Origin of the sequence: Erythrobacter alti, assembly GCF_037996805.1 — a bacterium.
Classification (GTDB): Bacteria; Pseudomonadota; Alphaproteobacteria; order Sphingomonadales; family Sphingomonadaceae; genus Alteraurantiacibacter; species Alteraurantiacibacter alti.
In genome coordinates this window covers 55,731-110,478 of record NZ_JBBNAX010000007.1, presented here as the reverse complement: position 1 = coordinate 110,478, position 54,748 = coordinate 55,731, and the positions used below count along the sequence as shown (strand labels likewise).

Genomic DNA, 54,748 nt, shown 5'->3' with positions numbered 1-54,748 from the left:
CTGTTGGTCAGGATCTGCGCAATCGCGTCCTTCGCCGCCGGGCCTTGCTCCGCCTTGTAGGCCTCACCCAGCGCGGTGATGTAGTCCATCGGGTGGTAGTAGGAGATATACTGCAACGCGTCGGCGACCGTCTCGATCAGGTCTTCTTCGCGGATTGTCACCATATCGCTCATCGTCTCGGCACTCCTGTTCGTCGAATGGCCCATAGGCTTTCGCTGCCCGCTGGGTCAAAGCCCTTGGCGACACGCGCTGCAAGTCCTAAGGCAGCAACCGCCCATATATGACGAGAGTTTTTGCCGTGATTTCCGATCCGCTCGACGCCGCCGAAGCCGCCAATCTGACCCATGATCGCGCCCGCCGCGCGATGATCGACAGCCAGTTGCGCACCAGCGGAGTGAACGAACCCTTCGTGTTGAAGCGCATGGCCGCCGTTGCGCGGGAGGGTTTCGTTCCCGCCGCGAGCAAGGGCCGGGCCTATTCAGATCGTGCGATTCGGCTGGACGATGGCGGCTGGCTGCCCGCGCCGGTGGTACAGGGCAAGATGCTGGAAGAAGCCAATCCGAAGGGTGACGAACACGCGCTGGTCGTCGATGGCGGCTCCGGCTACCTCGCCGAATTGCTGCGCCCGCTGGTGGCCAAGATAACGGTAATTACACCTGAAGAGGCTGTCGGCACCGGGCGCAAGGGCAAGGGCGCCGACCTGCTTGTTATCGACGGTGCGGTTGAAGAAATTCCTGCCAGCCTGGCCAAGAAGCTGGCCGATGATGCGCGCATCGTGACCGGACTGGTCAGCAATGGCGTTACCCGTGTAGCCGTGGGCCGCAAGTCCGCTGGCGGCGTATCGCTGATGCCGGTCTACGATATCGGCATTCCGCAATTGCACGCCTTCGACAAGCCGAAAGGCTGGAGCTTCTAACCATGCCGCTGCGCCGGTCTATTGCGCTGTTGGCGGCGGGCGCGTGCCTGTTCGCCAGCCCGGCAACCGCCGAAACGCTCAAGGAAGCGCTCACCCGCGCTTACCTGGACAACCCGACGCTCGCCGCAGCACGGGCGCAGCAACGTGCTACCGACGAAAATGTCGTGATCCAACGCGCAAGGGGGCTGCCTTCGGTCAGCGCATCGGGCACATATTCCGAACTCTTGCGCCAGAGCACGCCATCGGTCGTCTCGCCCGAGCGGGTGTTCAGCGGCGGTGTCGATCTCTCGGTGCCGATCTATCGCGGCGGCGCAGTGCGCAACGGCGTGTTGGCGGCGGAAAACCGTGTTGAAGCCGGACGCGCAGACCTGCGCGGAACCGAAAGCGCGATCTTCACGCAAGTCGTTGCCGCCTACATGGATGTGATCCTGAACGAAGCGCTGGTCGGCCTTGCGGCGAACAATGTCGATGTGCTGGCAATCAATCTGGAGGCGACCGGTGACCGGTTCGAAATCGGCGATCTGACGCGCACCGACGTCGCGCAATCCGAAAGCAGGCTCGCGGTGGCGCAAGGCGACTTGCGCGGCGCGCAGTCCAATCTCGTGGCCGCGCGCGAGGATTATATTGCGCTGGTCGGCGACGTGCCGACCGACTTGCAGCCTCCCCCGCCGCTTCCCGGCCTCCCGACCAGCCCGGACATGGCGGTCGATGTCGCGCTGGAGAATAATCCGGACCTGATCGCCGCTCGCGAGAGGGCACAGGCCGCCGGTTTCGATATCGACGTGGCCGGATCGGGCCGTTTGCCGACCGTCAGCGTCTTTACCGGCGCGGATTACCAGAATTTCCTCGGCACTCTGGGCACGGGCACCAATGCGGGTACCGATGTCACCGCCGGCGTGAGCGTTTCGATACCGATTTTCCAGGGCGGAAGCGTTGCCGCGCAGCAGCGCCAGGCGACCGCCCAGGCACAAGCCGCGCTCGAAAACGTGATTGCTACGGAGCGTGACGTGATTGCGCAGGTGCGCGCCTCCTATTCAAGCTGGCGCGCAGCCAATGCAATCATCACTTCGAGCGAAGCCGCCGTCGATGCCGCATCGCTCAGCCTTGAAGGCGTGCGGGCGGAAAACACGGTGGGCAACCGCACCATCCTCGACATTCTCAATGCCCAGCAGGAACTGCTGCGCGCCCAGGTCCAACTCGTGACCGCGCGCCGCAACGCCTATGTCGCAGGATTTTCGCTGCTCGCCGCAATGGGCAAGGCAGAGGCCCGCGACCTCGGCCTTGGCGACGAGGGCGTGCTCTACGATCCGGTCGACAATTACGAACGGGTGCGCGGAATCATCTGGGATTGGCAACGCGATCCGGAACCGGTGGTAGAAAGCTCGCGCACCGTTGACATACCGACCCCGGATGGAGAGGTTCGGGACCAGGCGATGCCCGTAGGATCGCCGGACGAACCATCGGGGGACTGAATGCGGCAGGAAGGCGAACCATCGGTCGAGGAAATCCTCGAATCGATCAAGCGGGTGATCGAACGCGACAGCCGGGAAGCTGCCCCCGCTCCCGCTCCCGCGCCCGAACCGCAATCCGACCCTGAGGAGGCGAGCGCCTTTCCGATGGACCCGGCCACTGCCGACGAAGCTGACGAGGTTCTCGATCTCAGCGAAGCGGGCGCAACCATCGACAATGATGAGGACGAGGCGCTCGAACTGGACGATACATTGACCAATGATCGTGCCGCAGATGCCATGCGCCAATCGCTGGCCGCGCTTGCGATGCTGTCCGATCCTCCCGCACGTCCCCAGATTGTCCGCTCTGGCGAGACATCGCTCGAAGGAATGGTGCGCGAAATGCTGCGCCCGATGCTGGCGCAGTGGCTCGATACCCATTTGCCGAGCATGGTAGAGCGTCTGGTGAAGGCGGAAATTTCACGCATTGCAGGCAAAAAACGCTGAGCAAGCCGCATTCTCCCAAGGACATCGCAAAAGCCGAACGCGCGCTCGCCAAGATCGGCGGCGTGGCTATCGAGCGGCAGATTTTCCTCTGCGCGGTTTCCGAAAAGCAGAAGTGCTGCAAGAAAGATGTTGGCGAGGCCTCGTGGAAATACCTCAAGCGCCGCCTGAAAGAGCTCGGGCTGGCGAGCAAGGGCGGTATCCAGCGGACAAAGGCCGATTGCCTGCAGATCTGTGAAGCCGGACCCATCGCCGTCGTCTGGCCGGACCGGGTCTGGTATCACTCCTGCACGCCCGAGGTTCTCGAGCGGATAATCCAGGAACATCTGGTCGGCGGAATGCCGGTCGAGGAGTTCCGGCTAACCCCGTCAGCCTAGTCGCGCTTGCGCCAGTCGGTATCGTCGTCCTGTGGTCCCAGGTCGTCGAGCGAGTTGTCGACCGATTCGTCATGTCCGGTGCCGCTCGACAGGAAGACCAGCCCCATCAATGCGCTCATCAACAACATCGAAAAGCCGATACCCAGCGCTGTTGCGATGAAAAAGTGCGGAGAAACGTCTTCGACTTCCTTGTAGATGACCACCAGAGCAATAATCACCACCCCCGTGGTGATGCCGAACATCAGCCGCATCAACCGCCGGTAGCGCGCCCAGGCGTGCGCAGCATTTTCGGGATCATCGAGAGGGGAAGGGCGTGCCATGCCTCCGCTCATGCCTGTGCCGGCGCCGCGTGGCAACGCTATGCAAGCAATCATTTGCCGTGACTCGGTCATTCGTGGCACAATCGCGATGATCGCGGGGGATCGGCCCCCGCCCAGGAGGAGTTGCCATGTCCGTAAGAAGCATCGTCGAAAGCTGCGATCACGCGATCGTGTCCTGCACGCGGCAGCAAAGTGTGCTCGAGGCGGCAAAGATGCTGGCGGAAAAACGGATCGGCGCGCTGCCTGTGCTCGATGGGGAGAAGATCGCCGGAATCTTCTCCGAACGCGACCTCCTTTACTGCCTCGCCCGCGATGGTGCGACTGTTCTCGACCAGACTGTCGGTGAACTCATGACATCGCCCGCGATCACGATAGACCGCAGCATGGATGCGCTCGCGGCGCTCTCGCTGATGACCAAGCGCCGGATCCGTCACCTTCCGGTGGTCGAAGGCGAGCGCATGGTGGGCTTCGTATCGATCGGCGATTTGGTGAAATACCGGATGGACCGGATCGAGGAAGAAGCCAACGCGATGCGCGAATATATCACTACCGCTTGAGCGGCCGCACCACGCACCCTACATCAGGCCCATGGCATCAAGTCTCAACCTAAGCACCGCCGCCGCAGAGCGGATCGCGAAAATCGCTGCCAAGCAGGGCAAGCCGGCTGTGCTGCGCCTGTCCGTAGAGGGCGGGGGGTGTTCGGGTTTCCAGTACAAGTTCGACCTTGGCGAACCGGAGGCTGACGACATGGTCAGCGAAACGGGCGAGGTGAAGCTCGTGGTCGATCCGGTGAGCCTGGACCTGGTGGCCGGAAGCACGGTCGATTTCGTCGAATCGCTGGGCGGAGCGGCATTCCGGGTGGAAAATCCCAATGCTGCGGCCGGTTGTGGTTGCGGATCGAGCTTTGGCATCTAAGGTCCGCCCGGAAGGGGACGGATAGGTGCGGATCGCCAGTTTCAATATCAACGGTATCAAGGCGCGGCTGCCGCGCCTGAAGGAATGGCTTGTCGAAACGCGCCCCGCGGTTGCCTGCCTGCAGGAAATCAAGACGCAGGATGCGGGCTTTCCCGAGTCGGAATTTAGCGACATCGGCTATCACGCGATCTGGCACGGCCAGAAAAGCTTCAACGGCGTTGCCATATTGACCGATGGTGAGGCAGTTGCGGATTCCACCAAGGGCTTGCCCGGCGATCCCGAGGATGAACAGGCGCGGTTTATCGAATGCACCTATCGCGGCGTGCGTGTGGTCAATCTCTACCTGCCCAATGGCAATCCGCAGCCCGGCCCGAAATTCGATTACAAGCTGGCCTGGATGGAGCGGCTACGCACCCGCCTTCTCGAATTGCGCGATAGCGAAGTGCCCGCCGTGGTGGTGGGCGACTTCAACGTGATTCCGGAAGACAAGGATGTCTGGTCGGTCAAGGCGATGGCACAGGATGCGCTGATGCAGCCCGAATCGCGCAATGCCTTTGCGCGCATCCTCAACGATGGCTGGACCGATGCTCTCGGCACGCTCAACCCGCGCGGCGGGGTATGGACCTATTGGGATTACCAGGCCGGGGCGTGGCAGCGCGACCATGGCTTTCGAATCGACCACATGCTGCTGTCACCCGAATGCGCGGACCGTCTGGTTGCGGCGGGCGTCGACAAGGAATACCGCGGGCGTGAGCGCGCCAGCGATCACGCCCCGGTATGGGTCGAATTGCAAGACTAGCAGTCAGCGAAGATGCCAAGCCGTCCGGGCTGGCACCATTTCCGATCACCTATAGAAAATGTGGCTGTCGATCTGTGCACGACGAGTCATACGGCCGGCCCAGCGTGGGCGCACGTAGGTCGCATGAAAATACAGCGAATCGTCGGCCGGGCTTTCCCACAGATCGCGGTGTGCGATGCGGGCGACGGCAACAGCGCGGTCCCAGGCGGCAGAGGCAGCGTTGGGCTGCGGGATGCGGCCCCCACGTACGAAGGAAAACTGCGCACGCTGGGTCACGACCGAACAATAGTCGTCGGGGAACCGGTTGCTGTCCGCTCGGTTGATTACCACACGGGCCACGGCCAGCTGGCCGTCAAGCGGCTCACCGCGCGATTCGAAATAGACCGCCTGCGCCAGGCACATCAACTCGCGCGACATGGTGGCATCGGTGTCGATAGTGCGGACAAGTTCGCGGAGCGAGGAAGCGCTGGGCGCTTCGGTTGTGTCTTCCGCCGGTTCGGCAGGAAGATCCTGCACCACTTCGCTGGCAACAAACCGGACTTCGGGTTCGGCAGCACTCTGCGGCGCTTCAAGTTCGTTCTGACCCGTTTCAGCTGCGATGGGCTGTGCCTGGTCCTGGGCGATAGCTCCGCTTTCCATGGCTCCGAGGGAACCGGCAAACAGAGTGGTAGCCAGGGCAATCGCCCCGACGCGCTTGGAAATAATCTTCATTGATCCCGTAACTTACGGCGGTGAGATTTCTAGCAGGTCTGCGGTCGCGGCTGTTCTTGCCGTCTTCTCACCGCGATCCGTTCCTAAAGGACCTGCCGAACATCTCCCCGTCTGCGCGCTGCCGAACACCGCCGCATTGCGGTGCGAAACAACCTACGCTCTTCCGGAAAGTTCCCGGGCCAGATAGCCGCCGAGGCTAATATGTCAATTGTTGCAGTGCACAATTCCGATGAACCGTTCCGCATTTGCGATGTCGAGCTCCACAATCCAGAGATCGCTGTCCTGTCGCTTACGTCGCTCGCAGAAATCGGCAAATTCCTCTGGCTTATCAGTGTTTTGCTCTTTCGAAAGCACCCATCCGCGGGTTCCGTCAAGCAGCGGCATTCTTTCGTATGCGCGCAATTTTGTGCCATTTTCGCAACATAATATCATCAATGTCCCGGCATCACGCTCACCCTTGGCAAGCACCGTCGCGAAGCCGCCTTCGGCTTGTACGGCACGGATCAGGCCGGAAACTTCGAGATGGGCCGGGAGCCTTTCGTCCATGCGTCAGTCCGGCTGGCGGTATCCGTCGAGGCCGGAAAGCGCGATGTGCGAGCGCATGAATGTGCCCGTCCCGCGACCGATTTCATCACCCTCCTCGTCCACCAAATGGGCCTCGGCAATGAAGACACGCCGCTTGCCGCTGATCCAGCGCCCTTCGGCGACGACCTTGCCACCACGAAGGGGCTTGGTGAAATGCAGGTTGAAACCTGTGGTGAGCAAGAATCGGTCGGAAACAAGCGAATTCGCAGCGTAGAAGGCTGCATCGTCCAACATCTTGAAATAAAGCGTGCCGTGAATCGCACCAGCCGCATGGTAATAGGCCTCGCGCGCCTCGAAGGTGATGCGCGCGAGACCCGCGGCGGTCACTTCGAGGGATGATTCGAACAGCGAATTGACCGGAGCCGAAGCGTAGAGCTGCTCGAGCGCCCGGAAATGCGCCGCCTGGCCATTGTCCGCCCCATGTGCAGGGCCGTTGCCGGTCCCGGCGTCAGGCAGCGTCACGATCCGACACATTGGTGAGCAAGCCATAAAGCGCCTCCGCATCGGGAGCATCGCTCAACGCTTCATGCATGCGTTCGTCGCGAACCAGCCGCGAAACAGCTGCAAGTGCGTGCAGATGTGTGACACCGCAATTTTCAGGCGACAACAGGCCGATCACAAGGTCGACCGGCAGGCCATCGGCAGCATCGAAGGCGACGGGCTTTTCGAGCTTGAGCATAGCGGCAATCGGGCGCCGGATTCCGGCAATGCGCGCATGGGGGATGGCGACACCACGACCGAAGCCGGTGCTGCCAAGCTTCTCACGCTCGTCGAGACCTTCAAGAACGAGGTCGGCATCGAGTTCCCAAGCCGAGCTGAAAATGCGGGCGAGATTTTCGAGGATCTCACCTTTCGTCTCGGCGTGAATTACGGCAACCGATTCAGGCTTCAGTGCAAAATTGGAGTCCATTGCTCTTGTCATTTAGCGCTTTCACGAGCTGCAGTGGCACTGCCCATGGAGTGCCGAACCCGGCGAAAACGGTTGGTTTTCAGCTATATCGCCTACCGCATGATTTGCGGGAAGGTGCTCAGGAAGGCTCAACCCATCCGATCGAGCCGTCTTCGCGGCGATAAACCATATTATGCCGTCCGCTGCCAGCATTTTTGAAAAACAGCGCATTCGTATGGCGCAGATCGAGCAGCATCACGGCGTCCGAAACGCTGACTTCGGGAATGTCGATCCGCGTTTCCGCGATCACCGGAGGCGCGTCTTCGCTCAGTTCGGTTTCCGGTTCGGATTCCTCGGCAGCAAAGATGGTGTAGGCCGCTTCTTCTTCCCTCACGGCATGTTGCGCCTGTTCGTGATGGTCCTTCAACCGACGCTTGTAGCGGCGCAGCTGCTTCTCGATCTTGTCGGCCGCCTGGTCGAAAGCGACGTGCGCATCCTGCGCCTGGCCGTGGCTCTTGAGGATCAGGCCGTGATTCACATGCAGTACGATATCGGCCGCAAAGGCGCTGGCTGGCGCTTTACCGAAGGTCACCGTGGAGGAGATCGCGCGACTGAAATGCTTATCGACTATGGTGCTTAAACGGTCCGAGGCATGTTCCTGGAGAGCTGCTCCGGTATCGACTTGATGGCCCGACACGCGAATATCCATGCACTGACTCCTTTTTATATCACTTCGTGCTGCACCCTATGTGGTGAGCATAGCTCACGAGGTCCAGAGGGGCGAGTCCAAGGATTCAAGAAAGCTTGCGTGGCGCGCAAGTTCCTCAGCGCTTGCACAATGTGCGCGCGGAGCACGGTATTCGCCCGTCTTGGGCCGGAAAACCCGCGTTTCCACGGTCTCCTGCCCGGTATTGTCGACCGCAAGTTGCAGCCCGATCTGCCGGCCGCCGGTCAATTCGACATAAACTTGCGCCAGCAATTCCGCGTCGAGCAGTGCTCCGTGAAGGACGCGATGCGATCGATCGACTCCATAGCGTGAACACAGCGCATCAAGTGAATGCTTGGCACCGGGATGTCTGCGCCGGGCGATGGCGAGCGTGTCGATCATGCGGTCTGCGCCAACGGCTTCGAGCCCGCACACCGACAGCTCGTGATTGAGAAATCCAAAATCGAACTGCGCATTGTGCGCCACCAGTGGCGAGTCGCCGATGAATTCGAGCAGTCCGGCTACGGTGTCGCGGAACAGCGGCTTGTCGGCGAGGAACGTCGACGAGAGCCCGTGAACCGCTTCCGCTTCGGCAGGCATCTCGCGCTCCGGGTTATAATAGGCGTGGAAGGTCTCACCCGTTGCCACACGGTTGACCATCTCGATGCAGCCGATTTCCACCATCCGGTCTCCGGTGGCAGGGTCGAGCCCGGTTGTTTCGGTATCGAAGATGATCTCGCGCATGGCCTACTCTATCGCCCGAAGCCGGTCATTCGTGCAAGCGCTCCGAAAGCTTCTCCACCAGCTCCTCCACCGCCTTTTCCGTCTCTTCAAGCGATGTACCGGTGTCGATCACGAAATCGGCTTGCGCTCGTTTTTGCGCATCGGGCATCTGTAGCGCGAGGATCTGCTGGAATTTCTCTTCGGTCATGCCGTCCCGCTGCAGCACACGGTCCCGCTGCACCTGCGCCGGGGCCGAGACGACTACGATCCGGTCCACTTCCTTTGCTCCGCCTTTCTCGAACAGCAGAGGTATGTCGAACACCACGAGCGGAGCGTTGGCGTGGCGGTAGAGGAATTGCTCACGCGCTTCGACCACTGCCGGATGGACAATGCTTTCCAGCAACGCGAGCTTGTCGCGGTCACCAAAAACCAATGCACCTAATTGCTGGCGATCGACGCCGCCGGGTCCGGTGCTGCCGGGAAATTTCGCTTCGATCGCGGCGAGCAGGCTGCCGCCCGGGCCCTGCATTGCGCGCACTTCGAAATCGGCATCAAAGACGGGCACGCCCAGCGCCTCGAACATGCCTGCCACCGTGCTCTTGCCCATCGCGATGGAGCCGGTGAGGCCAAGGATCAGCGGACGCGTTTTGCCAGCATCGCTCATTGCGCGAGTATCCGGCGCAAGTCCTCGTCGCCATCCTCGCGCGGCGGCTTCTGTCCGAAGAACCGCTCGAACGCGATGGCCGCCTGTCCGATCAGCATGGCATGGCCGTCGATCGTGCGCATTCCCTCAGCGCGCGCGCCTTGCAGAAGGGGCGTATCAAGCGGGTGGGTGACGATATCGTAGACGATGCTACCCGGCGGAGCATGGCTGAAGTCGAATGCGAGCGGCGGTTGGTCTTCCATGCCGAGCGGGCTGGCGTTGACGATCAGGTCCAGGCAACCCTCGCGGTCATCGAATGCAAAATTGGTCGGTGTGGCAAAGTGATCGAGCGGGGCGACATGGTGTTCGCCATCGGGGTCAATCTCGTCGAGTAAGACACGCGCCTTTTCGGGATTGCGTGCGGCAAGGACCAGCGTGAAGCCATGTTCGGCAAGGCCGGCGGCAATTGCGCGCGCAGCGCCGCCCGTGCCGATGATCCGCGCCATGCGAAAATAATGTTCGCGCGCGAGTTCGTCCCGCAGCGGCTCGAGGAAGCCCTCGACATCGGTGTTGGTGCCAATCAGCGCGCCATTGTGGCGACGCGTCACCGTATTGACCGCGCTGACCAGCTCTGCACCGATTTCGAGCCGGTCGAGAAACGGGATCACCGCCTGCTTGTGCGGCATGGTAATATTGCACCCGCGCCATTCAGGGTCCGTCCGGCGCGATGTGATGTAATCGGCCAGTCCGCCGGGAGTGACGTGGCATTTGCGATAGTCGGCTTCCAAACCAAGCTTCTCCAGCCAATAACCATGGATCACCGGCGATTTGGAATGGGCGATGGGGTCGCCGATCACCTCGGCATAGGGCCTGCTCATCGCGGCAACTCACCGAGTTCGCGCAGCGCGCCGAGCGCCGGGAGCAGGGGCATTCCAAGCACGGTGAAGTGATCGCCTTCTATCTTCTCGAACAATTGCACGCCCAGCGCCTCGATCCGGAATACACCCACGCAATACCCGACTTCGGGCCATTCTCGTTCCAGATAGTCGGTGATGAAGCCTTCCGAAAGGTCGCGCACATGCAGATGAGCGGCGGCGGCATGACGCCAGACAAGCGCGCCATCGCGGGCAATTGCCGCAGCCGAATGCAGGTGCATGACCTTGCCCGAGAAAAACCGCAGGTGCTCGGCTGCATCATCGCGCGATGCTGGCTTGTCGAAGCGCCGACCCTCGACAATGACAAGCGAATCGCTGCCCAGTATCGGAAGTCCTTCGTCCTGTACTGCCATCGCCTTGGCCTCGGCCAGCGCCAGGGCAACCTCGTGCGGAGGTGCATCGGCCATCGCTGCTTCGATGGCGCGTTCATCAAGATCAGCGGGCCGGGAGATGAATTCTACCCCCGCATCGCGCAGCATCACTTGGCGCGATGCGGATTTCGACGCCAGCACAAGCATCAGTGCAGCGCCAGTCCCGACATGCGCTGTGTCATATCGGTTTGGGTCCGGTTTGCGGCAGTCGGTCGCGCCCTTCGCGTTCTTGGTGGAGGCGGATCACGGCTGCCGCAGTTTCCTCGATCGAGCGCCGCGTGACATCGATCACCGGCCAGCCATTGTCGGCAAACATGCGCCGGGCAAAACTCACCTCGGAGCGCACACGTTCGCCATCGACATAGGATGTCTCGGCAGTCTCGTTGAGCGAAAGCAGGCGGTTGCGGCGGATCTGCACCAGTCTTTCAGGCGCAGTGGTGAGGCCGACGACCATCGGGTGGCGCAGGGTAAACAGGTTCTCGGGCGGCGGGCTTTCGACCACCAGCGGGATATTGGCGACCTTAAAGCCGCGGTTGGCCAGATAGATGCTGGTCGGAGTCTTCGATGTGCGCGACACACCCGCGAGCACGATATCGGCCTCTTCCCAGTTCTCGAATCCGATCCCGTCATCATGAGCAATGGTGAACTGGATTGCATCGACGCGGGCGAAATAGGCGTCGTCCATGGCGTGCTGGCGTCCGGGGCGACCCTTGGCCTCCTGTCCCAGCCGCTCTTCCAGTGCCAGCGTGACCGCATCGAGCGCATCGACATGCTTCACGCCAAGCGCACGGCACCGCTCTTCAAGCTGTTCGCGAATGCTTTCATTCACCAGTGTATAGAGCACGAGGCCGGGATTGCGCTTGAACTCCTCGACGATGCGATCAAGATGCTGGCGAGAACGCACCATCGGCCAGAAATGACGCTCGACATCGCTGTCCTCGAACTGCGCGAGGGCAGCCTTCGCGATCATTTCGAGGGTTTCGCCGGTCGAGTCCGACAGCAGATGGAGGTGAAGACGGGCCATGTGGATAGACATGCGCATAAACCACGGGACGGATTGGCGGACAAGTCAGGGATAGCATTCCATCCCCGCAATCGGCTGATTCGCACTCAGGGAAATAGCCGAAGGCGTGTTTATTTTCCCAAGCTGTGGGTAGCGTGGAGAACGAGAGCTTGACGCGGAAAGTCAACGAGTCGATGCCGCGTCAAGCAATGCCACGGGCAGGACAACTTCGGTGATCCACCGGTGTCCCCACAATCCACAGGCCCAACAAACAACATAATTTCTATAAATATATATATTTATTGGATTGGACTCTCTCTTAATGGCCGGAATTCTTCTCGAAAATTTGCGCGGAACGCGAACCGAAAGGCGTCCAGTATGGCTCATGCGTCAAGCCGGGCGCTATCTTCCCGAGTATCGCGCCTTGCGCGCCGAAAAGGGTGGTTTTCTCGAGCTTGTCTACGATAGCGAAGCCGCGGCGGAAGTGACGCTCCAGCCGATCAAGCGGTTCGGTTTTGACGGTGCAATCCTGTTTTCCGACATTCTGATCGTGCCGCACGCACTGGGGCAGGACCTGTGGTTCGAGGCTGGCGAGGGGCCGCGGCTTGCTCCGCCGCTGGTCGATGGTGCGTGGCAGGCGCTGGAACAGGCGCATCACCATTTCGACCCGGTCTATCGCACAGTAGAACTGACCAGGGCGCAGCTTTCCGCCGATGTCACCATGCTCGGTTTCATCGGATCGCCGTGGACCGTGGCGACCTACATGGTGGCGGGGCAGGGATCGAAGGATCAGGGCGCAGCGCGGGCGCTTGCGTGGCGTGATCCGGCAGCGTTCCAGTCGCTTGTCGATGCGATCGAGGCGGCAAGCCTTGAATATCTGATCGGCCAGATCGATGCGGGCGCGGAAGCGGTGCAATTGTTCGATAGCTGGGCGGGATCGCTCAGTCCGTCGCAATTCGAACGCTGGGTAATTGCGCCAAATGCCCGGCTGGCCTCTGCCATTCACGAACAGCGACCCGGCATTCCGGTTATCGGCTTTCCGAAAGGGGCGGAATCCAAGCTGCCCGCCTATGCCCGCGAGACAGGAGTCGATGCGGTGGGCATCGATGAGACCACCGATCCATTGTGGATTGCCGCCCAACTGCCCGCTGGCATGCCCGTGCAGGGTAATCTCGACCCGATGCTCCTGCTGGCAGGCGGAGATGAGCTTGAGGCGCAAGTCGGGCAAATTTGCGATGCCTTTGCCGAGCGGCCGCATGTCTTCAACCTTGGCCATGGCATCGATAAGGAAACGCCGATTGCCCATGTGGAACGATTGTTGGAAACTTTGCGCGGGTGAGGGGTGACGCTGGTAGTCGGCTCGCCTAAGTGACTCCTATGCAGGAAATTCTCGCCACGCTCTATTTCTGGCTCAAGGCCGGTCATATCATCTTCGTGATCTTCTGGATGGCGGGGCTGTTCATGCTCCCGCGCCTGTTCGTCTACCACCAGGAAGCGGCGGAAGGGTCTGAAGAAGCGGAAAAATATGTCGATCGCGAAAAGCGGCTGCTCAAGATCATCCTGTTGCCTTCGATCATCACCGTGTGGTTGCTCGGCCTGGCGTTGCTGGGCACGGGGATGGTGCCGATGGGCGGGTGGTTCCACCTCAAGCTGCTGATCGTCCTGATCCTGTCGGGTTATCACGGCTATCTTTCCGCCTACGCCAAGAAGCTGGCGCGCGGGGAACGCAAGCTGTCGGGCAAGCAATTGCGGTTGCTCAACGAAGTGCCCGGTGTTGCAGCGGCGCTGATCGTGATCCTGGCCATCGTCAAACCGTTCTGACCACGCGCTGGATTCGGGATTTCACACCACACATTGAATTGACCGCAAGGGGCGCGTCCCATATTGCGGTTGCATCACCGGCAAGAGGTCGCGAGTCACAAGCGACCGGGTCTGCTTTCTCCAAGCCCTAACTGGCCCGCCGGCATCCCAACTGATTACGGAATACCAAAACAATGCATTTGAAAGAACTTAAAGAGCGGACGCCGGCAGAACTCGTCTCGATGGCCGAAGAAATGGGCGTCGAAGGCGCCTCGACCATGCGCCGCCAGGACCTGATGTTTGCCATCCTGAAAGAGGTGGCGGACGACGGAGAGGAAATCCTCGGCATCGGCACGATCGAGGTGCTGCAGGACGGTTTCGGCTTCCTGCGTAGCCCCGAAGCAAACTATCTCGCCGGGCCCGACGATATCTACGTTTCCCCCAACCAGGTCCGCAAGATGGGCCTGCGCACGGGCGACACGGTCGAAGGTGAAATCCGCGCGCCCAAGGATGGCGAACGCTATTTCGCGCTGACCAAGCTGCTGAAGGTCAATTACGATGATCCCGACGCGGTGCGTCACCGGACCAATTTCGACAACCTCACGCCGCTCTATCCTGACGAGCGGCTGAATCTCGATACCAAGGATCCGACAGTCAAGGACAAGTCGGCCCGCGTGATCGACCTGATCTCGCCGCAGGGCAAGGGCCAGCGTGCGCTGATAGTTGCACCGCCACGCACGGGTAAGACCGTGCTTTTGCAGAACATGGCCAAGGCCATCACCGACAATCACCCCGAAGTGATCCTGCTGGTGCTGCTGGTCGATGAACGTCCCGAAGAAGTCACCGACATGCAGCGCAGCGTGAAGGGTGAAGTGATCAGTTCGACCTTCGATGAACCCGCCTCGCGCCACGTGCAGGTTGCTGAAATGGTTATCGAAAAGGCCAAGCGCCTGGTCGAACACAAGCGCGATGTCGTGATTCTGCTCGATTCCATCACGCGTCTCGGCCGCGCCTACAACACCGTGGTGCCCAGCTCGGGCAAGGTGCTGACCGGCGGTGTCGATGCCAATGCCCTCCAGCGGCCCAAGCGGTTCTTCGGTGCGGCACGTAACATCGAAGAAGGCGGCTCGCTTTCCATTATCGCTACCGCTCTGATCGATACCGGTAGCCGCATGGACGAAGTGATTTTCGAAGAGTTCAAGGGCACCGGCAACTCCGAAATCGTGCTCGATCGCAAGGTCGCGGACAAGCGCATCTTCCCGGCGCTGGATGTCGGCAAGTCCGGCACGCGCAAGGAAGAGCTGCTGGTGGACAAGGAACAGCTTTCCAAGATGTGGGTGCTGCGCCGGATCCTGATGCAGATGGGTACGGTCGATTCGATGGAATTCCTGCTCGACAAGATGAAGGATTCCAAGACCAACGAAGACTTTTTCGCCACGATGAACCAGTAACGCGACTAAGGGGGGGCAAAGCTTATGCGACAAATGGCGTATATCAGCACGGCCGCGAAGCTGGACGACGAGGATATCAAGGACATCCTCGTTACAGCGGTACGCAACAATCAGGCGCAGGGTATCACAGGCTTCCTCTTGTACAACGGGCGCAACTTCCTCCAGCTTGTCGAAGGCGAAAGTGCGGCCTTGATGAGCTTGTTCGCGCGCCTTTCGGTCGACCCCCGCCACTCGGGAATGGTGATCACCTCGGACCTCTCTGTCAGCGGACGATGTTATCCCGATTGGCAGATGAAACTGCTGGGTTGGCATAGCGACGTTGATACGCGGCGCGAAGAAATCGGGGCGGCAATCGGAACCGATCTCAACGAAGAGGTGCGCCGGTTCATCATGAATTTCGCCGCTCTGAACTAGCCGGATTCACCCGCCCGCCAATTGGGCGAGCATCTTTTCGCGAACGATCTGGATCGCCTTGAGCGGACGAAGCATAACCTTGAATTCGTGTATTTTTCCGTCTGTATCGAAGTGGATCAGATCGACTCCGTTGATCGCGATTCCTTCAATCTCGGCCACGAATTCCAGAGCAGCATTATCGACGCCGACAATTTCGCGGACATAGCGAAAACCATGTTGGCCAAACAATTGTAGTGCGGCGCCGAGATACTGCTCGACCTTGTCGCGGCCTTCCTGAGGTGTGTGCATGACGGGCGACAGGAATACCGCGTCATCTGCAATGTGAGCGGATAGGGTGCCCGGGTTCGCCTTTGCCGTTACAATGTCGTGCAGAACGCCGATTGTTTGCGCGCTACCGTGCTCGCTCATGCCAGATGCTTTGCAAAGAAGGTCGCGGTGCGACTGTCCGCAAGATTGGCTGCGTCCTCGTCACGGCGCTTACCGAATTCGGTCGCAAAACCATGATCGAGACCTTCGTAATCATGCAGCGTCACCTTGGGATTCGGATCGAGCGCATCGTGCATCGCTTTCTGAACATCGGGGCCGACAAAGCCGTCTGCTGTGGGAACATGCAGCATAAGCGGGTGGGCAATAGCATGTTGTTCGCGCAGCAGATTGTCGACACCGACCGCATAATAGCCGACGCTGGCATCCACATCTGTGCGCGCTGCCGTCATGAAGGCCAATCGGCCTCCCAGACAATATCCGACGGCTCCTACCTTGCCGCTCTGGCTCATGCCGCGCACGTATTTGATCGCGGCTTCGATATCGCGAATGCCGGCATCCTGGTTGAACTTGCCCATCAGTTCGAGCGCAGTCTGGAACTCTGGCTCGATATCGGGATCCAGCTCCACTCCGGGCTCAAGGCGCCAGAACAGGTCGGGGGCGATGGCGAGGTAGCCATCTTCCGCCAGCCGGTCACATTTCCGGCGGATCCCCGCGTTTACGCCGAAGATTTCCTGGATCACCACGATTGCCGCTTTCGGGTCTCCTGCGGGGCGCGCCACATAGGCATCGAAAGCGCCTTCGCCGGAAAGGGTGGAAATGCTGACTGTCTCGCTCATATATGACTCTCCCGCTGTCTGGGTATTATATGCCTAATCCTAGCAGCAGAACAGGAAAGGCGTCTGCAAAATGAAGGTCAATATCGAGATTGATTGCACTCCAGAGGAGGCACGCCAGTTCATGGGGCTGCCCGATGTCGAGCAGGCGAACGCCATCTATGTCGAGACGATTGCCAATGCGATGAAAGGCGTGTCGAATGCCGACCAGCTCGAGCAATATGCCAAGCAGTTGGCGCCGATGGGGCAGATGGGCATGAAGATGTTCCAGAGCTTCATGGAAGGCGCGAACCGGAGCGCCAGCGGTAGTGGCAAGTCGCGCGGTGATACGTCTTCGGACGACTAACTACCTGATAATGGAAACAATATTTGCGCTTTCGAGCGGGTTGCCGCCTGCCGGTATCGGAGTGATCCGGATGACCGGGCCGCAGGCGCGCGCCGCGTTGGATAGCGTGGCGGGACGTATTCCCGAACCGCGCCGCGCCGTGCGAGCAGTGTTTCGCGATGCTGCCGGTGACCAGCTCGATGATGGGCTCGTCGTGTTTTTCCCCGGACCGAATTCGGTGACCGGAGAGGATCTGGCCGAGTTTCACTGCCATGGCGGGCGCGCGGTTGTTGCTGCGGTCGAGCGTGCGCTCGGCGAAATCGCCGGATGCCGCCGTGCCGAGCCGGGTGAATTTACGCGCCGTGCCTTCGCCAATGGGCGGATTGATCTTGCCGAAGCGGAAGGTCTGGCAGACTTGCTTTCTGCCGAGACCGAGGTCCAGCGCCGCAGCGCCATCGCCATGGCAAGCGGAGCATTGTCGCGCCAGGTTGAGGGATGGCGAGAGGAGCTTCTTTCGCTGTCGGCCGCTGTCGAGGCAGTGCTTGATTTCGACGATGAGGACGATGTGGGCGGTTTGCCGGAAAGCTTTTCCACCCGCCTCGCAGATTTGGCGGAGGAGGTCCGCAGCGCACTGTCAGCCCCGCATGCCGAGGTCTTGCGCGAGGGTTTCCGTGTTGCATTGGCCGGCCCGCCAAATACCGGGAAATCGACGCTTTTTAACGCGTTGACGGAGAGCGAAGCGGCGATCACCGCCGAGATCGCAGGCACCACGCGTGATGTCCTGACCCAGTCTGTCGCTTTGCGCGGTATTCCGTTCACCTTCGTCGACATGGCGGGCCTGCGCGCGCCTGGAGAGGATCGGATCGAGGCAATCGGCATTTCGCGCGCACAAGACGAAATCGCTCGTGCTGATCTCGTCCTCTGGCTTGGTGAGGAGGGCAAGGGGCCGGCCGGCAGTTGGGAAGTGGATGCGAAGTCGGACAGGCCGGATCGAGTCGTAAAGACGAGTCCCGATTACCGTTTGTCGGCAATCACGGGCGAGGGCCTATCCGCTCTGCGCGAAGCGTTGATTGACCTGGCGCAGACGGCGATGCCGAAGCCGGGCGCTGCAGCGCTCAATGCGCGCCAGCGTTCGCGACTCGAGGAAGGTGCTAACGCGCTTGAAACGATCGCAAGCGGATCTGACCCGCTGCTTGTCGCAGAGCACCTGCGCATGGCGCGCGGTGCATTCGACGCGCTCACAGGCCGAGCCTCGACAGAGGATGTGCTCGACGCGCTATTCGGGCGCTTTTGCATCGGAAAATAGGATGTTCCACGTGGAACATGCACCAACTGACGCTTCGCACTTTGACCCGAGCACGCAGGAGCAGTAACGGGCGCATCATGACCGGTTTCGATGTCATCATTATAGGCGGAGGCCACGCGGGCTGCGAAGCCGCTGCTGTCGCGGCGCGTATGGGCGCGCGCACGGCGCTGGTTACGTTTGATGCAAGCAAGCTTGGCGCGATGAGCTGCAATCCGGCGATTGGCGGGCTGGGCAAAGGCCACCTTGTCCGTGAGGTCGATGCTTTCGATGGCTTGATTGGTCGTGCCGCGGACGCTTCAGCGATCCATTATCGGATGCTCAACCGCTCGAAGGGTAGCGCGGTCCATGGGCCACGCGTCCAGGCGGACAGGAAGCTGTTTCGTGCGAGCGTGCAGCTAATGCTCTCCCAGTTGCCGTCTCTTACGGTGATCAAGGGCGAGGCGTCTGAATTGCTCATGGCAGGTGAGCGGGTCGGCGGAGTACGCCTTGCCGATGGCAGTGACATCGCGGGTCAGTCGGTTGTTTTGTGCACCGGTACATTCCTCGGTGGAACTCTCTTCCGCGGAGAAGAACGCTTTGACGGCGGCCGGATTGGCGAGAATTCAGCCCAGCGACTGGCAGAACAGTTGCGCGCCGCGGATTTGCCAATGGCGCGGCTCAAGACGGGGACGCCGCCGCGGCTCGACGGTCGGACGATCGATTGGGCGCGTCTCGCCGAGCAACCCTCTGACGATGAGCCTTGGACGATGTCCCCGCTCACCAAGCGGCGGGTCAATCCGCAGGTGTTCTGCGCAATCACGCGCACGAATCCGCAGGCACACGCCATCATTGCGGATAATCTGGATCGCTCACCGCTCTTCAGCGGTGCTATTGATGCCGCAGGGCCGCGCTATTGCCCTTCGATTGAGGACAAGATCCACCGTTTTGCGGATCGTGACGGGCATCAGGTCTTCCTGGAGCCGGAGGGCCTCGACACGCATCTCGTCTATCCGAACGGCATCAGCACCTCGCTACCGGTTGACGTGCAGCTCGGCATGTTGCGCGCGATGGAAGGGTTGGAGCAGGTTGTGATGGAGGTGCCCGGTTATGCCGTGGAATATGATCACATCGATCCGCGTGCACTCGGCAGTGACTTGCAGCTGAAATCCATGCCGGGTTTATATTGCGCCGGACAAATTAACGGAACCACCGGATATGAGGAGGCGGCTGCGCAAGGCTTGATTGCAGGTATCCAAGCCGCCTGCGTTGCGCTCGATCGTGCGCCACCCGCACTGGATCGCGCCAATTCCTATATGGCGGTCATGATTGACGATCTTACCCTTCACGGGGTGAGTGAACCATACCGAATGCTCACCGCCCGCGCCGAGTATCGGCTGCGCCTGCGCGCCAACAACGCGTCGACGCGTCTGACACAGATGGCCCTGGACACTGGCTGCGTGGGGTCGGAACGTTCTGAATGGTTTGCAACCCGGGAAGCGCAACGTTCCACGTGGAACACGGCGCTGGACAGGGCGGTGAACGCGGCGGAACTGAGCGCTGAGGGGTTGTCTGTCAGGCGCGATGCTGGCCGCAAGCCGTTGCGCGAATGGCTCTCGTTTCCCGAGCTGACGATGACAGCGCTTTCGCCATGGCTACCTAATGAATGTGATCCCGACGGCGAGCTGGCGCAGGAATTCGAAGAGGATGCCGCCTATGCGCCCTACCTTGCCCGCCAGGATGCTGAACTGCGCGATCTGCGCAGTGGCGAGCAGCTCGAGCTGGGGGACAGCTTCCCGTACTCCGAAGTGCCCGGGCTCTCGAACGAGATGGTCGAGCGGCTTAGTGCGGCAAGGCCTAGCAATTTGGCCGCGGCTGGCCGTGTGCGTGGTATCACGCCAACAGCACTTGCAGCATTGCTGGTTCACGCGAAACGCCGTAATCGCGCTGCATGATCGAGAACGAGGAGCAGGCTAAGGCTTACTGCGCAGAGCGCTGCGATGCGGACGCAATGGAGCGCTTGACCGCATTTATCAAACTCCTTGCCGAGGAAAACGAGCGCCAGAACCTTGTCTCGAAAGCGAGCCTATCGTGTGTATGGCAACGCCATATCGCTGACGCAGTGCAATTGCTGGATCATGTTCCACGTGAAACATCGCCATGGCTCGATTTGGGATCAGGAGCGGGATTACCGGGACTAATACTTTCGTTAGTCCGACCTGATCTGGACATCGGACTGGTCGAATCGCGCCGCAAGCGATTCGAGTGGCTCGAGCGTGTTAAGGGCGAATTTGGCCTTTCGCGTTGCACAATTCATGGGTCACGCCTCGAAAATGTGGAAAGTCATGAAAACGCCGTTATCACGGCGCGCGCCTTTGCACCGCTTGGTAAATTGCTCGACTTATCCAGCCGGTTTTCCACACGCTCCACCATCTGGCTGTTGCCGAAAGGGCGTTCCGGGGCGCAAGAACTGTCTCAGCAGCCTGCAAAGATCCGTGCAATGTTTCACGTGGAACAATCGCTCACGGATCCTGAGGCGGGGATATTAGTCGGCACAGGGAGGCCAATTCAGCCATGATCGTGATCGCGATAGCCAATCAGAAGGGTGGAGTGGGCAAAACAACCAGCGCCATCAATATAGCAACGGCTATGGCGGCGAGTGGTTGGAGAACGCTTCTGGTCGATCTCGATCCGCAAGGAAACGCTTCGACGGGAATAGGTGTTGGCGCTGCAAATCGCGATTTTTCAAGCTACGATGTGCTTGTTGACCAAGTGGCTGTTGATCATTGTGTCATGCGTTCGAGCATTCCCGGGCTGGACCTGCTTCCTGCAACGGTTGATTTGAGCGGTGCCGAGGTTGAGCTTGTCGGTGTCGAGAACCGGGCACATCGCTTGCGCGACGCCCTGGCTGACCACAAGGGGCGCGATATCTGCTTTATCGACTGCCCGCCATCGCTCGGATTGCTCACGCTCAACGCGCTTTGTGCCGCCGATACGCTTCTGGTGCCGCTACAATGCGAGTTTTTCGCGCTGGAGGGCCTCAGCCAGCTTCTGCAGACAGTCGAGCAGGTTCAGCAGCGCTTCAATCCCGATCTGGGCATCGTCGGCGTCGCCCTGACCATGTTCGATCGCCGTAACCGCTTGACAGACCAAGTGGCAGACGATGTTCGCGAATGTCTCGGTGATCTGGTCTTCGAAGCGGTTATTCCGCGCAATGTCAGGCTTTCTGAAGCCCCAAGCCACGGCTTACCCGCATTGGTCTACGATCATTCCTGCATGGGTAGCCGGGCCTATATGGCCCTTGCGAGAGAGCTTATCGGCCGACTTCCGGCACAAAAGGTGGCAGCATGAGTGACAAGGATCCCGGCGAAAATATAACCGCGGAAAATGTAGCGCCAGCGCGGGCGCCCGCACGGCGCAAGCTGGGCAAGGGCCTTGGCGCACTGATGGGCGAAGCTCGGCGAGAGGAACCGCTGGTCGCTCCACGTCCTGCGCCGGGCGGTGCTGCGACACCCAACTCGGCCAAGGGCGGTGACGGACCTGTTGACGGACTCACCATGCTGGCGATTTCCGATATCGAGCCGCATCCCGACCAGCCACGCCAGCATTTCGATGAAGAAGCGCTGGCGGAGCTTGCTGCATCGATCGCGAGTCGCGGAGTGATTCAGCCGGTGATCGTGCGTCCGCAGCCGCGCGGAAAATACCAGCTGGTCGCTGGCGAACGTCGCTGGCGCGCGTCACAAAAAGCGCAACTGCATGAAATTCCGGCGATAATCCGTGATTTGGCAGATCGCGATGTTATGGCGCTTGCGCTGATCGAGAACATCCAGCGCGAAGACCTCAACCCGGTCGAGGAAGCGCGCGCTTACCAGCGCTTGTCCGAATTTGAGGACATGACGCAGGCCGATATCGCTACGCTGGTCGAGAAATCACGCAGCCACGTCGCCAATTTGCAGCGCCTTCTCAGTCTTCCAACCCGGGTGCTTGATCATATCGAGGCGGGTCGGCTTGATATGGGGCATGGCCGCGCGCTGATCGGTCTGGAGAACGCCGAGGAACTGGCGGAGCAGGCAGTCGGCAAGAACCTTTCCGTGCGCGAGGTCGAGAAGCTGGCGCGGAAGAGCCGCAATGGCGGGGAAGCGCCCGCCCGGCGCACCGCTCGTCCGCCGCGCGATTCGACGCAGGACGCCGATATTGCCGCGGTCGAGAACCATCTGGAAGAGTTTCTCGGCCTGCCGGTCAAGATCGCATCCGATGACGATCCGCGCTCGGGTGCGGTGACCGTTCGCTTCCGCACACTCGACCAGTTGGACCTTATTTGTCAGAGGCTTACTGGCGGCGGGATCTAATTACGTGCCGCAGTCGCGTCGCGCAAAAAGTTGCGCCGCGCAAGTTTTCGTCGTTCTCTGCTGCATGCTTCTCGTTCAGCCGAGCGGGGTCAGCTTGCCTTGTGGTTCGGGCGCAGGCTGCGGCGCAGGGCGAGGCTGAGGACGGGGGCGCGGCGAAGGGCGCTCGATTTCTACCTCTTCCTCCACCACAACTTCGCTGCAGACCTGGCAATCCTCATCACCGTGGTCGCGGCCGTGTTCGTGTCCGCGAATACGGCCTTGACGCATGCCTGACGCGACGGGTACCATCATCACCTGTTGGCCATAGGTAAATTCCCCGCCACCGAGCTCATGACGCCGCAGATAGGCTTCGCAATAGCGTGAGGCCCAGATTTCGTTGCGACTAAGCTCTCCGTCACCGTCGCCATCGAGGACCGAGCCGATCGCTGCCCCGGCAATGCCGCCAAGGCCAGCGCCGACAACCGTCCCGAGCAGCCGATCATCATCGGCAATGCGATTGCCCGCGACGCCGCCGACCACCGCACCGAGCAATCCGCCGATCAGCCCGCCATCGCGGTCACGGCGATGGTCGTAATAGCCACCGCCGTCGGCCATCAAATACTGGCAATCCATCAGCCATTGCGCGCGTTCTTCCTGCGTGTAGGCGAGTCGCGGGCCACGATGTCCGCCATGACGGCCGTGATGCTCACGCCAACCGTGCCCATCGTGCGAGAGGACATGGCCGTCCTCACTCATGAAATGATTTCTGCCAATGAAGACACCATGATAGCTGGCATCGACGGTTCGTCCCTCGGCATCGGTGTAGATTCCGTTCCATTCGCCGTGCCAGGTATTCTCGTCGCTCCAGTCACCCTGCCAGGCACCTTCATAGCGACCATCGGTCACGACGGCGTCAGCGTGGTGGCTTTCGCTGTGGTGGCCTTCTCCGTGGTGGCCCTCACGATGCTGCATTTCCCCATGCTGCATCGTGCCATGATCCGCGCCATGCGACATGTCATGCGCATCCTGCGCCGAGGCAGGAGAGGAGGCGAAAAGCGCGGCTGCGCTTGCTAGCAGGAGTGCAGGGCGGGTCGTCATCGCAGTAGTTTCCCTCATATGAGAACGGGCGGCGCGCCCATTTAACCCCATATTTACCTAGGAAACCCGCAGAAAACCAAGCGAGCCGCGCCCCGTGCCCCACTACGGGACATTCCTGGCCTGTACGCCGGGCCTAGATGCGCGTGGAAAGAAGTGCTGCCAGCGCCTCGATTCCGGCGCGATCCTCTGCATCGAAGCGCGCCAGGTCGGGACTGTCGAGATCGATCACGGCAATCACAGCCCCATCCCGCATTACCGGAACCACCAGTTCGGACCGGCTGCGCGCGTCGCAGGCGATATGACCGGGAAAGGCATGCACATCCTCGACCAGTTGCGTCTCACCCCTGGCAGCCGCCCCGCATACGCCGACCCCCACGGGTATACGGATGCAGGCCGGCCGACCGGTAAAGGGGCCAAGCACCAGCTCGCCATCGACCATGCGGTAAAAGCCGGTCCAGTTGCAGTCGGGCAGGAATTCTCCGAGAAGTGCCGCGACATTGGCCATGTTGGCAATTGCATCGGGCTCGTCTGCGGTCAGCGCTCCCGCTGCCTCGAGCAAAGCGGCATAAATTTCGGGCTTGCTGGCCCCCGGTGCTGGTGTGAAATCGTACATGGCGACGGCCTCTAACGCGTCTCTGCAGCCAAATCCATTGCCGCCGCGCGCCGCCTCGCTTATCCAGCCATCATGCGCATTCTCAAGAAGATCCTCATCGCCCTCCTCGTCCTGCTGGTTATCGGCGGGATCATCATCTGGTTCCTGACGCGGCCCGATGTGGCCGAATATTCATTGCTCGACACGACAGGGACCGATCCGGTGCTGGCAGAGGCTGACAAGCAGCTCGTTCCCACCGTTGCCATTGCGGAGCCGATCGGGTGGGGAGATGGCGAGGCGCCGACACCGGGCGAGGGGCTGCAGGTGAATCGCTTTGCCGAAGGGCTGGATCACCCGCGCGTGCTGTACACCCTGCCCAATGGCGATGTCCTCGTCACGCTGACCAACGCGCCCGAGCGCGAACTGGCTGGCGGCTGGCTCACCAATTTTGTCGCCGGTTTGCTCTTCAGCAAGGCAGGCGCGGCTGATCCATCACCTAACCAATTGGTTTTGTTGCGTGATGCAGACGAAGATGGTGTTGCCGAAGAAAAGCACGTGCTGCGCGAAGCGGACCTCGATTCGCCCTCGGGGATCGCCTGGATTGACGGCAATCTCTATGTTGCCAATCACGACGCCGTGTTGCGCTTCGATTACGAACTGGGCAGCGACAGCGTGGAAGGAGCGCCGGAAAAGATCCTCGACCTGCCGCCAGCCGGTAATCACTGGATGCGCAACATCATCCTCTCCGAAGATGGCACTCGCATGTATGTCGCGGTCGGTTCGGCCTCGAACATCGGTGAGGGCGGGATGGAAATCGAGGAAGGCCGGGCGGCGATCCACGAAGTGAATCTCGAAAATGGCAATTCGCGCATCTATGGCGCGGGCTTGCGCAATCCTAACGGCATGGCGTTCAATCCCTGGACTGGCGAACTGTGGACCACGGTGAACGAGCGCGACATGCTGGGCAGTGACTTGGTGCCCGATTACATGTCCAACGTGCCGATCGGCGTTCATTACGGATGGCCATGGGTCTATTACAACGATGTCTTCGATGAGCGGGTGGAGGCACCCATGCCGCGCTTCCTCACCGAATACACCCGCACTCCGCAATATGCGCTTGGCGCCCATGTGGCGGCGCTAGGACTTGTGTTCACCGAAGAAGGCACGCGCATGGGCGAGGCATTCGGCCACGGTGCCTTCATCGCGCGCCACGGCTCTTGGAACCGTTCGCCGCCCGCCGGATATGACGTGGTGTTCGTGCAATTCGACGAGCGCGGCAACCCGGTGGGCCAGCCCCGCCAGGTGCTCGAGACATTCCTGACCAGCGGAAACCAGACCTACGGCCGCCCGACATGGGTCGAGTGGGATCGTACCGGTGCCTTGCTGGTGAGCGACGATACCGGCAACATCATCTGGCGCGTAACTGCTCCGGGTGCGCAGGCCGCTGGAACCATCGAGCGCAACAGGGGCGAGAGCCTGCCGCCGCGCCGTGAACTTCAGGGCGATCCGGCGCGTGCCTTCGAGGAAGGGGCAATCGCTCCGCAAGACATCCTGTAATCTTGGGCGCATGCGCCGGCGTCTAGAGCTGCTTGCCAACGCGCCCAGCCAATTCGGTGATGAAGTGCCAGGCGATGCGCCCCGACCGTGCGCCTCGCCTCTTTGACCACTCGAGCGCCTCACCCTCGTCCAGATCGAGGCCGTATTCTGCAGCATAACCGCGCAAGATTTCGAGATAATCTTCCTGGTTGGCGTTGTGGAAGCCAAGCGACAAGCCGAAGCGGTCCGCCAGCGCGAGATTGTCGTCCACCGCGTCGCGGGGATTGATCGGATCGTCTTGCTCGCTCGCTTGCCGGGCCAGGATCGCGCGGCGGTTGGAAGTCACCGCCAGCCGGACATTGGCCGGTCGCGCCTCGACTCCGCCATCGAGCCAACTTCGCAAATGGCGCGGCGTGGCATCATCGCCTTCGGCAAAGCCGAGATCATCAATGAAGACGAGAAAATTGCGTTCGATCCCGGCAAGTTGCGCGAACAGGCCGGGCAGGGACGGTATGGAATCGGTCGCCACCTGCACCAGTGCGAGCTTTCCACCAGCGGCCTGCGCATCCGCCACGCTGGCGCGGAGCAGGGCCGATTTTCCCATCCCGCGCGCTCCCCACAACAGCATGTCATGCGAAGCAGCGCCCTTGGCCAGGCGCGCGACATTGGCAGTGACCACTTGCTTTTGCCGGTCGATACCCCGCAGCAGGTCAAGCGCGGGGGCCTCGATACACTCGACCGGACGGGCGCTGTCGCCAGCCCAGACGAAGGCCGGCGCACCCTGCCAGTCGACCGCGTGCGGCGTGGCTGGCGCAAGCTTTTCGAGAGCTGCAGCGATACGTCCGAACAGTTCAGCTTGGTTTTCCATCGCCGCATTCCCTATAGGCGCTGGCGATGAGCAGCAAGACGCCTACGATTCCGGCCACTTCCGAAGCCGTTGCACGCGCTGCCGATGTGCTGCGCGAAGGCGGACTGGTCGCACTGCCGACGGAGACGGTCTACGGGCTTGCCGCCCGCGCCGACGGCGCCGAGGCGGTTGCCGGGATCTACCGCGCCAAGGGGCGACCCGATTTCAACCCGCTGATTGTCCACGTCCGCGATCTGGATCACGCGCGGCAATATGGCCTGTTCCCGGACGCCGCTGCCAATCCGGCACTTGCGATCTGGCCGGGGCCGCTGACGATCGTCGTTCCGCTCCGCGAGATTGCCGGACTCGCGCCTGCAGTCACTGCGGGCCTGCCCACGATTGCGCTGCGCGCGCCTGCGCATCCCGCGATCCGTGAACTGCTGCAGCACGTCGATTTTCCGCTCGCCGCGCCATCGGCCAATCGTAGCGGATTTATCAGCCCAACGACGGCGCAGCATGTGCTGGCCTCACTCGACGGGCGCATCGACCTCGTGCTCGATAGCGGAGCGACCAGTGGGGGAATCGAATCAACCATTCTGGCTGTGCGCGACGATGGCCGGTGGGAGCAGTTGCGCCCCGGACCTGTCGATCTGGACGCATTGCACCGTGAATTCTTCGGAACGGCCATGCCCCCATCGCGGGGCAAGGGCGCGGTGGAGGCACCGGGGCAATTGACCAGCCACTATGCGCCCGGAAAGCCCGTGCGGCTCAATATGCGCCAGCCAGAAGCCGATGAATTCGTGATCGGATTTGGTGCTGTCGCAGGCGATTGTAGCCTGTCTGCCAGCGGCGATCTCCTGGAGGCGGCTTCAAAGCTTTACGATTGCTTGCACCAGGCGGCTGCGTCGGCCAAGCCGCGCGTTGCCGTCGCTCCGGTTCCTGTTGCGGGAATCGGTGCGGCGATCAATGACCGGCTGGAACGCGCCGCCGCCGTTTAATCGTCTTCTTGCGATTCAACCGGGATCGAGGGCATCAGATAGTCCATTTCCTGCCGCACGATTACTGCCTCGCGGCAAGCATCATTGCGTCCGCGCACACAGTCCTCTTCATGCTCGGCATATTCGCGCTGCAGATCGCCCAGTCGCTCTTCGCGCCGACGGATTTCGCGACCGCGCGCGCGGTCTGCTTCGTCCTGGCTGGTGGTGGCCCAATCGGCGACCTGACCAACAGCGCGCACCGGAGCGGTGGCCACGTCGAATACCGTACTCGCAACGCAGCCGCCGAGGCTTAGCGCCAGCAAAGGTACGGTCACCAAGGCTTTCTGTTGCATCTCGCGCTCCTGCACAAAGCGAAAAGGGGCTGACGGAATTTTCCGCCAACCCCTTGGTTAATGTAAACTTCTTTCGCGGCAATTAATACGCGGCCAAGCGAGGCGATTCACCCCGCAGGACGAGCATTTTCAGTGCTATCTCCGTCGTCAGGCGCATCCTCGCAAACGAGGCTGCCCGAGCCGATGGCATTGATCTCGCATCGTGCGGAACCGCGCACGCGCACGTCACCCGAGCCGGCGATATTTGCCTCGACCGTACCATCGGACGAGAAGGTCGCATCGCCCGATCCGCCGATGTTCACCTCTGCGTCCCCGGCCTGCAAGTCGGCCATGTCGGCCGTTCCGCTGCCACCAATGTTGAGTTCGAGCCGATCGACAGCGCCTGCCACCGTAGCGCGGCCACTGCCGCCGATGGTGATTTCGAGCGTCTCGGAATCAATCACGGCAACATCCACTGCACCCGAACCGCCGATCACGATTTCGGCGTTACGCGCCATGGTGTCGGCGGTCATCCGCCCGCTACCGCCGATAGCGATGGTCGACGGCGCAGGCATGGTGACGTTGATGGTGGCGACGTCGCCGTCGCGCCAGTTCCCGTCCTCGCGCCCGATGCCGAGCGAACCGTCGGCAAGCACGAACCGCAGGCGTTCCGTCGCCTCCTCGCTGCCCTCGACGGTGATGGCAAGTTCCTCGCCGGTGGTGATGACCACATTGTCCGCTCCGCCAAGCGCGATGCGGCTTGGCGCTTCGCCGCTCATATCGAGTTCGGCCAGCGGCACGCCCTGCTCGCCGTTGAAGCTCACGTCCACATCATCGCAAGCCGACAGGCCTGCTGCCGCCGCCAAGGCCAAGAACGGACCGATTTTCCGGAAAATCCCACCAACACGCATAAGTGCCCTCCTCTTTGTGTATTACAGAAGCAATACACGCAAGCTTTGCCAAAGGCAAAGCCGCTGGTCGAAATGCCATGCCGATTTGCAGAGAGCGGCGCATACGAAAAAGGGCCGCTCGCAAGCTGCAAACGGCCCTTTGATTACGTTGAGACCTCGCTCAGACGCGCTTAGTCTTCGTCGTCATTCTCGTAATATTGCGGTGCATGCTCCTTGAGCACATCGAGAATCTTGGTGAGCGCCGTAGGCTCGTCAGTCTTTTCCATCGCCGCCAGTTCGCGAGCAAGGCGGCTGGAGGCCGCTTCGAAGATCTGCCGTTCGGAATAGCTCTGTTCGGGCTGGTCTTCGGGGCGGAACAGGTCGCGTGTCACTTCGGCGATCGACACCAGGTCGCCCGAATTGATCTTCGCTTCGTATTCCTGTGCCCGGCGGCTCCACATGGTGCGCTTGACCTTGGGCTTGCCCTTGAGCGTTTCCATCGCTTCTTTCAGCGTCTTGTCGCTGGAAAGCTTACGCATGCCGATGCTTTCCACCTTGTTGGTGGGTACGCGCAGCGTCATACGTTCCTTCTCGAAGCGGAGCACGTAAAGCTCCAGCTGCATTCCGGCGATTTCTTCGTTCTGGAGTTCGATCACACGGCCAACACCGTGCTTGGGATAGACGACATAATCGCCAACTTCAAAAGCGGTCGCATTCGCGGCCATAGACAGTCCTTTCTGTAGCAATTCCGAGCATTGGCGAGACAAGGAAACCCATCCGCCGACTGGCAGCGGCTGGTAATCCCAATGTGTCGCTAAATGCGGGGGCCTGCCTTCCTAATCCGCCTGTAGCCCTTCCACGAGCTTACAGCATGGTAAGTATATAACAGATTCGCGACATAAATTCCAGTCTCGCGACAGTTGCTTGCCAGATCACCCATCTGCCGGATTTCCGTCATGAGCTGTTGCAGTGATTTCAGCGCCAAATAATACTGTGTAAGCAACGAGATAAAGCCAAGTCAGCAGGATGACGACTGCGCCTAGCGAACCATAGGTCGCGTTGTAGTTGCCGAAATTGGTCACGTAGAATCCGAACAGTGCCGTGAAGACCAGGACAGCGTTCCCGGCGAATACGCTCCCCGGTATTGCGTCACGCCAGGTGATTTCGAGGCCAGGTGGTGCCTTGCGATAGAGCGCCGCTGCGCCCAGCGCCGCCGTGATTGCCACGATTGCATGACTTGCAAGCCGGGCAATGAAGGCGCCGATGCCCGATACCGAAGGGAGGGCGTTTGCCAGCAAGGCCGACAATGCGATTGCTCCCGAGGCCAGACCAGCCCCGAACAGGGCCGTCAGCACGACAGCAAGGGCGAGGAGGTTGGTCCGGATGAAATTGCGGGCACTGTCATCATTGAGCGCAAGAGCAGTTGCGTGCAACAGCGTGGCGGCGCCTGCCCGTGCGCCCAGTATTGCGACGCCGAGCGACAGTATAAGCCCCATCCCCTTCGCGCTCGCCGAGGTCTCGACCATCGATTCCAGCTGGTCGCCGATCAGTTCGGCAACAGACGGTGGCAGGCTGCGCGCGAGCGTCGCAATGTGGTCCGCGACATCTGCAGGATCGGCAATGAGGCCATAGCTGAGCACCCCGGCGGCGAGCAGCGGCACCATCGCCAGGAAGGCGTAATAGGCCACTCCGGCAGCCAGAATTGAAATATTATCCTCGCCCGAGGCAGCCCAGGCGCGCTTCAAATTTTCGAGAAATCCCATGTTGCACACAACGCATGACCGGCCTTCCGGTTCATGGGAAAACAGCAGTGCGCGAAGCTAGTCGCCTTCGCCCGGCTCTTCGGTGAAGTACTTTTCGAACTTGCCTTCTTCACCCTTGTGCTCGTCCGCATCTTCGGGCGGATCTTTCTTCTCGGTGATATTGGGCCACTCGGCAGAGAACTTGGTGTTCAGCTCGAGCCATTTTTCCTGGCCGTCTTCGGTGTCGGGCAGAATGGCTTCAGCCGGGCATTCGGGTTCGCACACGCCGCAATCGATACATTCGGACGGGTTGATGACGAGCATGTTCTCGCCCTCGTAGAAACAGTCCACCGGGCAGACTTCGACGCAATCGGTATATTTGCATTTGATGCAGGCGTCGGTGACGACATAAGTCATGGGTGCACTGGTCCTTTCTGGTTGCGCGCCCCTGCTATGGCGAATGATGCGCGAGCGTCAAGAGTCGCGATTGAGCAAGGTGTAATGAGATTGCGCCTCGGCAGCAGGTCCGCGGCGCTCGGGCAAGCTATGAATCGCGATCACCATCACGCCCTGTCCGATGGGCAGGGTGAGCACATCGCCTTCGGCAATTGGGCAGTCCGTCCGCGTCACGCGCTCTCCATTGCAGCGGATATGCTCTTCGCCGATCCAGCGCTGGGCGACAGCGCGGCTCTTGGCGAAGCGCAACCGTGTCAGCAGCAGGTCGAGCCGCATCTCAGCCCTTGAGCAAATCGGCCAATCCGGCGAGCGCCTTGCCGGTTGCTGGCTGGTTGGCTGCGGGCGGCTTTGCGTGTTTCCCGCGTCCGCCGCTCTTGTCCGGACGCTTCGCACCACCCTTGGCGCCCGGCTTTCGCTTGTCGCCGCTGCGCTGCGGGCGCCTGGCCTGCACCGTGTCTTTTCGCGGAGCACGCCAGGTCCACGGCAAAGGACGCTCCGGCCCGTACATGCCCTCCACTAGCACTACCGGCTTGCCCTGCCGGAACCCGGCGTCCTTCATCAAGCTGCGGAAATTGTCGGGCGACAGACCCATGCTGGTCGCGAGCGCCAGATCGACGGGGAAGCCGCGCGCGCCCTTGTCCCGCGCCGCTTGCGCCTTGGCGCGCTGTTCGTGCGCGGCGCGGAACAGCTTTTCCGCCATATCGATGCGAATCGCCTGCTCTCCGGCGCGGCGGTAGCCTGCGGGCAGGTGGCGACCGCCTTCGATAACCGCTTCCATTGCCTCTCTCACATCGCGCCGGTCCACGCCGAGCGCGCGCAGGAGGCGACGCGGCGCAGGCTTGAGCAAAGCGGGCATATAGACATCAAGCGATCCGATGGTGACGCCAAGACGCCGCAGGAACGGGCGCTTTTCCTTGGGCACGTGGATCAGTCCCGCGTCCTCTCGCCGCACCGTCCCGCCACGTTCGGACAGCGTCAGCAACAGCGCGCGCACTTCACTGCCTGCTTCGGGATTATTCGCCGCTTCCTGCAGGGCGTTGAGTGGCGCGAGCGGAGCAAGCGCCTGGTCGAGCCAGAGCTGCAAGGCTTCCTCCAGCCGAGAGCGATGCGCCGGATCCATCTGGCCCAGCTCCTTGGCAATCACGATGCGCGGGGCAGCGGCGTACTTGCCTGGCTCGAGCGCGGCGACCCTCTGTTCGCCGCGCATCACCTGTCCATTCGCAATCTGCAATTCGCCCAGCTCCTCACCAATCAGCCGCTTGGCCTTCTGCGCGAGCAGCGCGGGCATGTGCTTTTCGGCGGCGGCAAGCATCAGCTTGCGGTCTTCGGTACTGGCAGTGCCATCGACAACGAAGCGGAAGCCTTCGAGATGGCCGATCGGCTGGCCTTCGACCGTAACCTGGTCATCTTCTTTTAATTCTACGCGCAAGAGCCCTGCATCCTTTCCCATTCCGCGCATCAATACAGCGGTTCTTCGATTGACAAAACGTTCGGTGAGTTTCTGGTGGAGCGCGTCGGACAATTTGGCCTCGGCACCGCGGGCGCGGGCCGCCATTTCGTCGCGCGCGAGCACCCAGTCGGGACGCTGGCAGATATAGGCCCAACTGCGGATCGCGGCGAGGCGGCCCTGCAACGTGTCGATGTCGCCCGCCATATTGCCGAGTTCACCGATGCGGGCCGCAACAAAGTCCGCGCCGAGATAGCCGCCTTGCAGATCGGTCCATAGCCGGGACACGAAACGCGCATGGCCTTCCGGCCCGAGCTGGCGGAAATCGGGCAATTGGCATGCTTCCCAGAAGCGCCGCACCTGTGCCGGCGTCTTGACGCAATCGCCGACCTCGCCATGTTCCGCCAAACGCTTGAGAACGGCAAGATCGATGGATTCGGGGGCCGGTGCAAGGCCCTCGGCGCGCGGCGGCGCTTCGAGATCGCTGATAAGAACCTCCAGCGTGTCGAAACGCGGTTCGGGCTCGCGCCAGTAGAGATGGGTGACCGGCGCGAAGCGGTGTTGCTCGATGGCGAAGACTTCGTCCTCGGTAAATTCGAGCGGTGTGCCGCCGCGACCCCGGCCATTACCAGACCCGCCGCCGGACATCGTGCCGAAAGTACCGTCGGTCTGGTGCCTCCCGGCCCGGCCTGCGATCTGCGCCATCTCCGCCGGGAGAAGCCGGCGTTGGCGAACGCCGTCGAACTTAGACAGGGCGGCAAAGGCAACGTGATGCACGTCGAGATTAAGTCCCATCCCGATAGCGTCGGTCGCGACGATGTAATCGACTTCACCGGATTGGAACAATTCAACCTGGGCATTTCGCGTTTGCGGTGAAAGTGCGCCCATCACTACCGCCGCTCCGCCGCGAAACCGCCGCAACAACTCGGCCACCTGGTAAACCTGCTCGACCGAGAAGGCGACAATGGCGCTGCGCGGGGGCAGGCGGGAAAGCTTGGCTGAGCCGGTATGGGTGAGAGTGGAGAACCGCGGTCGCTGTTCCACGCTCGCTTCGGGCACCAGCTTGCGCACCATCGGCTCGAGCGTGGCCGAACCGAGCAGCATGGTTTCTTCCCGCCCACGCGCATTCAGCAACCGGTCGGTAAAAATATGTCCGCGCTCACGGTCCGCCGCAAGCTGTGCTTCATCGAGCGCGACAAAGGCCCTTCCGCCGCCATCGGCCGGCATGGCCTCTGCGGTGCACAGGAAATAGCGCGCATTGGGCGGTTCGATGCGCTCCTCGCCGGTAATCAGCGCGCACGACGCCTCACCCTTGATTGCGCACACCTTGTCATAGACCTCGCGTGCCAGCAGACGCAGCGGGAAGCCGATTGCGCCCGATGAATGGCCGCACATCCGCTCGATCGCGAGGTGCGTCTTGCCGGTGTTCGTCGGACCGAGAATCGCCCGGATGCTGCTGTCTGAGTTTAGAGAGACCACGATGAGCGAATCATGGCTATCCACGCGGCGATACGCAACCGCCTGATCGGTTCCCTCAACTTGTCGCGCGGGGGACTCGCTTGGTCGATGTTAAAGCGAAATTTACTTTATGACGGCATTTTTACAGGCAAACACACAGGCCGGAATCGGGTCGCGCCAAACATCTGTTTTCAGTGGATGGCGTGCGACCGCGAAGGAGAGCACGTTTGTTCAAGGACCATGAAGGCAAGGAGAAGGCAGCGGAAGGCGATTATCCGCCTGCCGAGCTGTCGCTTGCGCAGGTCATTGACGATGAAGATGACGATACCCCGGCTTCGCAAAAACATTCCCATCATCGCATTGCCCGTGTGTCCTCGCTTTCCAGCCGCTACGGTGAATGGCGTACACGCGCGTCGAATAGGCTGGCTGCGCTGGACCTCGCGCCGGATCTCGCCCGCGACATAGGCTCGCGTCGGTGGTTGCGCGGAGTCGTGACGCTGGTTGGTCTGTCCGCCGTGGCGATCGCGGCGTGGCCGGGTTTCTCCTCGGTCGAAGCTGCCCCCGCCATGCGGATCGACGATGCAGTGCGGGACGAGTTCCGCAGCCAGATGATCATGCCGCTTGCGCTCGGCGCGGATAGCGGCAGGCGTATGGGCGCAACTGTCGCGGTTGCCGACCTGGATGCCGCGCCCGAACGTCCGCGACTCGATCTGGTGGCAACGCTGGCCCAGGGAGACGGATTCGAGCGCATGTTGCGCCGCGCAGGCGTCGGGGCCGAGGAAGCGCGCAAGATTACCGCAATGATCGGCGGGGCCATTCCGCTCGACGACATCACCTCGGGTACGCAAATCGACATCACGCTGGGCCGCCGCATTTCGCCCGACATCCCGCGTCCGGTCGATGCCCTGTCATTCCGCGCCCGCTTCGACCTGCAACTCGCGGTCGAGCGGCGCAACGGCCAGCTTGTACTCGACCCGCGCCCCATCATGGTCGATGCGACGCCCTTGCGTGTACGGGGCACCGTGGGCGACAGCCTCTATCGCTCGGCCCGCGCGGTGGGCGCACCGCCGAGCTCGGTGCAGGAATATCTGCGCACTATCGGGCAGGAACTCAATCTCGACCGCGACATCAGCGCGGGCGACGAATTTGACATGATCATCGATTACCGGCGCGCTGCCACCGGTGAAATCGAAGTCGGTGACCTGATCTATGCAGCTGTGATCCGCGATGACCGTCCACGCCTGCAATTGATGCGCTTCGGACGCGAAGGGAAATTCTTCAGCGCGGCTGGCGAGGGCGCACGGCGCGAAGGCCTGGTACGCCCAGTGCCGGGAGCGGTGAGCTCGCGTTACGGCATGCGCCGGCATCCGATCCTCGGTTATCGACGGATGCACTCGGGCCTCGATTTCCGCGCCCGCCATGGCACACCGATCTATGCCGCAACCGACGGCACGGTGAATTATTCGGGCCGCAACGGCGGCTACGGCAATTTCGTGCGCATTCGCCACGCGGGCGGACTGTCTACAGGTTATGCGCATATGAGCCGGATCGCCGTGCGTAATGGACAGAGCGTGGAGCGTGGGCAGGTCATTGGTTATGTGGGTTCAACCGGCCTCTCGACGGGACCGCATCTGCATTACGAAATGTATCGCAACGGCCAGAAGATCGACCCCGCGAGCGTAAACTTCGTCACCCGCGACCAGCTTTCGCGCGATCAGCTAGCCAATTTCCGCGAGCAATTGCTGCGGCTGCAAATGGTTGAAGCCGGCGCTGCTCTGGTCGAATTGCCGCCCGACCCCAGCATGCGCGAGGAACCGGTGCGCGAAATCGACCGGATCGAGAACCGCCAGCGCGTAAACTGACAGCACAGGGAGAGCCTGCACGTCGGTTTGCTCTGGCGCATTGCCCGATTCGTGCTTTTCCGGCAGGACACTCGCCCATGAGCAGAAGCTATCCCAACACGCGGTTGCGGCGCACGCGGTCATTCGGCTGGAGCCGGGCGATGGTGCGCGAAACCGTGCTCACCCCGGCGGACCTGATCTGGCCGCTTTTCGTTACCGAAGGAAACGGGGTGGAAGACCCTGTCGCCAGCCTGCCCGGCGTTTCGCGCTGGTCGGTCGACGGAATCGCGGCGCGCGCGAAAGAGGCAGTAAAACTCGGCATCCCCTGCATTGCGCTGTTTCCCAACACGCGGGATGGCCTGCGGAGCGATGATGGAGCCGAAGCTCTCAATCCCGACAACCTCATGTGCCGTGCGATCAAGGCGGTGAAGGATGTTTGCGGCGACAGTATCGGCGTGCTCACCGATGTCGCGCTCGATCCCTACACAACCCACGGGCAGGACGGGCTGGTCGACGCGGCGGGCTATGTCGCAAACGATGACACCGTCGCGGTGCTGGTAGACCAGGCGATCAACCAGGCCGAGGCGGGCGCCGATATCATTGCCCCGTCGGACATGATGGACGGGCGCGTGCGCGCCATCCGCATGGCGCTGGAAATGGGCGGCTACCACAATATCCAGATCATGGCCTACGCGGCCAAATACGCTTCAGCCTTCTACGGCCCGTTCCGCGATGCCGTGCGCAGCGGAGACAGGCTCGTGGGCGACAAGAAAACCTACCAGATGGACCCGGCCAATGCTGACGAGGCACTGGCCGAAGTCGCGCTCGACATTGCCGAGGGTGCCGACAGCGTGATGGTCAAGCCGGGCCTCGCCTATCTCGATATCATCTGGCGCGTGAAACAGCAGTTCCACGTTCCGGTTTATGCTTATCAGGTGAGCGGCGAATATGCGTTGATCGAAGCGGGTGCTGAGGCCGGCGCGGGCGACCGCGACGCGCTGCTGATGGAAAAGCTGATCGCTTTCAAGCGCGCAGGCTGCAGCGGCGTGCTGACCTATCATGCTCCGGTGGCAGCGCGATTGCTCAATGGCTGAATTTCGGCACGAGACCGATCGGCTGGTGCTGCGCGACTGGCGAGCGGAGGACTGGGCGGCGCAGTGGCGCGTCACCGATACACCCTCTGTCATGCGCTGGCTCGGCGGACCGATGGGTGAGGATGGCCGTGCTGCGCAGATCGCCCGGATCGAGAAGTGCAATGCCGCCAATGGCTATTGCTTCTGGGTGGTCGAGCGCAAGGACGATGGCGGGCACTTGTCGGGCGAGATGCTCGGCATGTGCGGGCTCAAGCGCGCAGATGCGCCTGAAAGCACTGTAACGGGCTGCATGGAAGTGGGCTGGCGCCTGCGCGAAGAGGCCTGGGGTCACGGCTATGCCAGGGAAGCGGCAACGGCGGCGCTGGAGCTCGCTTTCGGTACATTCGGGGCAGGCGAAGTCGTCGCCCTGACGGTCGAAGGCAATGCACCGAGCTGGGGCCTGATGAAAAGATTGGGAATGCAGCGCCGCGTTGACCTTGATTATACCGATCCGCGCTATGGTGCCGATCTGAACCCGACAATCGTCTATTCCATAACTGCGGAGCAATGGGGGCACCGCGCCAATGACTGACACGAATACCGCAAGCGCGCCGCCGCGCCGCTGGCTGTTCACGCTGACAATCCTTGCCGGCAGCTTCCTGCTGTTTCTCGTCCAGCCGATGGTTGCGCGCATGGCCCTGCCGCGCCTTGGCGGGGCACCTAACGTGTGGAACAGCGCCATGCTGGTCTACCAGGCGCTGCTTCTGGGCGGTTATGCCTATGCCCACTGGATCGGACGCTTCACGCTTGCGCGGCAGGGAATGATCCACATCGTTGTCCTGCTGTTGGGCGGACTGACCCTTCCGCTTGCCCTTGCCGAGATCGCGCCACCTGCGCCCGGCTGGGAAGCATTGTGGGTGCCATGGCTGTTCCTGCTCACCGTCGGCCCGGCCTTCTTCGCCATTTCCGCGCAGGCACCGCTCATCCAGCGATGGTTTGCCGCGCATCCGGGCGCAGGCAATCCTTATCCTCTCTATGCTGCCAGCAATCTGGGCAGCTTTGCCGGCCTGTTGACCTATCCGCTGTTGGCAGAGCCGTTGCTGTCGATCGGGTCGCAAAGCCTGTATTGGGCGTTCGGCTATGCCCTGCTGATCGTCTTCGTGATCTCTGCAGTGATGGCGCGGCGCGGCTTTGCGACGCCGCGAGAAGTGGCACAGCAAGAGAGCGACGGACCGGCACATCGCACCGGCTGGAAGACAGTGCTGCTGTGGCTCGCCTTGTCGGCCGTACCTTCGGGCCTGATGCTTTCGACCACCACGTTCCTGACAACCGACATTATGGCCATGCCGCTGCTGTGGGTGATCCCGCTCGGGCTGTATCTGCTCAGCTTCTCGATTGCCTTTGCCGAAAAGCGCGTGATTGCCGGGATTTTCGTGTTCCTCGCGCCGGTCGTGCTGCTGGTTGATGGATCAATCGCGATGTTCTCTGCAGGACGGGCAGATTTGCTGGCAGCCGTCGCGAGCATCGTGCTGCTGTTCGTGGTGGCGATTGCCCTGCATTCACGGTTGTATGAAAAGCGCCCACCTGCGTCCGAGCTCACTCGCTTCTATCTCGTGATGTCAGCCGGAGGTGCCTTGGGCGGCCTGTTCACCGCGCTGATTGCGCCGGTGTTGTTCGACTGGACGTGGGAGCATCCCCTTCTGGTCCTCGCTGCTGCTGTGTTGCTACCGCTCGGCCCGTGGAAGCGTCTGATCGGTGGCAAGTTCAGCAATCCGCGTATGGCGCTAATCCTGTTGGGTGCGACGCTGCTGATCGTGTTCAACGCCGCGCTGGGCGTATTCCAGTCAACGCTGGCGGAATCGCAATTGAGCGGCCTGCAATGGGCGGCGCTTCTCGGGGTATTGTTTCTTTCTGTCCTGCTCGCCGCGCGCCGATGGTCTTTCGTGCTGGCTTGCGCGGCATTGCTGTTATCGCTGGGCGGGATTTCGAATCTCAAGACCAGCCTCGATGGTGACCGCGAGCGCAGCTATTTCGGCATCTACTCGCTGCGGGAAGAGCCTGATGGCGACAAGCTGCTGATGCACGGTACCACGATCCACGGCGTCCAGCGCGCCGGTGATGAAGCGGCGGAGGAGCCGACCGCCTACTACGGACGCAATTCGGGCGTCGGGAGAGCATTGGTGCAGGCAGGTGCGATGTTCGGCCCTGATGCACGCGTGGGCGTGGTCGGCCTCGGCGTCGGTACGCTTGCCTGCTATCGCGAGAAAGGACAGGACTGGACCTTCTTCGAGATCGATCCCGAAGTGCTGCATTATTCTGATCGCGGCGACTTCACCTATCTTTCACGCTGCGCTCCTGATTCGCCGGTAGTAATCGGCGATGCGCGGATCGAGCTGGAAGCAATGGCAGCGGACCGCTTCGATATCCTCGTGATCGATGCCTTCAGCTCGGATGCGATACCGCTGCATCTGCTTACCGCCGAAGCCATGGATATCTATCTGCGTTCGCTCGGCGAGGATGGATTGCTGGTAATGCATATCTCCAACAATTACATCCGGCTCGAGCCAGTGATCGCACGACTGGCGCAGTCTCGCGGATTAAACGCGCGCCTGCGTGCCGATTCCGAGGAGCAGGAGGCGGAGCTATTCGGCTCAACCTGGGTTGCCTTGGCGCGCGATCCGGCGCGTATCGCCGCGCTCGAAGCCGAAGGCGGTTGGCGCGAGCTTGACGATCCCGAAGGTCCAGTGTGGACCGACGACTATGCCTCGATCTTGCCCTATCTCGTGTGGGAGAATTTCCTGTGATCGATCCCCGCTTCCCCGGTGCCACGATCATGGCGTTCGAGGGCAAGGAGCCGCAGATCCACGAGAGCGCCTTTGTTGCTCCCGGCGCGCGGATTATCGGCGATGTTACGATCGGCCCTGAAGCCAGCGTCTGGTACAATTGCGTGCTGCGCGGCGATATTCACAGGATCGTCGTGGGCGCACGCTCGAATGTGCAGGATGGCAGCGTTTTCCACGTCGAGGGCCCGCGCCCCGATACCGAGGGCGAACCCACGATCATCGGCGAGGATTGCGTGATCGGCCACATGGCTGTGGTGCACGGATGCCAGCTTGCGGACCGCGCCTTTGTTGGCATGGGAGCCGTAGCCATGGACGGTGCGCGTATTGCCGAAGGCGGAATGTTGGGCGCCGGCGCGCTCCTCAGCCCCGGCAAGCAGATCGGTCCCGGCGAAATCTGGATTGGCCGTCCGGCGAAATATTACCGCACGCAGGATGAAGCGCAGATCGCGAAGATCAAGTTCCAGACCGAACGCTACTGCAAGCTGGCGCAGAAGCACCTGGCCGAAATTCACAGCTGAGTTGCGCTGCGCAACTTCCTAATCCCGAACCAGCTTCCTGAGCGCGTCGATCCGGTCGGCTTCGTGCACCGGCTTGTCCCAGCGGATGCGGTGGATGCGCGGAAAGCGCATGGCGAGGCCGGACTTGTGGCGCTTGCTTTCATGCACGCTGTCGAAAGCGACTTCAAAGACCAGTACCCGCTCGACCTCGCGCACCGGGCCAAAGCGGTTGAGCGTGTTCTGGCGGACCAGCCTGTCCAATTTCTTCAGCTCGGCATCGGTGAAGCCTGAGTAGGCCTTGCCCACCGGCAGCAGGTCCGCGCCGTCGTCGGGATCGCCGTTCCAGCAGCCAAATGTGTAATCCGAATAGAAGCTGGAGCGTTTGCCAGATCCGCGCTGTGCATACATCAGCACGCAATCGATCAGTAGCGGGTCGCGCTTCCACTTGTACCACAAGCCGGTCTTGCGGCCGGGGACGTAGAGCGAATCGCGACGCTTCAGCATCAGGCCCTCAATGGCATCGTCGCGCGTCCCCTCACGGATTTCGGCAAGATGGTCGAAGTCGCGCGCCTCGACCAGTTGCGACAGATCGAAATGGCTATCGGGCAGCCGGGGAACGAAGCGTTCGAGTTCATCGCGCCGCCGATGCCATTCGTGATTGCGCAAATCCTGGGAATCGACGGACAATACATCGTACAGCCGCACGAAAGCCGGGCTTTCGGTCAGCATCTTCTTGCTCACCGTCTTGCGTCCGAGGCGCTGCTGCAGCGCGTTGAAACTCGCCGCTCCCCCGGTTTCGCCGCCTTGCGTTGAGCCACGCACCAGCAGTTCGCCATCGAGCACGGCGGGCCTGTCGAGCGCGTTCACCATTTCGGGAAAGGTCGCCGAGATATCATCTCCCGACCGTGAATAGACCCGCGTTTCCCCCGCGACATGGACGAGCTGGACGCGAATGCCGTCCCATTTCCATTCTGCCGCATAGTCCGCAAGATCGACGCGCAATTCCTCCAGCGGATGGGCCAGCATGAACGGCTTGAACAACGGCATGTTCGCAGTGTCGGGCGGGTCCGCTCCGTCTGCGGCCCAGGCGAACAATTCGCCGTAAGGCGGCTCAAGCGCATGCCAGTATTCCTCGACCGCCTCGACGTTGACATCGAAGGCCTGCGCGAATGCTACTTTTGCAAGCCGGCTTGACACGCCGATGCGCATTCCGCCGGTCGCCAGCTTGAACAGAGCGTATCGACCCGAACTGTCGAGCCGGTCGAGCAGGCGCGGCAATTCGGTCAAGACATTGCTGCGGGTCATTTTCGAAAGGGCGCTCACCGCTTCGCTCACGCTGGGCGCTGGCGCCACCTCCCCGACAGGATCGGGCCAGAGGAAACTCGCCGTTTCTGCCGTATCGCCTACGAAATCCCGGCTGAGGCTCCACAACATCGGATCGACCCGCTCCTTGAGCAGGTTGCGGATGGTCGAACTTTTGACCGCCTTGAAATCGAGCCCGTTGGTCAGTGCGGCCATAGCCCAGCCACGGTCAGGGTCGGGGGTGTTGCGCAAGTATTCGGCGATCAGGCGCAGTTTCTCATTGCGGCTTCGGGTGTAGACGAGCGCGTCGATGAGGGCGGCAAACTCCTCCACCTATTCGTCCTCATCCTCGCGTCCGACCATGGCGAGCGCCCGCGCACGGCGCTGTCGAAGCTGGTGCCAGCGCAGCAAGGCTTCCTCGCGGCCGTGGGTGATCCAGGTCTCGTGCGGATCAACCTCTTCGATGGTGCGGGTGAGTTCTTCCCAATCAGCGTGATCCGAAATGACCAGCGGAAGCTCGACATTGCGCTGGCGGGCGCGTTGGCGCACGCGCATCCAGCCTGACGCCATGGCGGTAATGGGATCGGGCAGGCGGCGGCTCCAGCGGTCGTTGAGTGCCGAGGGCGGACACACCACGATGGCGCCGCGCATATCGTCCTTGTCGTGATCGGCAACCAGCCGAAGCTCGCCCAGGTCGACGCCGAATTCCTGATAGAGGCGGCACATTTTCTCCATTGCGCCGTGGAGGTAGATCGGTTCCGTGTGACCCGCCGCGCGCAATTCCGCGATCACCCGCTGCGCCTTGCCCAGGGCGTAGGCACCCACCAGCACGCAGCGGTCCGGATAGGCGCGCAGCCGGTCGAGCAGCTTCGCCATTTCGTCCTCGATGGGTGGATGAGTAAACAGCGGCAAGCCGAATGTCGCCTCGGTGATGAATATGTCGCAAGGCGTGACCTGGAACGGCGGGCAGGTCGGATCGGGGCGGCGTTTGTAATCGCCCGTGATAACCACCCGCTCGCCCGCATGTTCGAGCAGGATTTGCGCGCTGCCGAGCACATGGCCCGCCGGAATGTAGGTCGCATCAACTCCGCCATCGAGGCGGACCGTCTCGCCGTATTCGACCGCGCGCGTATCGCCGCCGTCGGGCCCTTCGCCGATGCCATAGCGCAGGGCCATGATGGCGAGCGTTTCGGGGGTCGCGACGGTCTTGCCGTGCCCACCGCGCGCGTGATCGGCATGGCCGTGCGTGACCAGCGCCTTGGCTACCGCCTTCGACGGATCAATCCAGCAATCGGCCGGTTCTACGTAGATCCCGTGCGGGTCGGGCTTGATCCAGGAAAAAGGCGCGGCCATCGCGGATTCAATCCACCACGACAGCCCGTGTTCCGGTCATGCCCTAAAGCCCATGTTACGTCCCGCGCGCGGCCGCGATCGCCTCGTCATACATGAGGATCTGGTTGCGCGGGTCGATCTGCACATGGCGCGTTCCTTCGGGCAGCGTGACCGTGGCGGAACCGCCGTCCATCGCGATACGGCGGGTGGTGCCACCAAAACGAAGCTCCACCGGCATGTCGAAGCCGCTATCCGAAGGGGCTTCCCACTCCAGCGTCAGCACGTCGCCTTCGCGCCGGCTGCGCAGTCGCGGCAATTCGGCCTGGTAGAAGTAGGTGTCGAAGAACCAGTCGAGCGGATAGCCGGTGCGCGCTTCCAGGATCTGCCTGAAATCGTCGGTAGTTCGCAAAACCGGCGCGATCTCGCCGGGAACCGGGTTGTTGGTCCCATAGGTCAGCTCCTGCAGGGCGGGAAACAGCACGTCGTCACCCACTAGATAGCGCAGGCTGTGCATGATCCACGCGCCCTTGGCATAGATGTCGGTGCCCCAGCCTGCTGCGCGGTCATTGTAGTCGGGCATGGTGCCCTCGGGTGGCACCAGCGGCACGCGGCTTATAATTGACTGACGCTGGCGCCACATTTCGGCGTTGTAGAACATTTCCCCGCGCGCCCACCCGAGATAGAGCGGCTGCATCCACGTGCCGATGCCCTCATGCAGCCACATGTGGTTGATGTTGGCGTGGGTCAGCTGGTTGGCGAACCATTCATGCGCGAATTCGTGATGCAGCAGCCAGTCATAGCCCAGCTCGTCGCGCCGGTATTGGTTGCCGTATGCGTTGATCGTCTGGTGTTCCATGCCAAGATGCGGAGTCTCGACCACGCCAGCCTTTTCATCGCCAAAGGGATAGGGGCCGATCGTTGATTCGAAGAAATCGAGATAGTCGACCATTTCCGCGATCAGGCGGCGCGCTCCCGCCTTGTTTTCGGGCAGGTGCCAGAACTGGATCGGGATGGAGTTGCCATAACGGCTTTCATACATCCTCTCGGACAGCTCAAACGGTCCAATTTGCAGCGAAATTCCGTAGTTGGACGGATTGCGTGCGCGCCAGTGGAAAGTCGTGGTGTTGTCGTCATTCTCAACGGTCGCGAGCAGCGCGCCATTGCCGGCCGCGACCAGCCCGGCGGGCACAGTCACCAACGTCTCCATCGCGCCGATGCGGCTGGAGGAATGGTCGATGCAGGGCCAGAACAAATCGCAGCCTTCACCTTGTACGGCTGTAGCGATCCACGGCTGACCGTTGGCCTGCGACCAGACAAAGCCGCCCTCCCAGGGGGCGCTGAGCGCCTCGTGTGGACGGCCCGCGTAGGAAATACTGACTTCGAGTACGTCGCCAGCCCCGGCGGCGGCTGGCAATTGCATCGTGAGCAACCCGTCGGGATTGCGCCAAGCGCCGCGATCAAGTGCAGCGCCGTTCACGCTGATTGCGCTCACCGTGAAGCGCGGGTCGAGATCAAAGGCGAGGGTACTTTGCGGTTCGCTCAGGAGGACGCGGTAACTGCCTTCACCGGCAATGCTCCGCCGTTCGGGATCGATAGCGAGTGACAGCACGACATATTGCAATTCCATCGCCGCACGCGGCCCTTCGAGGGGAAGATCGCTCTGCGCGGTGCGTTCGGCCAATGGCTGCACGGATTGTGCGATGGCAGGGCTTGCACAAACAGAAGCGGCGAGAGCCAAAGCCCCCGCCGCCAGTGTTGTTTTCATTAGGAATGTCGTCATTGCGCCAGCCTAGCGAGCGCGATGCCCGTCGCCTAGCGCCAATTATGCGTCATTCCTTGCCGCTATCGTCCTTGTCGCCGCCATCCTTGTCAGCCGCGGAAGTATCGGGCTTTTTCTTGGCCGAAGCCTTCTTCGCCGCAGCCTTGCGCTTTGGCTTGGCCTTGCCCTTGGGCGGTGCGGGGGTGAGTTCGAAGGCGAGCTTTTCGTCCTTCACGCTCACATGCACCTCGCCGCCACTGGCGAGCTTACCGAACAGCAACTCCTCGGCGAGCGGCTGCTTGACCTTTTCCTGGATCAGGCGTGACATCGGGCGGGCACCCATCAGCTTATCGTAACCGCGCTTGCCCAGCCATTCGCGCGCATCGCCATCGAACTGGATATGCACGTTCTGCTCGGCCAGCTGCAATTCGAGCTGGAGGATGAACTTGTCGACCACGCGGCTGATCGTTTCCGGGCCGAGGTAGGAGAACGGCACCACGGCATCGAGACGGTTGCGGAATTCGGGGGTGAACATCTTTTTCACCGCTTCCTCGCTCGCCTCGGTCTTCTGCCCTGCGCCAAAGCCTATGCCCTGCTTGGCCGCATCCGATGCACCGGCGTTGGTCGTCATGATGAGGACCACGTTGCGGAAATCGACGGTCTTGCCGTGATGGTCGGTCAGCTTGCCGTTATCCATCACCTGCAGCAGGATATTGAACAGGTCGGGGTGCGCCTTCTCGATCTCGTCGAGCAGCAGGACGCAATGCGGGTGCTGGTCGATGGCATCGGTGAGCAATCCGCCCTGGTCGTAGCCGACATAGCCCGGAGGCGCACCGATCAGACGCGATACGCTGTGACGCTCCATATATTCGGACATGTCGAACCGCTTGAGCTCGATACCCATGATGCTGGCGAGCTGGCGCGCGACTTCGGTCTTGCCGACGCCGGTGGGGCCGGAGAACAGGAACGAGCCGATGGGCTTGTCCGCCTCGCGCAAGCCCGCGCGGCTCAGCTTCATGGCGACCGACAGCCGCTCGATAGCCTCGTCCTGCCCGTAGACAACGCGCTTCAGGTCCTTGTCGAGACTGCCGAGCGCCTTCTTGTCGTCCTTGCTGACCGACTTGGGCGGAATCCGCGCCATGGTCGCCACGACCTTCTCGATCTCCTTGGCGGTGATCGTCTTGCGGCGGCGGCTGGGCGGGACCAGCATCTGCATCGCACCGACCTCATCGATCACGTCAATTGCCTTGTCGGGCAGCTTGCGGTCATTGATATAGCGCGCGCTCATTTCGACCGCGGTCTTGATGGCGTCGGGCGTATATTTGACCTTGTGATGTTCCTCGAACGCGCTGCGCAGGCCCTTGAGGATCTTGATCGTATCCTCGACCGTCGGCTCGTTCACATCGATCTTCTGGAACCGGCGCAACAACGCGCGATCCTTTTCGAAGTGATTGCGGAATTCCTTGTAGGTGGTCGAACCGATGCAGCGGATCGCTCCGCTCGACAGCGCGGGCTTGAGCAGGTTGGATGCATCCATTGCCCCGCCGCTGGTTGCACCCGCGCCGATCACGGTGTGGATTTCATCAATAAATAGAATGGCTTCCGGCAACTTTTCGAGTTCGTTGACGACCTGCTTGAGCCGTTCCTCGAAGTCGCCGCGATAGCGTGTACCGGCCAGCAGTGCGCCCATGTCGAGCGAATAGATGATCGCCGGCTCGAGCACTTCGGGAACGTCGCCTTCGACGATCTTGCGCGCGAGCCCTTCGGCAATCGCGGTCTTGCCGACGCCGGGATCGCCGACATAGAGCGGGTTGTTCTTCGAACGGCGGCACAGGATCTGGACCGTGCGGTCCACCTCCGGTCCGCGGCCGATCAGCGGGTCGATCCGCCCGTCGAGAGCCTTCTGGTTGAGATTGACGCAGAACTGGTCGAGCGCCGAATCCTTCTTCTTGTCAGGCTTTTCCTCGGTTCGCGTCTGGCTATCGTCCTCGGCACCTTCGACCGAGCGGTTCTCGATCTGGCGGCCGCCCTTGCCGATGCCGTGGCTTATGAAGCTGACTGCATCCAGCCGGCTCATATCCTGCTGCTGGAGGAAATAGACCGCGTAGGAGTCGCGCTCGGAGAACAGGGCGACCAGCACGTTGGCGCCCGTCACCATGTCCTTGCCCGAAGACTGGACGTGCAGGATCGCGCGCTGGATCACCCGCTGGAAGCCAGCGGTCGGCTGCGGATCGGCGTCTTCTTCGGTCTTGAGCGACTGGTATTCCTGGTCGAGATATTGCCGGACGACGCCGGTCAGTTCCTCGGCATCGACACCGCAGGCGGCCATCACCTCGGCGGCGTCGGTGTCATCGACCAGCGCCAGCAACAAGTGCTCGAGCGTGGCGTATTCGTGGCTCCGATCGATCGCGTGCTGGATCGCATTGTGGAGTGTCTTCTCGAGGTTCTGTGCGAAACTTGGCATCAGGATCCTTGGTTCTGGCTTGGCGAGCCGCGTTGAGGCCACTTGTATTCAATCAAGGAGATTGCGCGGCCCATGGTTAATATCCGCCTAACGTGGCGGGTGAAGTGGTGGTTAGGCACACCGACATCATTCTTATGAGGGATATGGTGCGCTGCAGCGCGGATTTGAAGGGGTCCGAAAGGCCGGGACGGCCCATCAATCGGTTTCCCTCGGTCGGAACAGCGAGTCTGCGATCTTACGATGATCGGCGGCCTTGGCGTGATGTGTCCGAACCCGCTCGATCTCCGATTCCAGCAACTGGATGCGCGCAATCAACTCGTCTTGCGAGTAGGTGTCGAGCGCCTCGCCGGCCAGCTGGCTGGCGGCATCCGATCGCATACGGGGAAGGTCGTCGTCTTCCATCACACCATTCTTTCTTACGGCAGCAACAATCCCCGCCCACCCGCTTGCTGTCAATGGGAGCGGCCATTAGGGGTGGGGAAACGGATCGGGCGCCAACGGGGAAATCATGACCAGCGGAAATTCGCCAAATCAGCTGCCGGAGCGCATGTCGGCGGTCGAGATTACCGAACCGGGCGGGCCCGAGGTGTTGCAGATCGCCATGCGCCCTGTGCCCAGGCCCGGACCGGGCGAAGTGCTGGTGAAGGTCAGCCATGCGGGCGTAAACCGTCCCGATTGCCTGCAGCGCAGGGGCATCTATCCGCCACCGCCGGGTGCGTCGGACATTCCGGGACTCGAGATTGCAGGAGAGGTAATCCTGCTGGGTGAAGGCGTCGATCCGGGCGAATTGGGCAAGAATGTCTGCGCGCTGGTGTCCGGCGGGGGATATGCCGAGTATTGCCTTGCCCGGCCCGAACACTGCCTGCCCGTGGCGGACGGGATGGACATGGCAGAGGCCGCCGCCCTGCCGGAAACGATGTTCACCGTGTGGCACAATGTCTTCCAGCGCGGATATGCCCGCGACGGCGAAATGCTGCTTGTACATGGCGGAACGAGCGGCATCGGGACGACAGCGATCAAACTCGCAAAACTGTTCAGCCTCGATGTGATCGCCACCAGCGGGTCGGACGACAAGTGTGCTGCCGCGCTAGCAACGGGTGCCGACCACGCGATCAACTACAAGACCGAGGATTTCTCCGCCAGGGTGCTGGAGATTACCGAAGGTCGAGGCTGTGACCTGATCCTCGACATGGTTGCGGGCGACTACACGCAGCGCAATCTCGATTGTCTCGCGGAAGATGGCAGGCTGGTGGTGATAGCAGTACAGGGCGGGATGCAGTCGGACATCAACATGGCGAAGCTGATGGTGAAGCGCCATACCGTCACCGGCTCCACCATGCGCGCGCGCAGCCATGTCTTCAAAGGACTTGTCGCGGATGAGCTGTTCCGTGAAGTCTGGCCGTTGGTCGAACAGGGTGATCTGCGCCCGTTGATGGACCGCACTTTCCCGCTTGAGGACGCCGCGGCAGCTCATGCTCGCATGGAAGCGGGTGAGCATGTCGGCAAGATCGTTCTGGCGATCGCATCCGGCTGACCGACAGGCCTGCTCCGCAACTACGGCACAAATGCTTGCCCATCGGCAGCAAAGAGCCTACATGATCGCAGACGATGGCCGTCCCGTGAGGGGCGGCCCTTTTATTTCGGAGAGATATCGTGGCTGATCAGCCCAAGCCCCTCATGCCTCACGCCACTGCCAGCTGGCTGGTGGACAACACTGCCCTCAGCTTCACGCAGATCGCGGACTTCTGCGGCCTGCATATCCTTGAAGTGCAGGCGATGGCGGATGACCTTGCCAGTTCCAAGTATACCGGACGCGACCCGGTGCATTCGGGCGAGCTGACCCATGAGGAAATCGAACGCGGCCAGGCCGATGCCGAATATTCGCTGGTCATGCAAAAGGCTCCGGTCGATGTCAGCCGCACCAAGGGTCCGCGCTACACGCCGGTGAGCAAGCGGCAGGACAAGCCTGACGGCATCGCTTGGATCCTGCGCAACCATCCGGAAATTTCCGATGCGCAGATCGGCCGTTTGATCGGCACCACGCGCAATACGATCAATGCGATCCGTGAACGCAGCCACTGGAACATCCAAAACATCCAACCCAAGGATCCGGTGACGCTGGGCCTGTGTTCGCAGCGTGAACTCGATACGGCTGTTGCCAAGGCCGCCAAGCGCGCGGTCGCTGCTGCGCCTGCTCCTGCAGAAGATGCAGTGGAAGAAAGCGAAGCCCCGGCACCTCCGCTCGATCCGCGCGGCGACAAGGAAAAGCTGATCGCAGAATTGCGCCAGGAACGTGACGAGGCAGCAAAGGCTGCTGTCGAAGCTGCGCAGGAAGCTGAAGCCGAAGCATGGCTGGAAGCCAAGCGCGAGTCCGAAGCCAATCCGGCTCCCGAGCCAGGCCCGGACGACCTGTAAGAAAAGCAAACCCAACGAAGCGGTGCCCAGCGCCGTTTGGTGCGTACAAATAAAAGGGGGCGGCCTGCATAGGACCGCCCCTCTCCCCTCCACAAACTGATATCAGCTGGTCAGCCGGCGAGCGACATCGTCGGCTCGGCCGGGCCTTTCGTCTCGGTAGCAGGCTGGCCGGCAGCTTTCTGCTTCTTGGCGCCGAGCGGAGCGAAACGTCCGTCGACATTTGCGCCTTGTTCAATCGTCAGCGTTTCGTAACTTACGTCGCCATCGATCTTTGCGCTTTTCAGGACAACGAGGTCGCGGGCTTCGATCTTGCCGCTAACTTCGCCAGAAAGGCGTGCGCTTTCGGCTTTGACCTCACCCTCGATGCGGCTCGATTCACCCTGCACCAGTGAAGCGCAGGTGATGTCGCCGATGACCCTGCCATCGACATGCAGGTCGACCGTGGCTTCGATATTGCCGCGAATGGTGACGTCGGGACCGATCACCGAGAATGTGCTGCCGCCATTAGCCATTGGTCGTGGTCCTGCTCGTGGTGGAGCCAGGTGCGAATTCTGCTCGGGCTTCTTCGAGAACATGGGGGGCTGTCTCCAGGAAGGGCCGCGGGTTTACTGCGCGGCCATTGATGCGCACTTCAAAGTGCAAGTGCGGGCCGGTTGAACGGCCGGTGCTGCCAATGGCACCGATCACTGCGCCAGCGGCAATTTCTGTGCCGACACGGGTATTGAACCGCGACATGTGGGCATAACGTGTGACCATGCCCGAACCGTGGCTGATCTCGACTACGTTGCCATAACCGGACTTGACGCCAACAAAGCTGACCCTGCCAGCAGCGGCGGCATGGATCGGAGCGCCATGCGGGGCGCGGAAATCGAGCCCGCTATGCATTGCGCCGCTGCCATTGAAGGGATCGCGGCGATAGCCGAAGCCCGAAGAAATCGAGTTGATGTCGGCGGGCATGACCTGCGGGATGACCTCGAGACCGCGCTCCAGCGCGCTCATCCGGGCAAGGCTGAGGCCCAGCCGCTCGAACCGCGGATCGAGCGAGCCGTCGGCTTCGGTCGAAAGGGATTCAAACGGACCACCCATCGCGGTGTCGTCTGCGGCAACAACCACGCGCGGATCAAGGCCGAGAGTGCGGATAGCCTCCTCGGCGCGGGCCGAGCGGCGGTCGGCATAGCGCGTCAGCGCCTCGACAAAAGCAAGCTGCCGCGCCTCGATTTCCGCTAGGCCAACAGCCTCGGGGAAGACTTCGCGGATCATGCTGATCAATTCGCGCGATTCAGCCGTGCTGTCCGTCACGGACTCGCCATCTTCGCCTACCCGCACATCTTCGGGCAGCAGCGAATACATCTCTTCGAGGAATTCCTGGCGACGCTCGAGATCGGCAGTGGTTGCCGCGATATCGTCTCGATAATTGGCATAGCGATCTTCGGACTGGGCCACATGGGCTTCACGTTCGATCAGCGAAGCGCGTTCCGAACTTGCGCGGTACTGGCTGAAAGCAGCGCCACCGACCGAAGCCGCCCAGCCGAGAATTGCTACCAGCGCGAGGCCGGCAGCAACCATTTGCACGCGAGAAGTAATGGTGATGAAGCGGACCTGCCCCTGGGAGCGCATGAAAAATTCGCGCTCCGGGAAAAAGGCCCTTAAGCGATCCCAAAAACCGCTTGCGGCTGAATGTTGCAAAACGACCCCGTCCGTTGTTTTGTGACTTTTTGTTTGTGAACGTTTGCATACCCGAGCCAGCCCTGAGGTCGAGTCAGACTGTTAACAGTTGGGTCGAATCGAACCCGCAATGCGACGAATCGATGGACAGGGTAAAATTTTTGCAAATTTTTCGGGAACCAAATGCGGATCAGGCGATTCGCCGCTGCCGTTTGACGCCGATCACACGGCTTTTCCCATATTCACCAATTGCGCACTGACAGTGTTGGTTGGCAATGGTAAGGCGCGCGCATGAATGACATGAGCAAAACCATCGACTCCCCCGAAGCCCTTATCGCCGAGCTTGCGCAGCAAGGCCGTGCGGCACAGCGAAAGCTGGCGCGTGCCAGCGATGCGGAGAAATCCGCCGCGCTGACCGCCGCCGCTGCTTCGATACGCGCCGCCCAGGGCGAGATCCTCGCCGCCAATGCCAAGGATGTGGCCGCCGGTGAGGCGAACGGCCTTTCAGGAGCCATGCTGGACCGGTTGAAACTCGACGCAGAGCGGCTCGAGGGGATTGCCAGCGCCATTGAAAACGTCGCATCGCTGCCCGATCCGGTCGGCGAAGAGATCGACCGCTCGCAGGCGCCTGCCGGCATGACACTGGTGCGTCGCCGCATACCGATCGGGCTGATCGGCATCATTTACGAAAGCCGCCCCAACGTTACCGCAGACGCGGCGGCGCTCTGCCTGCGCTCGGGCAACGCCGCCTTGCTGCGCGGTGGCAGCGAGGCGGTTCATTCAAACCGCGCTCTGCACTCGGCTTTTGCCGAGGGCGTTTCGAGCGCCGGACTGCCTGCCGACGCGATTCAGCTTCTGCCGACGCAGGACCGCGAGGCGGTGGGCGCGATGCTGAAGGCTGCAGGTCTGATCGACATGATCGTTCCGCGCGGAGGCAAAGGCCTGGTAGCCCGTGTGCAGGCCGATGCGCGCGTTCCGGTTCTCGCCCATCTCGATGGCATTTGTCACACCTACATCCACGCCGACGCCGACGCGGATATGGCGCGCGAAGTAGCGGTCAATGCCAAGATGCGCCGCACCGGGATTTGCGGAGCCATGGAGACGCTTCTGATCGACGCCGCTTTTCCAGCCGCTGCGCAAGTGATCGACGCACTTGCCGGGTCCGGCTGCGAATTGCGCGGCAACAAGCGCGCGCAGGCGGTCGACAGCAGGGTCAAGGCGGCAAGCGACGAGGATTGGGACACCGAATATCTCGACGCCACGCTGTCGGTTGCGATTGTCGACGGACTGGACGCGGCGATGGATCATATCGCGGCCCATTCCTCGGGCCATACCGACGTGATCATTACCGCTGATGACGCGGCGGCTGAACGGTTCCTTGCCGAAGTCGACAGCGCTATCGTGATGCACAACGCGTCCAGCCAATTCGCCGATGGCGGCGAATTCGGCCTTGGCGCGGAAATCGGAATTGCCACCGGACGGCTCCACGCACGCGGGCCGGTCGCGCTCGAAGGGCTGACAACCTATAAATGGCAGGTTCTCGGGCAGGGCCAGGCGCGCGCGTGACAGGCACCCGCGCTTGAAACGATCGGGTCCCATCACCGGCCTGTTGGGCGGCAGCTTCAATCCCGCCCACGCGGGCCATCGCCGCATCACGCTGTTTACTATCGACGCACTTGGGCTCGACGAGGCGTGGTGGATGGTTTCGCCCGGTAATCCGCTCAAGCCCAGGAAGGGCATGGCACCGCTGACAGCTCGCGTCCGCTCGGCCAAGGCGATGAGCCGCAATGCGCGCATCCGCGTGACCGCTATCGAGCAGCAATTGGGCACGCGCTACACGATCGATACCCTGCGCGCCCTGATGCGGCGTTATCCCAAGCGGCGCTTCGTATGGCTAATGGGTTCGGACAATCTCGCCCAATTGCACCGCTGGAAAGACTGGCGGAGGATTGCGCGGTCCATGCCCATTGCCGTTATTGCCCGCCCGGGTTATGAAGAGGCTGCTGTTGCGAGCCCCGCGATGGCCTGGTTGCGGCGTTACCGGCTGCCTGCATCCGGATTGCGAAGCCGGCGCGAATGGAGCGCTCCTGCGCTGATAGAACTGCGTTTCGATCCCGATCCCCGTTCGGCAACAGCTATCCGCCGGGCAGATCCGCATTGGGCAAAGCGGTATTCCAACCTGCCGCCCAGGGATGAAGTGACGCACTCCCTCATTCACAATTCTTTGCAGGAGCAGACGGCGTAATGCGCTCATGCTCTTGCGAAAGGCGTGTGCCATTCCCACCATCAGGAGCATGATTATTAGCGATGACCCAGGCCAGCAGCGAAACGCGCGCAGGCGCCACCACGTCCGGCACAGCCAGCTCAGCCAATTCCATTATGACCATGTCCGATAAACCCGTCACCGAAGGGCTTCCCGAAACGGAGCCCGGCTCGTTGCACGAACTGATCATCAACCAGCTGGATGACGATCAGGCGCAGGAACTCGTCTCCATACCGCTCGAAGGCAAGAGCTCGATTGCCGATCACATGGTGATCGCATCGGGGCGCTCGACCCGGCAGGTCGCGGCGATGGCGCAGAAGCTGGCCGAGAAGATCAAGCATTCGGGCGAGCCATCTCCCCGTATCGAAGGTCTGCCCGCCGCAGACTGGGTGCTGATCGACGCCGGCGATGTGGTCGTTCACCTGTTCCGCCCCGAAGTACGCGGTTTCTACAACCTCGAGCGGATGTGGGGCTTTGGCGAAGACGGCGAGACACGACAGATGGGCAGCGCCTGACTTTGCTTGCGTTCGCCCATCCGGGCGAACGTCCTCGCTCAGTGGGCAGGCAAGCTGCCCCCGCTGCGGACGGCCATTCGGCCTTTGTCAGATGCTCATCGCATCTGAATGCGGCCCGCTTCGCTTCACAGTTGTAGAATCGGTGCCTAAGAGGCGTCGACAGCCCGCGACCGCGGGCCGCGCTTTGGGGCGAAGCCACGCGGCGCGGCTGCGCTCCGCCCGGCGTTTGAGGGACTAGGCAAGCAATGCTCCTGCACATCATCGCTCGCGGCAAGATTGCCCGTTCGCCCGAGGCCGAGCTGGTTGAGCGTTATGCCAAGCGGCTCACTTGGCCCCACAAGCTTACGGAATTGCCCGAGACAGGCGGCCGCATTCCCGATCCGCAGACGCCGTTCAAGACCGTGCTCCTCGATGAAAAAGGCAAGAATCTTGGCTCGGAGGACTTTGCCACCATTCTCCAGCGTTGGCGCGATGACGGGATGCGCGAATGCCGGTTCATCATCGGAGCGGCGGACGGGCATTCGGAAGAGGAACGTGCGTCGGCGGATCTGCTTCTCAGCTTCGGCAAGGCGACGTGGCCGCATCTGCTGGCCCGCGCCATGCTGATGGAACAATTGTTCCGGGCCACGGCCATCCTTGCCGGACACCCCTATCATCGGGCAGGATAGCGCCATGCTGCGCTTCGATCACCGCCTGATCCTTCTCGCCGGTTCGGCGCTGTTGTTCGCAGCTGCCGCCACCGCGCAGCGCGCGCCGGTTTACGACAGCAGCGAAGAAACACGCATTGCCCTCGCCAAGGCACTCGAAGAACGCCGCGCTGCCGAAGCGCGCAGCGAAAGGCTGGAAGCCGAGGCTGCGC

At 61.7% G+C, this 54,748-nt stretch carries 62 protein-coding genes (2 of these 62 only partly in view); 31 read left to right on the top strand and 31 right to left on the bottom strand.

Annotated features, from left to right (window positions below; all coding sequences use genetic code 11):
* A protein-coding gene (locus AAC850_RS08295) for a fumarate hydratase (protein WP_340588242.1) crosses the window boundary here: on the bottom strand, window positions 1–173 show its 5' end (the start). Its footprint begins 1,354 nt before the window's first position; only the first 173 of its 1,527 coding nucleotides appear in the window; its start codon is at window positions 171–173; its stop codon lies off the left edge, out of view.
* A gap of 107 nt (window positions 174–280) precedes the next feature.
* Here AAC850_RS08295 and AAC850_RS08290 point away from each other — a divergent pair, with 107 nt between their 5' ends.
* From AAC850_RS08290 to AAC850_RS08275, 4 genes are all read left to right on the top strand, one after another.
* Entirely contained in the window at window positions 281–916 is a 636-nt protein-coding gene (locus tag AAC850_RS08290; RefSeq protein WP_340588241.1) for a protein-L-isoaspartate O-methyltransferase family protein, read from the top strand.
* Between the two features lie 2 nt (window positions 917–918).
* The gene (locus tag AAC850_RS08285) at window positions 919–2,388 is read left to right on the top strand and encodes a TolC family outer membrane protein (RefSeq protein WP_340588239.1); all 1,470 of its coding nucleotides are present in this window, start codon (window positions 919–921) and stop codon (window positions 2,386–2,388) included.
* Entirely contained in the window at window positions 2,389–2,871 is a 483-nt protein-coding gene (locus tag AAC850_RS08280; RefSeq protein ID WP_340588237.1) for a DUF2497 domain-containing protein, read from the top strand. It begins immediately after the preceding gene.
* A 62-nt stretch (window positions 2,872–2,933) separates the two neighbouring features.
* Window positions 2,934–3,245, top strand: coding sequence for a (2Fe-2S) ferredoxin domain-containing protein (locus AAC850_RS08275; RefSeq protein WP_340588236.1), 312 nt, complete (start codon window positions 2,934–2,936; stop codon window positions 3,243–3,245).
* On the opposite strand, the gene AAC850_RS08270 is transcribed toward AAC850_RS08275, so the two are convergent.
* Complete coding sequence (locus tag AAC850_RS08270) at window positions 3,242–3,565, bottom strand: hypothetical protein (protein ID WP_340588235.1); 324 nt, start codon at window positions 3,563–3,565, stop codon at window positions 3,242–3,244. The two genes, AAC850_RS08275 and AAC850_RS08270, sit on opposite strands and share 4 nt — an antisense overlap.
* Window positions 3,566–3,693: 128 nt before the next feature.
* Here AAC850_RS08270 and AAC850_RS08265 point away from each other — a divergent pair, with 128 nt between their 5' ends.
* Genes AAC850_RS08265 through xth form a run of 3 tightly spaced genes read left to right on the top strand, consistent with a single transcriptional unit; the run spans window position 3,694 to window position 5,279 of the window.
* Window positions 3,694–4,122: a CBS domain-containing protein gene (locus AAC850_RS08265; RefSeq protein ID WP_340588234.1), complete on the top strand. Its 429-nt coding sequence runs from the start codon at window positions 3,694–3,696 to the stop codon at window positions 4,120–4,122.
* A gap of 31 nt (window positions 4,123–4,153) precedes the next feature.
* Complete coding sequence (locus AAC850_RS08260; protein WP_340588233.1) at window positions 4,154–4,480, top strand: HesB/IscA family protein; 327 nt, start codon at window positions 4,154–4,156, stop codon at window positions 4,478–4,480.
* Window positions 4,481–4,505: 25 nt separating this feature from the next.
* A complete protein-coding gene (xth, locus tag AAC850_RS08255; RefSeq protein WP_340588232.1) occupies window positions 4,506–5,279 on the top strand; it encodes an exodeoxyribonuclease III in 774 nt (257 codons plus the stop codon).
* 45 nt (window positions 5,280–5,324) lie between these two features.
* Here the strand turns inward: xth and AAC850_RS08250 are convergent, their stop codons facing one another.
* From AAC850_RS08250 to AAC850_RS08205, 10 genes are all read right to left on the bottom strand, one after another.
* A complete protein-coding gene (locus tag AAC850_RS08250; protein ID WP_340588231.1) occupies window positions 5,325–5,990 on the bottom strand; it encodes a cell wall hydrolase in 666 nt (221 codons plus the stop codon).
* Between the two features lie 204 nt (window positions 5,991–6,194).
* Window positions 6,195–6,536 carry a DUF1491 family protein gene (locus AAC850_RS08245; protein ID WP_340588230.1) on the bottom strand — a complete coding sequence of 114 codons (342 nt, stop codon included), beginning with the start codon at window positions 6,534–6,536 and terminating at the stop codon, window positions 6,195–6,197.
* A 3-nt stretch (window positions 6,537–6,539) separates the two neighbouring features.
* On the bottom strand, window positions 6,540–7,064 hold the full coding sequence (locus tag AAC850_RS08240) for a PaaI family thioesterase (RefSeq protein WP_422723186.1): 525 nt from the start codon (window positions 7,062–7,064) through the stop codon (window positions 6,540–6,542).
* On the bottom strand, window positions 7,024–7,485 hold the full coding sequence (locus AAC850_RS08235; RefSeq protein ID WP_340588229.1) for a PTS sugar transporter subunit IIA: 462 nt from the start codon (window positions 7,483–7,485) through the stop codon (window positions 7,024–7,026). Before AAC850_RS08235 ends, AAC850_RS08240 begins: the two co-directional genes overlap by 41 nt.
* A gap of 118 nt (window positions 7,486–7,603) precedes the next feature.
* Window positions 7,604–8,173: a ribosome hibernation-promoting factor, HPF/YfiA family gene (gene hpf / locus AAC850_RS08230; protein WP_340588227.1), complete on the bottom strand. Its 570-nt coding sequence runs from the start codon at window positions 8,171–8,173 to the stop codon at window positions 7,604–7,606.
* Window positions 8,174–8,227: 54 nt separating this feature from the next.
* Window positions 8,228–8,914 (bottom strand): DNA polymerase III subunit epsilon, encoded by a 687-nt coding sequence (dnaQ, locus tag AAC850_RS08225; RefSeq protein WP_340588225.1) that lies wholly within the window; start codon window positions 8,912–8,914, stop codon window positions 8,228–8,230.
* Between the two features lie 25 nt (window positions 8,915–8,939).
* The gene (coaE, locus tag AAC850_RS08220; protein WP_340588224.1) at window positions 8,940–9,557 is read right to left on the bottom strand and encodes a dephospho-CoA kinase; all 618 of its coding nucleotides are present in this window, start codon (window positions 9,555–9,557) and stop codon (window positions 8,940–8,942) included.
* Window positions 9,554–10,414, bottom strand: coding sequence for a shikimate dehydrogenase (gene aroE, locus AAC850_RS08215; RefSeq protein WP_340588222.1), 861 nt, complete (start codon window positions 10,412–10,414; stop codon window positions 9,554–9,556). Before aroE ends, coaE begins: the two co-directional genes overlap by 4 nt.
* Window positions 10,411–10,989 carry a Maf family protein gene (locus AAC850_RS08210; RefSeq protein WP_340588221.1) on the bottom strand — a complete coding sequence of 193 codons (579 nt, stop codon included), beginning with the start codon at window positions 10,987–10,989 and terminating at the stop codon, window positions 10,411–10,413. Before AAC850_RS08210 ends, aroE begins: the two co-directional genes overlap by 4 nt.
* 31 nt (window positions 10,990–11,020) lie before the next feature.
* Window positions 11,021–11,866 (bottom strand): pyruvate, water dikinase regulatory protein, encoded by an 846-nt coding sequence (locus AAC850_RS08205; RefSeq protein ID WP_340588220.1) that lies wholly within the window; start codon window positions 11,864–11,866, stop codon window positions 11,021–11,023.
* A gap of 301 nt (window positions 11,867–12,167) precedes the next feature.
* On the opposite strand from AAC850_RS08205, the gene hemE reads away from it, so the two are divergent.
* From hemE to AAC850_RS08185, 4 genes are all read left to right on the top strand, one after another.
* Window positions 12,168–13,184, top strand: a complete 1,017-nt coding sequence (gene hemE / locus AAC850_RS08200; protein ID WP_340588219.1) for a uroporphyrinogen decarboxylase — start codon at window positions 12,168–12,170, stop codon at window positions 13,182–13,184.
* Window positions 13,185–13,222: 38 nt separating this feature from the next.
* The gene (gene hemJ, locus AAC850_RS08195; RefSeq protein ID WP_340588218.1) at window positions 13,223–13,666 is read left to right on the top strand and encodes a protoporphyrinogen oxidase HemJ; all 444 of its coding nucleotides are present in this window, start codon (window positions 13,223–13,225) and stop codon (window positions 13,664–13,666) included.
* A gap of 173 nt (window positions 13,667–13,839) precedes the next feature.
* Entirely contained in the window at window positions 13,840–15,096 is a 1,257-nt protein-coding gene (gene rho, locus AAC850_RS08190) for a transcription termination factor Rho (RefSeq protein WP_340588217.1), read from the top strand.
* 33 nt (window positions 15,097–15,129) lie between these two features.
* On the top strand, window positions 15,130–15,510 hold the full coding sequence (locus AAC850_RS08185; RefSeq protein ID WP_340588216.1) for a BLUF domain-containing protein: 381 nt from the start codon (window positions 15,130–15,132) through the stop codon (window positions 15,508–15,510).
* Window positions 15,511–15,516: 6 nt separating this feature from the next.
* On the opposite strand, the gene AAC850_RS08180 is transcribed toward AAC850_RS08185, so the two are convergent.
* Window positions 15,517–15,918, bottom strand: coding sequence for a nuclear transport factor 2 family protein (locus AAC850_RS08180; RefSeq protein ID WP_340588215.1), 402 nt, complete (start codon window positions 15,916–15,918; stop codon window positions 15,517–15,519).
* Complete coding sequence (locus AAC850_RS08175) at window positions 15,915–16,613, bottom strand: dienelactone hydrolase family protein (RefSeq protein WP_340588213.1); 699 nt, start codon at window positions 16,611–16,613, stop codon at window positions 15,915–15,917. Before AAC850_RS08175 ends, AAC850_RS08180 begins: the two co-directional genes overlap by 4 nt.
* 70 nt (window positions 16,614–16,683) lie before the next feature.
* Here AAC850_RS08175 and AAC850_RS08170 point away from each other — a divergent pair, with 70 nt between their 5' ends.
* The 6 genes from AAC850_RS08170 (at window position 16,684) to AAC850_RS08145 (ending at window position 22,566) form a co-directional block, all read left to right on the top strand.
* Window positions 16,684–16,956, top strand: coding sequence for a DUF6489 family protein (locus AAC850_RS08170; protein ID WP_340588212.1), 273 nt, complete (start codon window positions 16,684–16,686; stop codon window positions 16,954–16,956).
* 7 nt (window positions 16,957–16,963) lie between these two features.
* On the top strand, window positions 16,964–18,241 hold the full coding sequence (mnmE, locus tag AAC850_RS08165) for a tRNA uridine-5-carboxymethylaminomethyl(34) synthesis GTPase MnmE (protein WP_340588547.1): 1,278 nt from the start codon (window positions 16,964–16,966) through the stop codon (window positions 18,239–18,241).
* Between the two features lie 77 nt (window positions 18,242–18,318).
* On the top strand, window positions 18,319–20,172 hold the full coding sequence (mnmG, locus tag AAC850_RS08160) for a tRNA uridine-5-carboxymethylaminomethyl(34) synthesis enzyme MnmG (RefSeq protein ID WP_340588210.1): 1,854 nt from the start codon (window positions 18,319–18,321) through the stop codon (window positions 20,170–20,172).
* Entirely contained in the window at window positions 20,169–20,795 is a 627-nt protein-coding gene (gene rsmG, locus AAC850_RS08155) for a 16S rRNA (guanine(527)-N(7))-methyltransferase RsmG (RefSeq protein WP_340588209.1), read from the top strand. Before mnmG ends, rsmG begins: the two co-directional genes overlap by 4 nt.
* On the top strand, window positions 20,792–21,568 hold the full coding sequence (locus AAC850_RS08150; protein WP_340588208.1) for a ParA family protein: 777 nt from the start codon (window positions 20,792–20,794) through the stop codon (window positions 21,566–21,568). Before rsmG ends, AAC850_RS08150 begins: the two co-directional genes overlap by 4 nt.
* A complete protein-coding gene (locus AAC850_RS08145) occupies window positions 21,565–22,566 on the top strand; it encodes a ParB/RepB/Spo0J family partition protein (protein WP_340588207.1) in 1,002 nt (333 codons plus the stop codon). The genes AAC850_RS08150 and AAC850_RS08145 overlap by 4 nt, the downstream gene beginning before the upstream one ends.
* 75 nt (window positions 22,567–22,641) lie before the next feature.
* Here the strand turns inward: AAC850_RS08145 and AAC850_RS08140 are convergent, their stop codons facing one another.
* A complete protein-coding gene (locus AAC850_RS08140; protein ID WP_340588206.1) occupies window positions 22,642–23,643 on the bottom strand; it encodes a glycine zipper 2TM domain-containing protein in 1,002 nt (333 codons plus the stop codon).
* Window positions 23,644–23,776: 133 nt separating this feature from the next.
* Window positions 23,777–24,256, bottom strand: coding sequence for a GAF domain-containing protein (locus tag AAC850_RS08135; RefSeq protein ID WP_340588205.1), 480 nt, complete (start codon window positions 24,254–24,256; stop codon window positions 23,777–23,779).
* Window positions 24,257–24,328: 72 nt separating this feature from the next.
* On the opposite strand from AAC850_RS08135, the gene AAC850_RS08130 reads away from it, so the two are divergent.
* Window positions 24,329–25,792, top strand: a complete 1,464-nt coding sequence (locus tag AAC850_RS08130) for a PQQ-dependent sugar dehydrogenase (protein ID WP_340588204.1) — start codon at window positions 24,329–24,331, stop codon at window positions 25,790–25,792.
* Between the two features lie 22 nt (window positions 25,793–25,814).
* Here AAC850_RS08130 and AAC850_RS08125 read toward each other — a convergent pair whose 3' ends face one another.
* Window positions 25,815–26,639, bottom strand: coding sequence for an ATP-binding protein (locus AAC850_RS08125; RefSeq protein WP_340588203.1), 825 nt, complete (start codon window positions 26,637–26,639; stop codon window positions 25,815–25,817).
* Between the two features lie 26 nt (window positions 26,640–26,665).
* Between AAC850_RS08125 and AAC850_RS08120 the strand changes: the two genes are divergently transcribed.
* Entirely contained in the window at window positions 26,666–27,616 is a 951-nt protein-coding gene (locus tag AAC850_RS08120; protein WP_340588202.1) for an L-threonylcarbamoyladenylate synthase, read from the top strand.
* On the opposite strand, the gene AAC850_RS08115 is transcribed toward AAC850_RS08120, so the two are convergent.
* From AAC850_RS08115 to AAC850_RS08085, 7 genes are all read right to left on the bottom strand, one after another.
* Window positions 27,613–27,948 (bottom strand): hypothetical protein, encoded by a 336-nt coding sequence (locus AAC850_RS08115; RefSeq protein ID WP_340588201.1) that lies wholly within the window; start codon window positions 27,946–27,948, stop codon window positions 27,613–27,615. The two genes, AAC850_RS08120 and AAC850_RS08115, sit on opposite strands and share 4 nt — an antisense overlap.
* A 107-nt stretch (window positions 27,949–28,055) precedes the next feature.
* Window positions 28,056–28,838 (bottom strand): head GIN domain-containing protein, encoded by a 783-nt coding sequence (locus AAC850_RS08110; RefSeq protein ID WP_340588200.1) that lies wholly within the window; start codon window positions 28,836–28,838, stop codon window positions 28,056–28,058.
* A gap of 170 nt (window positions 28,839–29,008) precedes the next feature.
* Complete coding sequence (locus AAC850_RS08105) at window positions 29,009–29,542, bottom strand: CarD family transcriptional regulator (protein ID WP_340588199.1); 534 nt, start codon at window positions 29,540–29,542, stop codon at window positions 29,009–29,011.
* Between the two features lie 207 nt (window positions 29,543–29,749).
* Entirely contained in the window at window positions 29,750–30,580 is an 831-nt protein-coding gene (locus AAC850_RS08100; protein WP_340588198.1) for a YihY/virulence factor BrkB family protein, read from the bottom strand.
* Between the two features lie 57 nt (window positions 30,581–30,637).
* Window positions 30,638–30,976 carry a ferredoxin FdxA gene (fdxA, locus tag AAC850_RS08095; protein WP_340588197.1) on the bottom strand — a complete coding sequence of 113 codons (339 nt, stop codon included), beginning with the start codon at window positions 30,974–30,976 and terminating at the stop codon, window positions 30,638–30,640.
* 57 nt (window positions 30,977–31,033) lie between these two features.
* A complete protein-coding gene (locus tag AAC850_RS08090; protein ID WP_340588196.1) occupies window positions 31,034–31,291 on the bottom strand; it encodes a S4 domain-containing protein in 258 nt (85 codons plus the stop codon).
* A 1-nt stretch (window position 31,292) separates the two neighbouring features.
* Window positions 31,293–33,965: a helicase-related protein gene (locus tag AAC850_RS08085; protein ID WP_422723185.1), complete on the bottom strand. Its 2,673-nt coding sequence runs from the start codon at window positions 33,963–33,965 to the stop codon at window positions 31,293–31,295.
* A gap of 182 nt (window positions 33,966–34,147) precedes the next feature.
* On the opposite strand from AAC850_RS08085, the gene AAC850_RS08080 reads away from it, so the two are divergent.
* The 5 genes from AAC850_RS08080 to AAC850_RS08060 all read left to right on the top strand — a co-directional run bounded on the left by AAC850_RS08080 (window position 34,148) and on the right by AAC850_RS08060 (window position 40,195).
* Entirely contained in the window at window positions 34,148–35,782 is a 1,635-nt protein-coding gene (locus tag AAC850_RS08080) for a peptidoglycan DD-metalloendopeptidase family protein (protein WP_340588195.1), read from the top strand.
* 77 nt (window positions 35,783–35,859) lie between these two features.
* Window positions 35,860–36,855, top strand: a complete 996-nt coding sequence (gene hemB, locus AAC850_RS08075; protein WP_340588194.1) for a porphobilinogen synthase — start codon at window positions 35,860–35,862, stop codon at window positions 36,853–36,855.
* Complete coding sequence (locus tag AAC850_RS08070; RefSeq protein WP_340588193.1) at window positions 36,848–37,426, top strand: GNAT family N-acetyltransferase; 579 nt, start codon at window positions 36,848–36,850, stop codon at window positions 37,424–37,426. Before hemB ends, AAC850_RS08070 begins: the two co-directional genes overlap by 8 nt.
* The gene (locus AAC850_RS08065; protein WP_340588192.1) at window positions 37,419–39,638 is read left to right on the top strand and encodes a fused MFS/spermidine synthase; all 2,220 of its coding nucleotides are present in this window, start codon (window positions 37,419–37,421) and stop codon (window positions 39,636–39,638) included. The genes AAC850_RS08070 and AAC850_RS08065 overlap by 8 nt, the downstream gene beginning before the upstream one ends.
* Before the next feature lie 29 nt (window positions 39,639–39,667).
* Window positions 39,668–40,195, top strand: coding sequence for a gamma carbonic anhydrase family protein (locus AAC850_RS08060; RefSeq protein ID WP_340588545.1), 528 nt, complete (start codon window positions 39,668–39,670; stop codon window positions 40,193–40,195).
* Window positions 40,196–40,213: 18 nt separating this feature from the next.
* Here the strand turns inward: AAC850_RS08060 and AAC850_RS08055 are convergent, their stop codons facing one another.
* The 5 genes from AAC850_RS08055 to AAC850_RS08035 form a co-directional block, all read right to left on the bottom strand.
* Window positions 40,214–41,809: a cisplatin damage response ATP-dependent DNA ligase gene (locus AAC850_RS08055; protein WP_340588191.1), complete on the bottom strand. Its 1,596-nt coding sequence runs from the start codon at window positions 41,807–41,809 to the stop codon at window positions 40,214–40,216.
* Window positions 41,810–42,829, bottom strand: a complete 1,020-nt coding sequence (locus tag AAC850_RS08050) for a ligase-associated DNA damage response exonuclease (protein ID WP_340588190.1) — start codon at window positions 42,827–42,829, stop codon at window positions 41,810–41,812.
* 55 nt (window positions 42,830–42,884) lie between these two features.
* Window positions 42,885–44,489 carry a M1 family metallopeptidase gene (locus AAC850_RS08045; RefSeq protein WP_340588189.1) on the bottom strand — a complete coding sequence of 535 codons (1,605 nt, stop codon included), beginning with the start codon at window positions 44,487–44,489 and terminating at the stop codon, window positions 42,885–42,887.
* A gap of 148 nt (window positions 44,490–44,637) precedes the next feature.
* Entirely contained in the window at window positions 44,638–47,031 is a 2,394-nt protein-coding gene (clpA, locus tag AAC850_RS08040; protein WP_340588187.1) for an ATP-dependent Clp protease ATP-binding subunit ClpA, read from the bottom strand.
* Between the two features lie 195 nt (window positions 47,032–47,226).
* On the bottom strand, window positions 47,227–47,433 hold the full coding sequence (locus AAC850_RS08035; protein WP_340588186.1) for a DUF1192 domain-containing protein: 207 nt from the start codon (window positions 47,431–47,433) through the stop codon (window positions 47,227–47,229).
* Between the two features lie 106 nt (window positions 47,434–47,539).
* Here AAC850_RS08035 and AAC850_RS08030 point away from each other — a divergent pair, with 106 nt between their 5' ends.
* Both AAC850_RS08030 and AAC850_RS08025 read left to right on the top strand, forming a co-directional pair.
* A complete protein-coding gene (locus tag AAC850_RS08030) occupies window positions 47,540–48,565 on the top strand; it encodes an NAD(P)H-quinone oxidoreductase (protein WP_340588185.1) in 1,026 nt (341 codons plus the stop codon).
* A 143-nt stretch (window positions 48,566–48,708) separates the two neighbouring features.
* A complete protein-coding gene (locus AAC850_RS08025; protein ID WP_340588543.1) occupies window positions 48,709–49,446 on the top strand; it encodes a cell cycle transcriptional regulator TrcR in 738 nt (245 codons plus the stop codon).
* A 110-nt stretch (window positions 49,447–49,556) separates the two neighbouring features.
* Here the strand turns inward: AAC850_RS08025 and AAC850_RS08020 are convergent, their stop codons facing one another.
* A complete protein-coding gene (locus AAC850_RS08020) occupies window positions 49,557–49,958 on the bottom strand; it encodes a bactofilin family protein (RefSeq protein WP_340588184.1) in 402 nt (133 codons plus the stop codon).
* Complete coding sequence (locus AAC850_RS08015; protein ID WP_340588183.1) at window positions 49,951–51,063, bottom strand: M23 family metallopeptidase; 1,113 nt, start codon at window positions 51,061–51,063, stop codon at window positions 49,951–49,953. The genes AAC850_RS08020 and AAC850_RS08015 overlap by 8 nt, the downstream gene beginning before the upstream one ends.
* Before the next feature lie 348 nt (window positions 51,064–51,411).
* Between AAC850_RS08015 and AAC850_RS08010 the strand changes: the two genes are divergently transcribed.
* The 5 genes from AAC850_RS08010 to AAC850_RS07990 form a co-directional block, all read left to right on the top strand.
* Entirely contained in the window at window positions 51,412–52,677 is a 1,266-nt protein-coding gene (locus AAC850_RS08010; protein WP_422723184.1) for a glutamate-5-semialdehyde dehydrogenase, read from the top strand.
* A gap of 13 nt (window positions 52,678–52,690) precedes the next feature.
* Window positions 52,691–53,356: a nicotinate-nucleotide adenylyltransferase gene (locus AAC850_RS08005; RefSeq protein ID WP_340588181.1), complete on the top strand. Its 666-nt coding sequence runs from the start codon at window positions 52,691–52,693 to the stop codon at window positions 53,354–53,356.
* A gap of 62 nt (window positions 53,357–53,418) precedes the next feature.
* Window positions 53,419–53,889 (top strand): ribosome silencing factor, encoded by a 471-nt coding sequence (gene rsfS, locus AAC850_RS08000; protein WP_422723183.1) that lies wholly within the window; start codon window positions 53,419–53,421, stop codon window positions 53,887–53,889.
* A 245-nt stretch (window positions 53,890–54,134) separates the two neighbouring features.
* Complete coding sequence (locus AAC850_RS07995; RefSeq protein ID WP_340588180.1) at window positions 54,135–54,557, top strand: 23S rRNA (pseudouridine(1915)-N(3))-methyltransferase RlmH; 423 nt, start codon at window positions 54,135–54,137, stop codon at window positions 54,555–54,557.
* Between the two features lie 4 nt (window positions 54,558–54,561).
* Window positions 54,562–54,748: the 5' end (the start) of a murein hydrolase activator EnvC family protein gene (locus AAC850_RS07990; protein ID WP_340588179.1), read on the top strand. It continues 1,040 nt past the right edge of the window; only the first 187 of its 1,227 coding nucleotides appear in the window; it begins with the start codon at window positions 54,562–54,564; its stop codon lies beyond the right edge, outside the window.

Excerpts from the sequence above, each read along its gene's own strand:
- AAC850_RS08290 (WP_340588241.1), top strand. The coding sequence starts at position 281 with ATGACGAGAGTTTTTGCCGTGATTTCCGATCCGCTCGACGCCGCCGAA.
- AAC850_RS08285 (WP_340588239.1), top strand. The coding sequence starts at position 919 with ATGCCGCTGCGCCGGTCTATTGCGCTGTTGGCGGCGGGCGCGTGCCTG.
- AAC850_RS08280 (WP_340588237.1), top strand. The coding sequence starts at position 2,389 with ATGCGGCAGGAAGGCGAACCATCGGTCGAGGAAATCCTCGAATCGATC.
- AAC850_RS08270 (WP_340588235.1), bottom strand. The coding sequence starts at position 3,565 with ATGGCACGCCCTTCCCCTCTCGATGATCCCGAAAATGCTGCGCACGCC.
- AAC850_RS08265 (WP_340588234.1), top strand. The coding sequence starts at position 3,694 with ATGTCCGTAAGAAGCATCGTCGAAAGCTGCGATCACGCGATCGTGTCC.
- AAC850_RS08260 (WP_340588233.1), top strand. The coding sequence starts at position 4,154 with ATGGCATCAAGTCTCAACCTAAGCACCGCCGCCGCAGAGCGGATCGCG.
- AAC850_RS08250 (WP_340588231.1), bottom strand. The coding sequence starts at position 5,990 with ATGAAGATTATTTCCAAGCGCGTCGGGGCGATTGCCCTGGCTACCACT.
- AAC850_RS08245 (WP_340588230.1), bottom strand. The coding sequence starts at position 6,536 with ATGGACGAAAGGCTCCCGGCCCATCTCGAAGTTTCCGGCCTGATCCGT.
- AAC850_RS08240 (WP_422723186.1), bottom strand. The coding sequence starts at position 7,064 with ATGGCTTGCTCACCAATGTGTCGGATCGTGACGCTGCCTGACGCCGGG.
- AAC850_RS08235 (WP_340588229.1), bottom strand. The coding sequence starts at position 7,485 with ATGGACTCCAATTTTGCACTGAAGCCTGAATCGGTTGCCGTAATTCAC.
- hpf (WP_340588227.1), bottom strand. The coding sequence starts at position 8,173 with ATGGATATTCGCGTGTCGGGCCATCAAGTCGATACCGGAGCAGCTCTC.
- dnaQ (WP_340588225.1), bottom strand. The coding sequence starts at position 8,914 with ATGCGCGAGATCATCTTCGATACCGAAACAACCGGGCTCGACCCTGCC.
- coaE (WP_340588224.1), bottom strand. The coding sequence starts at position 9,557 with ATGAGCGATGCTGGCAAAACGCGTCCGCTGATCCTTGGCCTCACCGGC.
- aroE (WP_340588222.1), bottom strand. The coding sequence starts at position 10,414 with ATGAGCAGGCCCTATGCCGAGGTGATCGGCGACCCCATCGCCCATTCC.
- AAC850_RS08210 (WP_340588221.1), bottom strand. The coding sequence starts at position 10,989 with ATGCTTGTGCTGGCGTCGAAATCCGCATCGCGCCAAGTGATGCTGCGC.
- AAC850_RS08205 (WP_340588220.1), bottom strand. The coding sequence starts at position 11,866 with ATGGCCCGTCTTCACCTCCATCTGCTGTCGGACTCGACCGGCGAAACC.
- hemE (WP_340588219.1), top strand. The coding sequence starts at position 12,168 with ATGGCCGGAATTCTTCTCGAAAATTTGCGCGGAACGCGAACCGAAAGG.
- hemJ (WP_340588218.1), top strand. The coding sequence starts at position 13,223 with ATGCAGGAAATTCTCGCCACGCTCTATTTCTGGCTCAAGGCCGGTCAT.
- rho (WP_340588217.1), top strand. The coding sequence starts at position 13,840 with ATGCATTTGAAAGAACTTAAAGAGCGGACGCCGGCAGAACTCGTCTCG.
- AAC850_RS08185 (WP_340588216.1), top strand. The coding sequence starts at position 15,130 with ATGGCGTATATCAGCACGGCCGCGAAGCTGGACGACGAGGATATCAAG.
- AAC850_RS08180 (WP_340588215.1), bottom strand. The coding sequence starts at position 15,918 with ATGAGCGAGCACGGTAGCGCGCAAACAATCGGCGTTCTGCACGACATT.
- AAC850_RS08175 (WP_340588213.1), bottom strand. The coding sequence starts at position 16,613 with ATGAGCGAGACAGTCAGCATTTCCACCCTTTCCGGCGAAGGCGCTTTC.
- AAC850_RS08170 (WP_340588212.1), top strand. The coding sequence starts at position 16,684 with ATGAAGGTCAATATCGAGATTGATTGCACTCCAGAGGAGGCACGCCAG.
- mnmG (WP_340588210.1), top strand. The coding sequence starts at position 18,319 with ATGACCGGTTTCGATGTCATCATTATAGGCGGAGGCCACGCGGGCTGC.
- rsmG (WP_340588209.1), top strand. The coding sequence starts at position 20,169 with ATGATCGAGAACGAGGAGCAGGCTAAGGCTTACTGCGCAGAGCGCTGC.
- AAC850_RS08150 (WP_340588208.1), top strand. The coding sequence starts at position 20,792 with ATGATCGTGATCGCGATAGCCAATCAGAAGGGTGGAGTGGGCAAAACA.
- AAC850_RS08145 (WP_340588207.1), top strand. The coding sequence starts at position 21,565 with ATGAGTGACAAGGATCCCGGCGAAAATATAACCGCGGAAAATGTAGCG.
- AAC850_RS08140 (WP_340588206.1), bottom strand. The coding sequence starts at position 23,643 with ATGACGACCCGCCCTGCACTCCTGCTAGCAAGCGCAGCCGCGCTTTTC.
- AAC850_RS08135 (WP_340588205.1), bottom strand. The coding sequence starts at position 24,256 with ATGTACGATTTCACACCAGCACCGGGGGCCAGCAAGCCCGAAATTTAT.
- AAC850_RS08130 (WP_340588204.1), top strand. The coding sequence starts at position 24,329 with ATGCGCATTCTCAAGAAGATCCTCATCGCCCTCCTCGTCCTGCTGGTT.
- AAC850_RS08125 (WP_340588203.1), bottom strand. The coding sequence starts at position 26,639 with ATGGAAAACCAAGCTGAACTGTTCGGACGTATCGCTGCAGCTCTCGAA.
- AAC850_RS08120 (WP_340588202.1), top strand. The coding sequence starts at position 26,666 with ATGAGCAGCAAGACGCCTACGATTCCGGCCACTTCCGAAGCCGTTGCA.
- AAC850_RS08115 (WP_340588201.1), bottom strand. The coding sequence starts at position 27,948 with ATGCAACAGAAAGCCTTGGTGACCGTACCTTTGCTGGCGCTAAGCCTC.
- AAC850_RS08110 (WP_340588200.1), bottom strand. The coding sequence starts at position 28,838 with ATGCGTGTTGGTGGGATTTTCCGGAAAATCGGTCCGTTCTTGGCCTTG.
- AAC850_RS08105 (WP_340588199.1), bottom strand. The coding sequence starts at position 29,542 with ATGGCCGCGAATGCGACCGCTTTTGAAGTTGGCGATTATGTCGTCTAT.
- AAC850_RS08100 (WP_340588198.1), bottom strand. The coding sequence starts at position 30,580 with ATGGGATTTCTCGAAAATTTGAAGCGCGCCTGGGCTGCCTCGGGCGAG.
- fdxA (WP_340588197.1), bottom strand. The coding sequence starts at position 30,976 with ATGACTTATGTCGTCACCGACGCCTGCATCAAATGCAAATATACCGAT.
- AAC850_RS08090 (WP_340588196.1), bottom strand. The coding sequence starts at position 31,291 with ATGCGGCTCGACCTGCTGCTGACACGGTTGCGCTTCGCCAAGAGCCGC.
- hemB (WP_340588194.1), top strand. The coding sequence starts at position 35,860 with ATGAGCAGAAGCTATCCCAACACGCGGTTGCGGCGCACGCGGTCATTC.
- AAC850_RS08070 (WP_340588193.1), top strand. The coding sequence starts at position 36,848 with ATGGCTGAATTTCGGCACGAGACCGATCGGCTGGTGCTGCGCGACTGG.
- AAC850_RS08065 (WP_340588192.1), top strand. The coding sequence starts at position 37,419 with ATGACTGACACGAATACCGCAAGCGCGCCGCCGCGCCGCTGGCTGTTC.
- AAC850_RS08060 (WP_340588545.1), top strand. The coding sequence starts at position 39,668 with ATGGCGTTCGAGGGCAAGGAGCCGCAGATCCACGAGAGCGCCTTTGTT.
- AAC850_RS08050 (WP_340588190.1), bottom strand. The coding sequence starts at position 42,829 with ATGGCCGCGCCTTTTTCCTGGATCAAGCCCGACCCGCACGGGATCTAC.
- clpA (WP_340588187.1), bottom strand. The coding sequence starts at position 47,031 with ATGCCAAGTTTCGCACAGAACCTCGAGAAGACACTCCACAATGCGATC.
- AAC850_RS08035 (WP_340588186.1), bottom strand. The coding sequence starts at position 47,433 with ATGGAAGACGACGACCTTCCCCGTATGCGATCGGATGCCGCCAGCCAG.
- AAC850_RS08030 (WP_340588185.1), top strand. The coding sequence starts at position 47,540 with ATGACCAGCGGAAATTCGCCAAATCAGCTGCCGGAGCGCATGTCGGCG.
- AAC850_RS08025 (WP_340588543.1), top strand. The coding sequence starts at position 48,709 with ATGCCTCACGCCACTGCCAGCTGGCTGGTGGACAACACTGCCCTCAGC.
- AAC850_RS08020 (WP_340588184.1), bottom strand. The coding sequence starts at position 49,958 with ATGGCTAATGGCGGCAGCACATTCTCGGTGATCGGTCCCGACGTCACC.
- AAC850_RS08015 (WP_340588183.1), bottom strand. The coding sequence starts at position 51,063 with ATGCGCTCCCAGGGGCAGGTCCGCTTCATCACCATTACTTCTCGCGTG.
- AAC850_RS08010 (WP_422723184.1), top strand. The coding sequence starts at position 51,412 with ATGAGCAAAACCATCGACTCCCCCGAAGCCCTTATCGCCGAGCTTGCG.
- rsfS (WP_422723183.1), top strand. The coding sequence starts at position 53,419 with ATGACCCAGGCCAGCAGCGAAACGCGCGCAGGCGCCACCACGTCCGGC.
- AAC850_RS07995 (WP_340588180.1), top strand. The coding sequence starts at position 54,135 with ATGCTCCTGCACATCATCGCTCGCGGCAAGATTGCCCGTTCGCCCGAG.